Source organism: Yersinia similis, from assembly GCF_001053095.1.
GTDB lineage: Bacteria > Pseudomonadota > Gammaproteobacteria > Enterobacterales > Enterobacteriaceae > Yersinia > Yersinia similis.
This window is the reverse complement of sequence record NZ_CGBP01000003.1, coordinates 57,672-113,672: the sequence shown is the minus strand read 5'-3', so window position 1 is coordinate 113,672 and position 56,001 is coordinate 57,672. Positions and strand designations below refer to the sequence as shown.

Here is a 56,001-nt window from a genome sequence, read left to right as displayed (position 1 = left end):
GGTGCAGCGAATGCTCGGTATCAAAGATGCAGCTTCTTTTGATTTGGCTGCGGCTTGCGCGGGTTTTACCTATGCGCTGAGTGTTGCTGACCAGTATGTTAAGAGTGGTGCGGTCAAGCATGCCATTGTTATTGGGTCAGATGTGTTGTCTCGTGCATTGGATCCAGAAGATCGTGGTACGATCATTCTGTTTGGCGATGGCGCTGGCGCGGTGGTGCTTGGCCCATCTGAGCAACCAGGTATTATGTCTACACATTTACATGCTGATGGTCGTTATGGCGAGTTGCTCGCTTTACCGTATCCAGACCGTCAGCAGGACCAACCTGCCTATGTCACGATGGCAGGCAATGAAGTTTTTAAAGTTGCGGTAACGGAGCTGGCCCACATTGTGGATGAAACATTGCAGGCTAATAATCTGGATCGCACTGCGCTCGATTGGTTGGTGCCACATCAGGCTAACCTGCGTATTATTAGCGCTACGGCTAAAAAGTTAGGCATGGGGATGGATAAAGTGGTGATCACGCTTGATCGTCATGGGAACACCTCCGCGGCATCAGTGCCTTCGGCATTCGATGAAGCGGTGCGAGATGGGCGAATTCAACGTGGGCAGTTGGTACTGCTTGAGGCGTTTGGCGGTGGATTTACCTGGGGCTCTGCACTGGTTCGTTTTTGATTTAACCGGCCGTTTTTTGATGTAACAGGAATGCAAAATGTCGAAATTTGCAATGGTATTTCCAGGCCAGGGTTCTCAGTCCCTCGGCATGCTGGCCGATTTGGCCGCACAATTTCCGATAGTTGAAGCGACCTTCAGTGAGGCGTCGTCTGTACTGGGCTATGATCTCTGGCAATTGGTACAACAAGGCCCAGCAGAAGAGCTGAATAAAACGTGGCAGACGCAACCCGCATTGCTGACAGCATCTGTGGCAATTTGGCGTATCTGGCAGCATCAGGGGGGCAAATTGCCATCACTGATGGCTGGTCATAGTTTGGGTGAATATTCAGCGTTGGTTTGTGCCGGCGTTCTGGATTTTAAACAGGCCGTCAGCTTGGTTGAACTGCGTGGGAAACTCATGCAGGAGGCGGTACCTGAAGGTACCGGTGCCATGTATGCCATTATTGGTTTGGATAATGAATCCATTGCCAAAGCTTGTGAAGAATCAGCACAGGACCAGGTCGTGTCACCGGTAAACTTTAACTCACCCGGTCAGGTGGTTATTGCTGGCAACAAAGACGCTGTCGAACGTGCTGGCGCAGCATGTAAAGCCGCTGGCGCAAAGCGGGCTTTGCCATTGCCTGTCAGTGTGCCTTCCCATTGTGCGCTAATGAAACCTGCGGCCGACAAGCTGGCAGTCGCACTTGAGAAAATTGATTTTCAGGAGCCGCTCTTCCCGGTGGTTAACAACGTAGATGTGAAAGCTGAGGTGTCCCCAGCCGCTATCCGTAGCGCATTGGTCCGTCAGTTGTATAATCCGGTACGTTGGACTGAAAGTGTTGAATTTATTGCAGCTGAAGGTGTTGAACTGCTGTTAGAGATTGGGCCAGGTAAAGTATTGACCGGCCTGACTAAGCGTATCGTTGATTCATTGGCTGCAGCGGCAGTCAACGATGTTGTCACGCTGAACAGTGCGCTTGAACACTAAGAAAGAGGGTAACATGAGCTTCGAAGGAAAAATTGCACTGGTCACTGGCGCAAGCCGTGGTATTGGTCGCGCTATTGCAGAATTATTGGTTGAACGCGGTGCTTGTGTTATTGGTACCGCGACCAGTGAGAAGGGCGCTGAAGCTATTAGCGCCTACTTGGGTGAGAACGGAAAAGGTTTAATGTTGAACGTTGTGGATCCCACTTCGATCGACACAGTACTGGCAACGATTCGTGCGGAATTTGGCGAAGTCGATATTTTAGTTAATAATGCTGGTATTACGCGTGATAACCTGCTGATGCGTATGAAGGATGATGAGTGGCAGGATATTATTGACACGAATCTGACTTCCGTATTCCGTCTGTCAAAAGCGGTAATGCGCGCTATGATGAAAAAGCGATTTGGCCGTATCATCACCATAGGGTCTGTTGTTGGGACAATGGGCAATGCGGGGCAGGTTAACTACGCGGCAGCTAAAGCTGGAGTTATAGGTTTTAGCAAGTCTTTGGCGCGTGAGGTGGCTTCACGTGGCATTACTGTCAACGTTGTGGCACCTGGCTTTATTGAGACGGACATGACTAGGACGTTGACGGATGATCAACGCGCAGGCATTTTAGCCCAAGTACCAGCTAACCGGCTTGGGGATGCTAAAGAAATCGCCAGCGCTGTTGCATTTTTAGCCTCTGACGAGGCCAGCTACATTTCTGGTGAAACGTTACATGTCAATGGCGGCATGTATATGATTTAAAAATCACGAAAGTATTTGCGTTATTTGAGGTAAAAACCGCAAAATAGCGTAAAATCGTGGTTTGACCAGCCGAGATTTAGTTGCATCTTTTTCAACATTTTATACACTACGAAAACCATCGCGAAAGCGAGTTTTGATAGGAAATTTAAGAGTATGAGCACTATCGAAGAACGCGTTAAGAAAATCATCGTTGAACAACTGGGTGTTAAAGAAGACGAAGTGAAGAACAGTGCTTCTTTCGTTGAAGATCTTGGCGCGGATTCTCTGGACACCGTCGAGCTGGTAATGGCTCTGGAAGAAGAATTTGATACCGAGATTCCAGACGAAGAAGCAGAGAAAATCACTACTGTTCAGGCAGCTATTGATTTTATCAACGCTAACCAGCAGTAAGCGAACATGCTTTAAGTTTAGATAGTTAGGCGGTCATTCGACCGCCTAAGTTTTTTTTGTCCGAAGTGTTATTTTCCCTCCCTGGAGGACAACCGTGTCTAAGCGTCGAGTTGTTGTGACTGGACTGGGCATATTGTCTCCTGTCGGTAATACAGTCGAATCCACATGGAAAGCTGTTCTTGCCGGGCAGAGTGGCATCAGCCTGATCGACCATTTCGATACTAGTGCCTATGCAACGCGATTTGCTGGCTTAGTAAAAGATTTTAATTGTGAAGATTACATTTCGCGTAAAGATGCACGCAAAATGGATGCTTTCATTCAGTACGGTGTTGCTGCTGGCATGCAAGCCATGCAAGACGCTGGGCTTGAAATTACAGAAGCCAATGCTTCCCGTATTGGTGCCGCTATCGGTTCTGGTATTGGCGGGTTGGGTCTAATTGAAGAAAACCACACCGCATTGGTGAAGGGTGGGCCACGTAAAATTAGCCCATTCTTTGTGCCTTCAACCATTGTGAACATGATTGCTGGTCATCTGACTATCATGTATGGCCTGCGTGGACCAAGTATATCTATTGCTACCGCCTGTACTTCTGGCGTACATAATATCGGTCACGCGGCACGTATCATTGCTTATAATGATGCTGATGTCATGGTGGCAGGGGGGGCGGAAAAAGCCAGTACACCATTAGGTGTCGGCGGTTTTGGTGCAGCCCGCGCATTGTCTACTCGTAACGATAACCCACAAGCAGCAAGTCGCCCGTGGGATAAAGACCGTGATGGTTTCGTTCTGGGGGATGGTGCTGGCATGATGGTGCTGGAAGAGTACGAACACGCGAAAAAGCGTGGTGCAAAAATCTATGCTGAAGTTGTTGGTTTTGGTATGAGCAGCGATGCCTACCATATGACCTCTCCGCCGGAAGACGGTTCAGGAGCCGCTTTGGCCATGGTGAATGCATTACGTGATGCTGGCATCACAACCTCGCAAATTGGTTATATTAATGCCCACGGCACATCAACTCCTGCTGGCGATAAAGCCGAAACGCAGGCCGTTAAGTCTGTATTTGGTGAAGATGCCTATAAAGTTATGGTCAGTTCCACCAAATCCATGACTGGGCACTTATTGGGTGCAGCTGGTGCCGTTGAGTCTATCTTTACCGTGTTGGCGCTGCGTGATCAGGCTATTCCTGCAACGATCAACCTGGATAATCCAGATGAAGGTTGCGATTTGGATTATGTTCCGCATGACGCTCGTCAAGTAAAAGATATGGAATACACCCTGTGTAATTCCTTTGGTTTCGGCGGCACTAACGGCTCTTTGGTATTCCGTAAGGTATAACCGTGGCTGTTAAGGTTCTGATGCTAAAAAGGCCCGGTTTTTCCGGGTCTTTTATTACGTTCATCCTATATCATTCAAACATCCCGCCATCATCAGTGTCTCACAAAGAGATATATTCACAGTCTGCGGCGTTGCAGCCAAACAGCAAACGAATAAATTCCCGTGTATACACCTGTCAGTGATTTGGGGGCGTGACAGCGACCCGCACTGCGGCAATAAGTCAGAAGGGGTAAATCCTCAGCTTAAATCTGATATTGTCAGTGTATAAGTTAAATACATAGTAACCATATACATGGCAAGTGAATGTCTGGCGGTTAAGTATATGGCAAACAAGACACATCCCATCTAAAGAGAATCTGAAATGTTTTGGATTAACGGTGTAGAGCAAAATTTGATTTCAGCTTCGGATCGTTCGGTACAGTTTGGTGATGGCTGTTTTACCACTGCTCGTGTATCCGATGGGCGGGTTGTTTGGCTTGACCAGCATGTGCTGCGTTTGCAACGGGCGACTGAACGTCTATTACTGCCCACGGTCAACTGGAATGTATTGACCAAAGAAATGGCTGAGGCAGCAAGTCATACGGAGAGCGGCGTACTGAAAGTTATTATCAGTCGTGGAAGTGGTGGTCGAGGCTATAGCGGAACGGCATGTCAGCATCCTACCCGAATTATTTCGCTCAGTGACTATCCGGCCTATTATTCCACCTGGCGGGATCGCGGTATTTCGTTGGCTCTTAGCCCAGTGCCTCTGGCGCGTAGCCCATTATTGGCCGGTATCAAACATCTGAATCGGTTGGAACAAGTATTGATCCGCGCACATCTTGAACAGACAGATGCCGACGAGGCGGTGGTACTTGACACTGCGGGTCAGCTGGTGGAATGCTGTGCGGCTAATTTATTCTGGCGCAAAGGCAGCCAGGTATATACTCCAGATCTCAGCCATTCGGGGGTTGATGGCATTATGCGCCAGCGGATTATTGCCTGTTTAGCTGCTCATAATATGCCGGTTGAAATTGTGGTTCAGCCGCTGAATGTACTGGCCGATGCCGATGAAGTTATTGTTTGTAACGCATTGATGCCAGTACTGCCGGTCAATAAAGTGGGTAAATGGGTATACAAATCAAGAGTGTTATTTGACCTATTAAACCTGCATTGCTGCGATATATGAGTGATGATACCTACGATGCATAGATATAATTAATTGTTATATAATCACGCTTGTTTTAGAACGCCGCCACATTCAATTTAAAACCGCCACATTCAAATTTAAAAATGGCCACCCGATGAAAAGAAAAAGCACCAAAGCACTGATCCTTGTTGTTGTGATCTGTTTGGGATTACTGCTGTTGGGTTATCAAAAAGTACAAGATTTTGCGCGTCAGCCCTTGGCGATTAAACAAGAGACTTACTTTACCTTACCGGCAGGTACCGGGCGGGTTGCGCTAGAGAATTTATTACTACGTGACCATGTGATTGCTAATACAGATTTATTTCCTTGGCTACTGCGCATCGAACCCGAACTGGCTAATTTTAAGGCTGGGACATATCGTTTTACGCCGGGTATGACGGTACGTGGCATGCTGGAGTTATTGGTCAGTGGTAAAGAAGCACAGTTTACCGTTCGCTTTATTGAAGGTAAGCGCCTGCGTGATTGGCTGGATGAGTTGCAACAGTCAAAATATGTCAAACATGTACTGGAAGGGAAAACAGATGCTGAAATTGCGCAGTTACTGGGTTTAAAAGAGAGTGAACACCCCGAAGGCTGGCTCTACCCTGATACCTATTCCTATACCGCAGGTACAACGGATTTAGCACTGCTCAAACGTGCCCATGAACGAATGGAGAAGACCGTTGAGGAAATCTGGCAGGGGCGTGATGACGCATTGCCGTATAAGACCCCAAGTGATTTGGTCACTATGGCGTCAATCATTGAAAAAGAAACTGCGGTAAATGAGGAGCGCACTAAGGTGGCTTCTGTCTTTATTAACCGTTTGCGTCTTGGTATGCGCCTACAAACGGATCCAACAGTGATTTATGGTATGGGCGAGAAGTACAGCGGCAACATTACTCGTAAAGACTTAGATACCCCGACGCCGTATAATACCTATGTTATTTCCGGTTTGCCGCCAACTCCTATTGCCATGCCGGGATTGGCATCGCTGACCGCTGCTGCCCATCCGGCCCAAACGCCCTATCTCTATTTTGTAGCAGACGGTAAGGGCGGGCATACATTCACCACCAATTTAGCCAGTCATAATCAAGCCGTGCGTATTTATCGCCAGTCGCTAAAGGATAAAAATGAACAGTAAATTTATCGTTATTGAAGGGCTTGAAGGGGCAGGGAAAACCACCGCTCGAGACACCGTGGTCGCTGTGCTGCGTGCCCAAGGGATTAACGATATCGTTTTTACCCGTGAGCCGGGGGGAACCCCTTTGGCGGAAAAACTGCGTGACTTGATTAAGCAAGGTATTGACGGTGAGGTCCTGACGGATAAAGCCGAGGTATTAATGCTGTATGCCGCCAGGGTGCAATTAGTAGAAAATGTCATCAAACCAGCACTGGCGCGTGGCAGTTGGGTCGTAGGTGACCGCCATGATTTATCATCACAGGCATATCAGGGAGGGGGGCGAGGAGTTGACAGCCAACTGATGGCATCGTTACGTGACACGGTGTTAGGCGAATTCCGGCCAGACCTGACCTTATATTTGGATCTGCCGCCGGTTGTGGGCTTGGCTCGTGCCCGCGCGCGCGGGGAATTGGACCGTATCGAACAGGAGTCACTGGCATTTTTCGAGCGAACCCGCGCACGTTACCTTGAATTGGCCGCCAGTGATACCCGAATTAAAACGATTGACGCCTCCCAACCCATTGAGCAAGTTAGTGTGTCGATCAGCCAGGTGCTCACTCAGTGGCTGACCAGCCAGGAACCCGTGTAATGAATTGGTATCCGTGGCTTAACGTCCCTTACCGCCAACTGGTTGGGCAGCACAGTTCCGGGCGCGGGCACCATGCATTACTGTTGCATTCATTACCCGGTAATGGTGAAGACGCGTTGATTTATGCGCTGAGCCGCTGGCTAATGTGTCAGCAGCGGCAAGGTGAGAAGAGTTGCGGTGAATGCCACAGCTGCCGTTTGATGTTGGCAGGCAACCATCCCGATTGGTATGTGTTGACACCGGAAAAAGGCAAAATCAGTATCGGGGTTGAGTTGGTTCGCCAATTGATTGATAAACTGTATTCCCATGCTCAACAAGGCGGTGCAAAGGTGGTGTGGTTGCCACATGCCGAAGTGTTGACCGATGCTGCCGCCAATGCCCTGCTAAAAACGCTGGAAGAGCCTCCAGAGAAGACCTATTTTCTCTTGGATTGCCACCAGCCCGCCAGCTTGCTGGCGACACTGCGTAGCCGCTGTTTTTATTGGTATCTGGCTTGCCCGGATACGGCTATTTGTCTGCAATGGCTCAATCTGCAATGGCGTAAGCGGCAACTCCCTGTGGATCCCGTCGCGATGTTGGCGGCCCTGAAATTGAGTGAGGGTGCGCCGTTGGCTGCTGAGCGCTTGCTCCAACCAGAGCGCTGGAGTATACGCCGTGCTCTGTGTAGCGGGCTAAGCGAGGCTCTGAACCGCTCAGACTTGCTGTCGTTGTTACCACAACTCAACCATGATGATGCTGCTGAGCGCTTACAATGGCTCTCTTCACTTCTCTTGGATGCGTTGAAGTGGCAGCAGGGGGCAGGAGAGTTTGCGGTTAATCAAGATCAATTGCCATTAGTGCAACAGTTAGCACATATTGCGGCTACGCCAGTATTACTTCAGTTAGCTAAGCAACTGGCTCATTGCCACCATCAATTATTATCTGTGGTAGGTGTTAATCGTGAATTGTTACTTACTGAGCAACTGCTCAACTGGGAAACAGCACTGTCCACGGGTACTTATTCCACCTTACCTTCGTTGTAAAAGAGTTTAATATTATGTTGTTAGTTGATTCTCATTGCCACCTTGATAGCCTTGATTACCAGACATTGCACAGCAGTGTCGATGACGTATTAGCCAAAGCTAATGCGCGTGATGTGGGCTTTATTCTGGCTGTTGCCACCACCTTACCGGGTTTCACCGCCATGACGGCATTGATTGGTGAGCGTAAGAATGTGGCGTTCTCATGTGGTGTTCATCCGCTCAACTTGGACGGTGGCTATGATTTTCAGCAGTTGAGAGAGTTAGCCGCTGGCACTCATGTTGTCGCGATGGGGGAGACTGGGCTGGATTACTTTTATCAGCAAGATAACATCCCGTTACAGCAAGCTTCGTTCCGTGAACATATTCGTATTGGCCGCGAATTAAATAAACCGGTTATCGTGCATACCCGCGATGCACGGGAAGATACCCTGTCGATTTTACGCGAAGAGCAGGCGCAGGATTGCGGTGGTGTCTTACATTGCTTTACGGAAGACAAAGCCACGGCAGCAACGCTTTTAGACCTTGGCTTTTATATCTCTTTCTCAGGGATTGTCACGTTCCGCAACGCCGAACAACTGCGTGATGTTGCGCGCTATGTTCCACTCGATAGGCTGTTGGTGGAAACGGATTCACCGTATCTGACCCCCGTTCCTCATCGTGGTAAAGAGAATCAACCTGCCTATGTCCGTGATGTAGCAGAGTATATGGCTGTGCTGAAGGGGGTAAGTCTTGAATCGCTGGCAGAAGCGACGACAGCAAACTTCTGCCGGTTATTTCATCTAGACCCCTCAACGCTATCCAGTGAGAAGTGCCCGCTTCCATAAGAATACTTTTTTTTTAGCTCGTAATTAATCACCGAAAGAAGTAATGTTCTCACCCAATTTATTGGGTGATGACGGCTATTATTGACATTTATTTACGTAAAGTACGAAATTCGAGAGAAATTATGCACTTTATTGAAAGGAACGTGACTACCGTCAAACATTAAGCAAGTTATTTATTTTACTCTTCGTAAAAATTAAAGGGGTGCTTAGACACCCTTATTCGCAAAGGCATACTCCCCCCTTTGTAATGCCCATAGCGCGAAAAACAGCAAGAAAAGTACTATTACTCAGGAGCACGCTCAACTATGTTTAAGAACGCATTTGCAAACCTGCAAAAGGTAGGTAAATCGCTAATGCTACCGGTATCCGTGTTGCCCATCGCAGGTATTCTGCTGGGTGTCGGTTCCGCGAATTTTAGCTGGCTACCTTCGGTAGTCTCTCACGTAATGGCAGAAGCCGGTGGTTCCGTCTTTGCTAACATGGCATTGATCTTTGCTATTGGTGTTGCACTTGGCTTTACCAACAACGATGGTGTATCTGCGTTGGCGGCGGTTGTGGCTTACGGCATCATGGTAAAAACCATGGCGGTAGTCGCACCTCTGGTCTTGCATCTGCCAGCAGAAGAAATTGCGACTAAGCATTTAGCTGATACCGGGGTATTGGGCGGGATTATTGCCGGTTCGGTTGCCGCCTATATGTTTAACCGTTTCTACCGCATTCAGTTACCGGAATATTTGGGCTTCTTTGCGGGCAAACGTTTTGTGCCGATTATCTCCGGGTTTACCGCGATTTTCTTAGGCATACTGCTGTCCTTCATCTGGCCACCTATCGGTAAAGCTATCCAAATTTTCTCCGAGTGGGCGGCTTATCAGAACTCGGTCGTCGCTTTTGGTATTTACGGCGTTGTTGAACGCTCATTGGTACCATTCGGTCTGCACCATATCTGGAACGTGCCATTCCAAATGCAAATTGGTGAGTACACCAACGCAGCGGGTCAGGTATTCAACGGTGATATCCCACGCTATATGGCGGGTGACCCAACAGCGGGTAAATTATCGGGTGGTTTCCTGTTTAAAATGTACGGTCTGCCAGCGGCAGCCATTGCGATTTGGCATTCAGCCAAACCAGAAAACCGTGCAAAAGTGGGCGGGATCATGATCTCGGCAGCACTGACATCATTCCTGACCGGTATTACCGAGCCAATCGAATTCTCCTTTATGTTCGTGGCGCCAATTTTGTATTTTATCCATGCGATCTTGGCAGGTTTGGCCTTCCCAATCTGTATTCTGTTAGGGATGCGTGATGGGACCAGTTTCTCTCATGGCTTGATTGACTTTGTTGTCTTGAGCGGTAACAGTAGCCGTATCTGGCTGTTCCCTCTGGTCGGTATCTGCTACGGTCTGGTGTATTACACCATCTTCCGTGTATTGATTACTAAACTGAATTTGAAAACCCCTGGACGTGAAGATTCGTCTACTGAGCAATCAGTACAGGGTGGCACAGAAATGTCAGCCGCTCTGGTTGAAGCATTTGGTGGTAAAGACAACATTACTAACCTGGATGCTTGTATCACTCGCCTTCGTGTTAGCGTGGCAGATGTGTCCAAGGTTGATCAGGCTGGTCTGAAGAAATTAGGTGCTGCCGGTGTTGTTGTGGCAGGCTCTGGTGTTCAGGCTATCTTCGGCACCAAATCTGACAACCTGAAAACTGATATGGACGAATACATTCGTAACCATTAATTCAGGTTAGGGGAGAGCAAAAGGGAGGCGAGAGCCTCCCTTTATTATTTAAAATTAACCGTTGTAAATTGGCTAAAATATGACCTATCCATTTTCTGAATTCTTTTACTCTGTTTCTTATTAGCTGAAACAAGATTAAACGAATTTACTGAGGCTGTTAGAACGCCCGATTAAATATGCTGGCTATTTTGATGTTTATTTAATGCTCATATTGATTCATATCTAAATCAATTAAATTGATGTTTCCATCTACCTGTAGTTTTTAATATCCTCTTTTTAGTCCATAATTTTTACCACAACAAGCATTTCATCGTCTGTTGTGCTCTTGCGCTACAGTGGGAGTCAATGGGCGGATGCGATTGACATCAAGGTGAAGAAGATGACCCGGTACTTAAACAAAGATACGACAGTGTGTATTTCCCTCGCGGCCAGGCCCAGCAATTTTGGTACCCGTTTTCATAACTTTTTGTATGATGCTTTAGATCTCGATTATTTGTATAAAGCTTTTACCACCAACGACTTGGCTGCGGCTATTGGTGGTGTGCGAGCGTTGGGTTTCCGTGGCTGCGCGATCTCAATGCCGTTTAAAGAGGCCGTTATTCCAATGGTAGATGAGATGGACCCCTCGGCCAAAGCGATCAACTCAGTGAATACACTGGTTAATACTGGCGGTTATCTGAAAGCGTACAATACCGACTATATTGCCATTGCCAAATTGTTGCAGGAGTATCAGATCCCGGCAGATAACGTGTTTGCCTTGCGGGGCAGTGGCGGTATGGCGAAAGCCGTTGCCTTTGCGCTGAAAAATGCTGGCTTCAAACAGGGTTATATTGTCGCCACCAATGAAAAGACCGGCAAGCAACTCGCAGAGCAATCTGGTTACATCTATCGCCCTGATATGCAGAATATTCAGGCTGATATGCTCATTAATGCGACGCCAGTCGGCATGGTTGGGGGGGCTGATGCTGATAAATTGGCTTTTACTGAAACTGAAGTGGATCGTGCGAAAATTGTTTTTGATGTTGTGGCGTTGCCCGCCGTCACCCCGCTTATCCGCTATGCTCAGACTCAGGGAAAAACAGTGATCACCGGTGCCGAGGTTTTTGCTATTCAGGCTGTAGAGCAATTTGTGTTATACACCGGTATCCGCCCAAGTCAGGAGCTGTTTGAACAAGCCGCAGCTTATGCAAGAGGCTGATTTATAAGCGCAGTCCGCGATCCTTAATGTTAGTGAGAAAGGTTAGTCAGCCGGGGTGTTCGGGCTGGTTGTGTGTCATTCGCCCTGGAAAATGTCTAATCAGGTTGAAACCAATAGAAATTGTCGCTCATACTGCATGTTCTTCAATTTTATAATGACCAAGGAAATGTGTTATGGCCGAAGAAACGATTTTCAGCAAAATTATCCGCCGCGAAATCCCTGCCGATGTGGTTTATCAAGATGAGTTGGTGACGGCGTTTCGCGATATTGCCCCGCAGGCACCAACCCATATCTTAATCATTCCTAATATTTTGATCCCAACAGTGAATGATGTCACGGTTGAACATGAGGCGGCACTTGGCCGTATGGTGACGGTGGCCGCTAAACTGGCGGAGCAAGAAGGCATTGCAGAAGATGGCTATCGGTTAATTATCAACTGCAACCGCCATGCTGGGCAGGTTGTCTATCATATTCATATGCATTTACTCGGTGGCCGTGAGCTTGGCCCTTTGTTGCCCCACAAATAGCCCTATAATAAGTAAGTTTTGCAGAGGTCAACTTATGCGCGGTCTTAAAACGTTGCTATTACCCGTGATAGTGTTCGCTTGCGTAACAACATTGCTGGGGTGCAGCAGCCCGCAAGGGATCGCGGTTAACCAGCAGCAAACCGTCGTGATGGATCCATCGGTACTGACGGCAGGTATTCTGGCTTCCCAACCGGTGATCTCCGCCTCCTCGGGTAAAAATATTGCCCACTCGGTACTCAACAATAGTCGGAATACACCGGTAAAAATACACTATCGTTTTTATTGGTATGATGCCCAAGGGCTGGATGTCCCGCCACTGGAAGCAACGCGTTCTATTGTGATCGCACCGGGTGATGATGTAGCTATTCAGTCAATTAACAATAATTTTAATGCGCGCAGTGCGCGTCTCTATTTATTTTTATAACGGATTGTTTTTTTATAATCACGTTATTGGAGTGGAACAATGAAAAGGTATTTATCTCTGGCGCTGGCCGCACTGGTGCTGACGGGTTGTGTTCCGCCGGATTCTGTCGCACCGACGCCTCCAGTGACCATTGAACCAGTAACGCCACCGGACGTTGAGACGCCACCGCCGGTAGATACTGTTCCGCAGCCACCGAAAGTGCAGTCAATTGACTGGGCTGTCAGTGTCGAACCTCTGGTTGCTCAAATGGTGAACAGCAATGAGGTAGTGACAGGTAGCATACTGTTGGTGGATTCGGTTAAAAATAATACTAATGGTACATTGCAAACAGCGAAAGCGACCGCTGCGTTGCACCAAGTACTGTCATCAAATAAAAAGTTTGTGCTGATCTCACCACAGCAACTGGGCGTCGCTAAACAAACGCTGGGTTTATCTGAGGAAGATAGCTTTGGCTCACGCAGTAAAGCGATTGGTCTGGCCCGTTACGTCGGTGCGCAATATATGCTGTACAGCGATGTTAGTGGCGATGTGAAATCTCCGACCATTGAAATGCAATTGATGCAGACACAAACCGGCGAAATCATTTGGTCTGGTAATGCGCCTGTCCAATATTGATTCTTCTCTGTCTGCATTAATAGCAAACATCAATCCGGCGGTGAAAACCGCCGATTGCCATATTAGCCCGGTTTCGGGATTAACCGGTGAAAGTTGGCGTATTACTGGCCCAGATATTGACTGGCTGGCGCGCGAGCAATCGCCGCAAAAAAGCCAGTTAGGGGTCAACCGGCGACGTGAGCGTAAATTTTTGCAACATATTGCTGGCAGTGGGCTGTCTCCTGCGGTGATTGCTGCTGACCGACGTTGGTTAGTGGTGAACTGGCTTGAAGGTGACGTTGTCACTAATGAACAGTTCGTCCCATTGGCGAGCTATGGACAATTGGCGCGGTTACTGACTCGCTTACATCATCTGCCTGCCAGCGGTTACCGTCTGGATTTACGTACTCAGATTGCCCGTTATGGGGCGCTGATTGATCCTGCGCGCCGTTCGCCTGACGGGGTGCGGCTACAGCATGATTTTCTCCGTAGACGGTTGCCAGCGATAACAAAACTTGCTCCTTTGCATATGGATATTCACCCCGGAAATCTGTTGGCAACCCCTGTTGGGCTGAAATTAATTGACTGGGAATATGCGGCCGATGGCGATATTGCCCTGGAGATTGCTGCGCTATTTCGCGGTAATCGTTGGTCAAAGCTGCAACAACAGGCTTTTTTGCAGGACTATTGCAACTATGAGCATGGTTATCATGACATCGCTCGTTTATCCCGTCAGATTCAGCAATGGCTGCCTTGGGTCGATTACCTGATGTTGATGTGGTTTGAAGTGCGTTGGCAGCAAACCGCTGACCCAATATTCTTGGAATGGGCCGCGCCGTTGCGCCAACGTTTTAATCTGTCTTTTTAAGCCCTGCGGCACCAAGCCCGCCGCTTCAAGCACGAAGGGTCGTTATCAATCTGAATAAAGTGAGGTGACCGTGGGTCCCGTGATGTTAGATGTTGCCAGCTATGAGCTGGATGCTGAAGAGCGTGAGATTTTAAAACACCCACTGGTGGGAGGGTTGATCTTATTCAGCCGTAATTTTCATGATGCGGAGCAGTTACGCGAATTAGTACGCCAAATCCGTGCAGCATCGCATGAACGTTTGGTGGTCGCAGTGGATCAGGAAGGGGGGCGGGTCCAACGCTTTCGTGACGGTTTTACCCGCCTGCCAGCGGCTCAGTCTTTCGCGGCTATCAATGATGCCGCTACTGCGGCTCAACTGGCACAAGAAGCGGGGTGGTTGATGGCGGCAGAAATGATGGCGATGGATATCGATATCAGTTTTGCCCCAGTACTGGATATTGGCCATGTCAGTGCCGCAATTGGTGAGCGTTCATTCCACAGTGACCCACAACAGGCGCAGATAATGGCGGAGTGTTTCATCCGTGGGATGCACAGTGCGGGGATGAAAACCACGGGCAAGCATTTTCCAGGGCACGGCGCAGTAACTGCAGACTCACATAAAGAGACGCCACATGATAATCGGCCACTGGCAGAAATCCGTACTCATGATATGGTTATATTTCGTGAGTTGATCCAGCGGAAATTACTGGATGCCATTATGCCAGCACATGTGATTTATACCGAAGCTGATACGCGGCCCGCCAGTGGTTCTGCCTATTGGTTACAAGAGATATTGCGCCAAGAGCTAGGGTTCGAGGGCATTATTTTCTCTGATGATCTCTCGATGGAAGGGGCTGCGGTCATGGGCAGTTACACCGAGCGCGGCCAGGCATCATTGGATGCTGGTTGCGATATGATTTTGGTGTGTAATAACCGCCAGGGAGCCGTGAGTGTGCTGGATAATCTGCCTCCGATCAAAGCCGATAAACTGACCCGTTTGTATCATTCAGGGCAATTTGACCGCCAGACATTGATGGCTTCATCCCGTTGGCAACAGGCGAATAAAGCATTAACGGCACTCAGCGAACGCTGGGATGTACATAAACAAACGTTGGGGCAATAGGGGTAGCGCCGGGTACGCTTCGGTATTATTACTCGCCCCATAAGGGCCAATGGCCCCCTCTTTTCAGTGGGGGCTTTGATCAGTAACGCACACTACCGCGCAGAAAATGTCGTAGCGAGGATAAATATGATCGTCTATTTACATGGTTTTGATTCCAATAGCCCCGGCAATCACGAGAAAGTTTTACAGCTACAATTTATCGATCCTGATGTGCGCTTTATCAGTTACAGCACCTTACATCCGCGGCATGACATGCAATATTTGTTGAAAGAAGTGGATAAAGCCATTCAGCAGGGGGGTGATGAAAAATCCTTGATTTGTGGTGTTGGATTAGGCGGTTTTTGGGCTGAACGTATTGGTTTCTTATGTGGTATTCGCCAGGTAGCGTTCAACCCCAATCTCTATCCGCAAGAAAATATGAGTGGCAAAATTGATCGTCCGGAAGAGTACATTGATATTGCCAGTAAATGCATTGATGGCTTTCGTGAGAAAAATCGTGATCGCTGTTTGGTGGTGCTCTCTCGCCATGATGAAATGCTCGATAGTCAGCGCACTGCGGGTGATTTACATCCTTATTATGAGATCGTATGGGATGACAAGCAGAGCCATAAATTTAAAGATCTTTCACCACATCTACAACGGATCAAGGCATTTAAAATGCTGGCTTAACGGCCTGATTTGTTAATAGTGGGTTAATTGAAAAAACGTGAATGGTCGGTTATGCGGCTTGGGAATGGGTTTTTTACGGACTGCTCCAAGCCATTTTTATCATCGAAAAAGCAAAAGTAGCTTTTTTCTCTTAAGCAAGTGCAAAAATTTTAAATCGTGACGAAACGCTAACTATTTGAATCCTATTCTAGAAAAAATTCCCATACTGTCAGTTTAATCAAAAAAAGTTGATATATATCAATTTTGGTATGACCATATGACCCCTCATGATATTCTGACCACAGTTTATTGATTTAATATTAGCGAACCCTATGTTATCTAAGGATATTATTATTTTACCCTTAGCTAACAATTGGTTCACATTTAGGGGGTCATTTTGACAACGCTGAAGAAAAAAATCGTTATTATTGGTGGTGGGGCAGGTGGTCTTGAGTTGGCAACCCGTCTCGGTCATAAACTCGGGCGCAGTAAAAAAGCAGAGATAGTTTTGGTTGACCGTAACCATAGCCATCTGTGGAAACCACTGTTACATGAAGTTGCTACGGGCTCTCTGGATGATGGTGTCGATGCGTTGAGCTATTTGGCGCATGCCCGTAATCACTATTTCAATTTCCAACTGGGTTCATTAACCGGTATTAACCGTGAAAACAAAACAATTAGCCTGGCTGAGATTTGTGATGAACACGGTGATGTACTGGTGACACAACGTGAGTTGTCCTATGACATTCTGGTGATGGCCTTGGGCAGTGTTTCTAACGATTTCGGGACACCGGGTGTGAAAGATAACTGCATCTTCCTGGATAACCCTCATCAGGCGCATCGCTTCCATAATGAAATGCTTAACCTATTCCTGAAGTATTCAGCGCAACCGGGTGAGAAAGGCAAAGTGGACATCGCTATTGTGGGGGGCGGGGCTACTGGTGTTGAGCTGTCTGCGGAATTGCACAATGCGGTGAAGCAGTTGCACAGCTATGGTTTTGAGGGGTTAGATAACCACGCGTTGAATGTGACTTTGGTTGAGGCCGGTGAACGTATTTTACCGGCGCTGCCACCGCGTATCTCTGCAGCAGCCCATCAGGAACTGGCTAAATTAGGTGTGCGTGTATTGACCAAAACCATGGTGACCAGTGCTGATGAGAATGGCCTGAATACCAAAGACGGTGAGTTTATTCATGCTGATCTGATGGTATGGGCGGCGGGTATCAAAGCGCCCGACTTTATGAAAGACATTGCCGGTTTGGAAACTAACCGTATTAATCAGTTGGTGGTTGAGCCAACGCTGCAAACGACCCGTGATCCTAATATCTTCGCTATTGGTGATTGTGCCTCTTGCCCGCAACCGAACGGTGGTTTTGTTCCTCCTCGCGCGCAGTCTGCACATCAGATGGCCAGCCGCTGCTACAGCAATATTCTGGCCTTACTCAATGGGCAGAGCTTGAAACCGTATATCTATAAAGATCATGGCTCACTGGTTTCGCTATCTAAGTTCAGCACCGTCGGGAGCCTGATGGGGAACCTGATGCGCGGTTCAATGATGGTAGAAGGGCGTGTGGCACGCGTCGTTTATATCTCGTTGTATCGTATGCATCAGGTCGCATTACATGGTTATACCAAAACAGGTCTGATGATGCTGGTGGGCGGGATTAATCGGGTGATTAGGCCACGGTTGAAGCTTCACTAAATTCCCCTTCGGCCTTGACGTTGCAGCGGCGTTAGCGGCGTTCACTCACCCGAATTGCTTACTGGTCGTTGACCTTAAAATCAATAGACTCATCGGGATTAATGAGCCTCATTCGTGAGGCTCACCCTGCGGGCTAGCATAATGCTGTTCAAATTGGTTTCTAACCTTTGTCGCTGACTTACAGTGCCAATGACGTTGGGGGGCCTGGCGCTACGGCGCATTTTCTTATGTGCACTCGCTTTCAATCAATGACGCGTATAAGCTCATCGAAGAAATATCTGAAAAATTCAATTCTGAGTTGTTTCCTCTTCTTAATAATATTAAGAAAAGAGATAATAAATATCTGCAAAGAACGTTGTAATGGAATAAATTATATTTTTTAAAAAAGGGAAAATACAGTGAGTGGACGTAATGAAATTATTGATGGCCATTTAGCGCGAATTTCAACGCATGGATTAGTATATACTGAGGTTCTGGGGTGGATAGATTTAGGCCATGCACAGGGAGACGATATCAGGAACATTCTCCGACAAATGAGTGCTGGAGAGTCTTCGAATAGCAAGCGAAACTTGGGAGATTATTATGATGTAAAATATTCACAAGGAATGCTAGGGATGAAAAGGAAAGTTTCTATTTCCCGAATGATCAAATGGCGAATAAAGAGAGGAAGGCATCTTCACGAGAGATACAGCATAGCTCTCGCGATGATGATGAGGGTGGCACGGCAATTTGAGTCTATGCAAGCATCATTCCCTTTCAATTTAGTGACTGATAGTGGTTTTAGCGGAGAAGATTTAGTATCTGACCTGTTGGGTTTTTATCGAGTTGTTTCCATCCCAAGTCCGTTCGAGATATTGCGCCCAGTGAGCAAAGAAGAAGCGTTAAAACGTTGGGATTACTACGGTCCCATAGGTTCGTATAAAAATGAAAGTTTTCTGCCATTGTTATTCCCAGATCCAGAAAAATTTCGTAATAGCAAACCCCGTTTGGGATATCTTCCATCATTTATGCAAACAGTAATACCTTACAATAATTTCAAATCGGGAAATGTGGGGATTGCCTCACAAGATGGTGTTGAAGTTGATACCCATTTCTTAGGATAGTCGTACAATGAAAAAAGTAGCTATAATTTTTATCGTGTTAATATTAATTGTGGCATTGCCAATGATATATTTTTGGCCGACGATAAAAGTATTAACGGGAGGGAATTCACGTTATACCGAACAGGATAAAAAACACTATCAATTACTCACAGATGAGATAATAAAGAATTGTCCTCGTATATCATCGAATTATGAATTTGGTTATGCAACGGTGGATGGGCCTGGTATAGAGGTTAGTGCAGTTACATTTCATGGTTCTAATGATATTGAAAAAATTCATAATTACTTATATTCAATAGGTTTTACATTAGATCGTACTGAGGATAGTGGTGAATATTGGAAATCTGAACGTTCAGATAAAACAGTACATATCGGGGTTATAAATAGTCCCAAGACGACCATAGTTGAAGTAATGAAATAGAAGCATTTATTCGGCCCTGTCACTAAAAATACGACATCAATAAACACTCGCGGTCAGATTCCTCCTAAACACACTCACTTACACCTGCTCTTGGGGTATTTGACTCCTTTGTCTTATTGCCAGTTCAACATGCATTGTGCAGACTCCCCCCTGTGTTTACAAACGGCGAGTCACGCACGCCGTATCCCGGTATTTTAGAGGGCAACTCTCTGTATCGGGCGTGGTCAGATTTCTGTTTTTATGACGAAAATGCGTCTATGCAAAATTCTGATACAAAAAGTGCGTGGTAACATTTTCAGGAGGATTTCCTGTGAACAAATCAATGTTAGCCGGTGTGGGTATTGGTATTGCCGCCGCTCTGGGAATTGCTGCAGTGGCGAATATAGATGTCTTCTCCAGTGCACCACAATATGCCAAAGTGCTTACTGCAACCCCGATAAAAGAGACCATCAAAACGCCTCGTCAAGAGTGCCGTAACGTGACAGTGACGCACCGCAAACCAGTACAAGACGAAAATAAGATCGCAGGCTCAGTGTTGGGTGCAGTCGCAGGTGGGGTGTTGGGGCATCAGGTCGGTGGTGGCCGTGGTAAGGATATCGCTACCGTAGCGGGTGCGTTAGCGGGAGGATATGCAGGCAACCGTGTGCAAAATAATATGCAGGAAAATGATACCTATACCACAACCCAACAGCGTTGCCAGACCGTGTATGACAAATCACAGAAGACGCTGGGATATGATGTAACCTACAAAATTGGCGATCAGCAGGGAAAAATTCGTATGGATCGTGATCCAGGTATGCAGATCCCTGTTGATAAAAATGGTCAACTGGTGCTGAACAACCGAGCGTAATACAAAATCTGTTGTCCAAGACCTTGCACCAAGAACCCGCGGTAGATAGTGTTAGTTCTGATCGTTTAGCCAGAAAGAGCGTTCAGCCAGCGAAACTGGCTGCACAGTTAAGCGAGTGGCATTAGCATTAACGCGGGTTTCCCTCTACTGAGAAACCCTTTACACGTTATTTTCGTTTTATCAAATTCAGGTATATCAAATTGATGTATATACCTATAAATAATGTGTACATACCGAGGCTAGGCTAGGCAATGCGATGTTGTGCAAATGCCGCCAGTAACTCCGTAATAAATTTCAACCGTTGCGCCCGATCACTCAAATCTTGCATAAACTTCAATTTGGTTGGCCCTTCCAAACGGTAAATCTGTGGTTGCCGTTGTAACAGCCCAATCAAATACACCGGATCCACTTTATTATTCTCACCAAACTCAATGAAACCACCACGCTCATTGCCTTCAATACGCTTAATACCCAGCTTCTGGGCTTGTTGGCGCAATTCGGCGGTATGTAATAAATAGCGGGCGGGGTCGGGCAGCTTGCCAAATCGGTCGATTAGCTCAACTTTTAACTCGTCAAGTTCGGTTTCGTTGCGTGCACTGGCGATACGTTTATAGAACGAAAGCCTGATATTCACATCTGAAATGAAATCCTCTGGCAGTAGCACCGGCATACGCATTTCTATTTCGGTTTGGTTGCTGGTCAGGTCTTCTAATGAAGGTTCGCGGCCTTCTTTTAGCGCATCAACGGCACTTTCCAGTAGCTCCATATACAACGAGAAGCCAACCGTGGTCATCTGGCCGCTTTGGTCTTCCCCCAATAGCTCCCCGGCACCGCGGATTTCCAAATCATGTGTTGCCAATGCGAATCCAGCACCAAGATCTTCCAGTGATGCAATGGCTTCCAGCCGTTTCTTCGCATCGATACTCATGGCTTTTGGATTGGGGGTTAGCAAGTAAGCATAAGCTTGATGGTGAGAGCGCCCGACCCGGCCTCTGAGCTGATGCAACTGCGCCAGACCCAAGTGATCCGCCCGTTCGATAATAATAGTATTGGCGCTGGGAATATCAATACCAGTTTCAATAATGGTGGTACAGACCAGAACATTGAAGCGTTGATGGTGGAAATCGTTCATCACCCGCTCCAGATCCCGTTCACGCATTTGACCGTGGCCTATGGCTATCCGAGCTTCGGGGACTAATTCAGCCAGTTTCTGCGTAACTTTTTCGATATTTTCTACATCGTTGTACAGATAATAGACTTGCCCACCGCGCAGAATTTCACGCAATATGGCTTCACGGATCACCAGGCTATCATATTCGCGGACAAAGGTTTTTACCGCCAGACGCCGTGCTGGGGGAGTGGCGATAATCGATAAATCACGCATACCACTCATTGCCATATTCAGTGTCCGTGGGATTGGCGTGGCCGTCAGGGTCAGGATATCAACATCAGCCCGCATCGCTTTGATTCGCTCTTTATGACGCACGCCGAAGCGGTGTTCTTCATCCACAATCAACAGGCCGAGATCGTGCCAATGCAGATCGCTTTGCAGCAATTTATGGGTACCGATAAGAATATCGACTTTGCCTTCAGCAGCGTGTTCCAGAATGACATGCTGCTCTTTGGCGCTGCGAAAACGGGACAGCATCTCTATCCGTACCGGCCAAGTGGCAAAGCGGTCACGGAAATTATCAAAATGTTGTTGAGCCAGCAGGGTGGTTGGTACCAGTACCGCCACTTGCTTATTATTGGCAACGGCCAGAAATGCGGCTCGCATCGCCACTTCAGTTTTACCAAAGCCCACATCACCACAAACCAGGCGGTCCATGGCTAACGGTTGGCACATATCACTGAGCACCGCGTTGATCGCCTGTTCTTGATCTGGCGTGGTTTCAAACGGGAAGCTTTGGCAGAACAGTTGGTATTGCTCACGGTCGTGCTTAAATTTAAAGCCAGATTTAACCGCCCTCTGAGCATAGATATCCAGCAGTTCAGCAGCAACATCCCGCACTTTCTCGGCCGCTTTCTGCCGTGCCCGGCTCCAGACATCGCTGCCTAATCTATGTAATGGGGCATTATCGTCCGCACCACCTGAATAGCGGCTAATTAAATGCAGTGATGACACCGGGACATACAGTTTATCTTCACCGGCGTAAGTCAATATCAGGTATTCAGCCTTTATCCCACCCGCTTCAAGGGTGGTTAGCCCCAGATAGCGGCCGACACCGTGTTCCAAATGGACCACAGGCTGGCCGGGGCGCAGTTCTGCCAGATTACGGATCAACGTATCCGTGTTGATGGTCCGCCGGTTATCTTGCCGACGGCGGCTGACACGCTCGCCGAGTAAATCGCTTTCACAAATCAGCGCCAGCTGTTTGTCAGTATCGAGGAAGCCACGTTCCGAGGCCCCAACCATCAGATAATGGCCGGGTTTAACCGCCTGAGAGAGCGTGGTTATCAGTATCGGGCTGAGTTTTATCCGTGCCAGCAGGTCTTGTAAGGTTTCACGGCGGCCTTCACTTTCAACCGAGAACACTACACTGCCAGTGAACGATTCAATAAAGCGACGCAGATTATCAAGAGGTGCTTTTTGTTGCGCCTGAACGGATAAATCGGGCAGTGGTTGATAACATAAATTGGTATTTGCGGCTTTAGCGGGCTGTGCCTCGGTTTTAAGCTGAACACGCGGCCACTCTTTTAATTCATTAAACAGCGCATCAACCCGAAGCCACAAGCTCTCGGGGGCCAGCAGTGGACGCATTGGGTCAACACGGCGGCTTTCGAAGCGTTGGTTAACGTCCTGCCAGAAGCGTTCTGCCGAACTTTCCAGATCTCCGGTGTTTACCAATAAGGTATTCTCAGGGAGATAGCTAAATAATGTTGGTAATTGCTGGCTGAAGAACAGCGGCTGCCAATATTCGATACCGGCAGGCCAGATGCCTTTACTCACTTGCTGATAAATATGTTCGTTATCGCGACGGACTTCAAACTGTTCACGCCATTGGCTACGGAATAATTCAATCGCCGCCTTATCTATTGGGAACTCATGTGCTGGCAGTAAGTTTATTTGTTCAACTTCGACGAGTGTGCGTTGCGAATCAACGTCAAATACCCGCAGGCTATCAATATCATCATCAAAAAAATCAATCCGATATGGTTCATTGCTCCCCATTGGGTATAAGTCCAACAACGCGCCTCGTGTTGCAAACTCACCGTGCTCCATGACCTGTTCAACACTGCGATAGCCAGCTTGCTCAAGTTGGGTGCGTAACTTATCCCGTGACAGGTGTTGGCCTTTTTTCATCACCAGAGCGTGACCATGCAGGAATTCGTGTGGGCACACTCGTTGCATCAGGGTATTAATCGGGAGAATAATGACACCGCGTTTCATTGCCGGAAGATGATACAAACAAGAGAGGCGGGCCGAAATAATATCCTGATGCGGCGAGAAGCTGTCGTAAGGCAGGGTTTCCCAGTCGGAGAGGGTACTTACGGGTTGCGGCGAGAATTGCTGGATCTCATCACGTAAGCGCAAGGCCGTTTGCATATCAGGGGTAATCAGCATTACCGGGCCATCATGGCGTTCAATGATTTCGGCACATTCGACCGCACAGGCTGATCCGGTCAACTGACCTAACTGACGGGTATCACCACGTCGTTCAGGCAATGAATAACGATATTGTTGGGACATAAGCAGTTAAACAGTCTCTTTGTATGTGGTTGAACTGATGATTGACCAGTCGCTAACCAGCGCTTTATTTTGGCATGATAGTAGCAGCACAACAGCGACGACAAATTATCTGGGCGGCTATCCTAGCACGCGAAAGGCCATCGCTACAGATAAGCGCCCTTTTTTGGAATAAAAGCTGGAGATCTGGAGATATAGACGGTTAATGGTTCCATAAAGCGGGAGTACCCTTTATTATCCTCGATCACTTTGTTTTAGCAACAGGATCTAAACAGATTTCATGTATCAACCTGTCGCCCTATTTATTGGCCTGCGTTATATGCGTGGGCGTGCTTCTGACCGCTTCGGTCGGTTTGTTTCGTGGCTTTCTACCATTGGCATTACGCTGGGGGTGATGGCTCTGATCACGGTATTGTCTGTGATGAATGGTTTTGAGCGTAATCTGCAGGATACTATTTTGGGGCTTATGCCACAGGCGCTGATTACCACACCACAAGGTTCTTTGGATCCAAACAAGATACCGGCTTCAACCCTAAAATCACTGAGCGGTGTTAGTGATATCGTACCGTTGACCACGGCGGATGTAGTGTTACAAAGTGCGCGTAATTTGGCCGCTGGAGTGATGCTGGGGGTTGATCCACAGCAGCATGAACCGTTGGCCAATTATTTGGTTAACGTGGATATAAAAGCGTTAGCGCCGGGTAGCTACAACATCATCCTCGGCGAGAAGTTAGCGGGTCAGCTCGGGGTTAAACGCGGTGAAACACTGCGTTTGATGGTACCGAGTGCCAGCCAATTCACGCCAATGGGCCGTATTCCCAGCCAACGTGTGTTTAATATTATCGGCACCTTTGCAGCAAATAGCGAAGTTGATGGCTATCAAATTTTGGTTAACCAACAGGATGCATCACGCCTGATGCGTTACCCTCTGGGGAATATTACCGGCTGGCGCTTATTCCTCTCGCAGCCGCTGTCGGTCGATAGCTTGAGCCAGCAGAGTTTGCCAGAAGGTACAGTATGGAAAGACTGGCGTGACCGTAAAGGTGAACTTTTCCAGGCCGTGCGGATGGAAAAGAACATGATGGGGTTATTGCTCAGTCTGATTATTGCTGTCGCGGCCTTTAATATTATTACGTCGCTGGGGCTGTTAGTGATGGAAAAACAAGGCGAGGTGGCGATTTTGCAGACTCAAGGGTTGAGTCGCCGGCAAATTATGTTGGTGTTTATGGTGCAAGGTGCCACCGCAGGGGTTATCGGCGCATTGCTTGGGGCGGGGCTTGGGGTTTTACTCGCCAGCCAATTGAACACCCTGATCCCTATTTTGGGCGTATTAATTGATGGCGCAACGCTACCGGTGGAGATTGACCCACTTCAGGTTACGGTCATTGTACTGTTGGCAATGGTGATCGCTCTGTTGTCCACGTTGTACCCTTCCTGGCGCGCCGCCGCCGCACAACCCGCAGAGGCTTTACGCTATGAGTAATCATCCTTTATTGCAATGTATAAACCTGTGCAAGCGTTACCAGGAAGGCCAACTGCACACTGATGTTCTGCGCAATGTCTCTTTCGCTATCGAGCCTGGTGAATTGATGGCAATTGTCGGCAGTTCAGGTTCAGGTAAAAGCACCCTGTTGCATTTGTTGGGGGGGCTGGATTCACCTACCTCTGGCGAGGTTATTTATCAGGGGCGTTCGCTTAACCAACTCTCTTCCACCGCGAAAGCTGAATTGCGTAATCGTGAATTAGGTTTTATCTATCAATTCCACCACTTATTGCCCGACTTTACCGCATTAGAAAATGTTGCCATGCCATTACTCATCGGCGGCAGTAAACCCGCTGAAGCGCAAGAGAAAGCCCATGAGATGCTGGCTGCGGTGGGGTTGGAGAAGCGCAGCAGACATCGCCCATCGGAGCTATCAGGGGGGGAGCGCCAACGAGTCGCTATTGCGCGTTCTTTGGTGAATAACCCATCGCTGGTATTGGCAGATGAACCTACCGGTAATCTGGACCAACGCAATGCCGACAGTATTTTTAATCTGCTAGGTGAATTGAATGTTCGTCAGGGGACAGCGTTTCTGGTGGTGACCCACGACTTACAATTAGCAAAACGGATGAGCCGTCAACTTGAAATGCGAGATGGTCAGCTACAACATCATTTGACGCTGGTGGGGGCCGAGTAATGGGTGTTTCGCCACTTTCACTTCTGATCGGTTTACGGTTTAGCCGTGGTCGCCGTCGTGGCGGTATGGTGTCGTTAATCTCTGTGATTTCTACGTTAGGTATCGCCTTGGGTGTGGCAGTGCTTATCGTGGGGTTAAGTGCGATGAACGGCTTCGAACGTGAGTTGAAAAATCGTATTTTAGCGGTGGTGCCTCACGGCGAAATCGCAGTGGTTAATCAGCCGTTTAGCGGTTGGCCACAAACCTTGCAGCGTATCGAAAAGGTGCCCGGTATCGTGGCTGCTGCGCCTTATATTAATTTTACCGGCTTGATTGAAAACAGTACGCAACTGCGCGCAGTACAGGTCAAAGGTGTGGATCCAGAGGCCGAACAGCATCTCAGTGCGTTGCCCAGCTTCGTTCTTGATAATGCCTGGAGTCATTTTAAAGCGGGGCAGCAACAGATTATTTTAGGTAAAGGATTGGCTGATACCTTGGGGGTGAAGCAAGGTGATTGGTTGACGGTGATGATCCCCAACAGCGATCCTGAGATGAAATTACTGCAACCCAAGCGCATCCGTTTACAGGTTGCTGGCATTTTTCAACTGAGTGGTCAGTTGGATCACAGTTTGGCATTAGTGCCTCTAATAGATGCACAACAATATCTTGATATGGGTGATAGTGTTACGGGCATCGCCATTAAAGTGAGTGATGTTTACAACGCCAATCAACTGGTACGTAATGCGGGCGAAGTGAGTAACGCATACGTTTATATCAGTAGCTGGATTGGGACCTATGGCTATATGTACCGTGATATCCAAATGATCCGCACTATCATGTATTTAGCGATGGTGTTAGTGATCGGCGTCGCCAGTTTTAATATTGTGTCAACGTTGGTCATGGCGGTTAAAGATAAAAGTAGCGATATCGCAGTATTACGTACATTAGGTGCCAAAGATGGTCTGATCCGCGCCATCTTCATTTGGTATGGCTTGTTGGCTGGCCTTATTGGCAGTATCAGCGGGGCCGTGATAGGAGTTATCGTCTCCTTACAGTTGACCACCATAATCCGCGGGTTAGAAAAGTTGGTCGGGCATCAATTTTTGTCGGGCGATATCTATTTCATTGATTTTCTACCGTCAGAGTTGCGCTGGTTTGATGTGGCTTGTGTGTTAGCAACGGCACTGGTGCTCAGCTTGATTGCCAGTTGGTATCCGGCACGTCGCGCCAGTCGTATTGACCCGGCACGGGTCCTCAGCGGGCAGTAATTGAAGAAAGGCAGGCTTATGTATTACGGTTTTGATATGGGCGGGACCAAGATTGAGCTAGGCGTTTTTGATGAAAACCTGCAGCGAGTATGGCATAAGCGAGTGCCTACACCACGTGACGATTACCAGCAATTATTGCAAACATTGCGGGATTTAACCGGGGAAGCCGATACTTACTGCGGTGTTCAAGGCAGTGTGGGTATAGGTATTCCAGGGTTACCCAATGCGGATGATGGCACAGTATTTACTGCGAATGTACCGTCCGCTATGGGGCAGCCGTTGCAGGCAGATCTTTCCCGCTTGATCCAGCGTGAAGTGCGTATTGATAACGATGCCAACTGTTTTGCTCTCTCCGAGGCTTGGGATCCAGAGTTTCGCACTTACCCAACGGTGCTGGGGCTTATTCTTGGCACCGGCGTTGGGGGTGGGTTGATTGTTAATGGCAATATTGTCAGTGGGCGTAACCATATCACTGGCGAGTTCGGTCATTTCCGTTTACCGGTAGATGCCCTAGATATTCTTGGTGCAGATATTCCCCGCGTACCCTGTGGTTGTGGCCATCGAGGTTGTATAGAAAATTATATTTCTGGGCGCGGTTTCGAGTGGATGTACAGTCATTTTTATCAATACTCCTTACCGGCCACCGACATTATTGCTCATTATGCTGCTGGCGAGCCAAAGGCGGTGGCGCATGTTGAGCGTTTTATGGATGTGCTGGCGGTCTGTTTGGGTAATCTTCTGACTATGCTTGATCCCCATTTGGTCGTGATTGGCGGTGGGTTGTCTAATTTCGAAAAAATCTATCAAGAGCTGCCAAAGCGCTTGCCTGCGCATTTATTACGAGTGGCCCGGTTACCGCGTATCGAAAAAGCGCGTTATGGTGATTCTGGGGGCGTTCGTGGTGCAGCGTTTCTGCATTTGGCAGAAAAATAATCGTCACTATTAATAACAAGACAGATAAAGAAAAAGAGGCAAAAGGTTATGCGCATTCGCCATCGGCTGTGTCGGTTTCGTAAGAATAAGCATGTGCGGCATCAACGTTTTCGCTCCCGTATTTTTCACCGGGATAGTGCAGTAACAAAAGAGATGAAAAAACCCTTCGTCGTTGTGCTTACTGGTGCTGGGATTTCTGCTGAGTCGGGTATCCGTACTTTTCGTGCGGACGATGGTTTATGGGAAGAACATCGGGTAGAAGATGTGGCGACGCCTGAAGGGTATCGGCGTGATCCTGAGCTTGTTCAACGCTTTTATAATGAACGTCGCCGTCAGTTGCAGCAGCCAGAAATAGCGCCAAATGCTGCGCATTTCGCTCTGGCTGATTTGGAAGCCGTGCTGGGTGATAACCTGGTATTGATTACTCAAAATATTGATAACTTGCATGAGAGAGCTGGCAGTAAGCGCGTTATTCATATGCATGGTGAATTGCTAAAGGTTCGCTGTACTCAATCTGGCCAAGTACTGGATTGGCAAGGTGATCTCAGTGCTGATGAACGTTGCCATTGTTGTCAATTTCCCTCGCCATTGCGGCCTCATATTGTTTGGTTTGGTGAAATGCCGATGGGCATGGATGACATTTATCAGGCGCTGGCTGAAGCTGATTTCTTTATTTCAATCGGTACTTCAGGCCATGTTTATCCTGCCGCGGGGTTTGTCCATGAATCTCATCTACATGGTGCCCATACAGTAGAGCTGAATCTTGAACCTAGTCAGGTAGAAAGCCAGTTTGATGAGAAGCACTATGGCCTCGCCAGTAAAGTGGTGCCGGAATATATTCGTGAGTTTCTGACCACATGCGGTGAGAATCGTCAGGGGGATTGATTCCCCTGTTGGATGCTTCAATTCATCAAGATAACTTACGGATATACCCAACTTGATTGATGTCGCCGGTCGTCAGCCATTCAACACGTCCCGGTGAATTGATTCACGTCAGTGATTCGGGGCATGAACGCCGCTAACAAGCCTGTAACTTCAGATGAAAAAGCGATAAATAAGCCATAAAACGCTCAGGGTTGATGAACTCATATTCCCGTGTATTTTGTCACTACCTCTTATTATTCTGGCTTAAGTTTATCTAAAGCTGACCTGACGCAATATTTGATCATGATCACTTCCCCATAATGTTATTCACTATTCTGAGGGTGGGAACCATGGATAAATTACTCGACCGATTTTTCAACTATGTTTCTTTTGATACACAAGCAAAAGCCAATGTAAAATCCGTGCCGAGCACTCAAGGGCAGCGCAAGCTTGCTCAGGCGTTGCAACAGGAATTATTGACGTTGGGCTTTTCCCAAGTCACCTTGAGCGATCATGGTTGCGTGATGGCAACATTACCGGCAAATGTCTCCTGGCCGGCCCCCACTATTGGCTTTATTGCCCATCTGGACACCTCACCAGATTTTTCAGGTAAAAATGTTAATCCACAGATAGTGGAGAACTACCGTGGTGGTGATATTGCGTTAGGTATTGGTGATGAGGTTTTATCGCCTGTTATGTTCCCGGTATTACATCAATTACTTGGACATACCTTGATCACGACTGATGGTAAAACCCTATTAGGGGCGGATGATAAAGCGGGTATTGCTGAAATCATTACCGCGATGGTGCGGTTAAAGCACCGTAATGTACCTCATGGAGATATTCGTATTGCCTTCACACCGGATGAAGAAGTTGGTAAGGGGGCACAGTTTTTTAATGTGGCAGAGTTCGATGCACAGTGGGCTTATACCGTTGATGGTGGCGGCATTGGTGAATTAGAGTTCGAAAATTTCAATGCAGCATCGGTGGCAATAAAGATCGTCGGCAATAATGTTCATCCAGGCAGTGCGAAGGGTGTCATGGTTAATGCGTTGTCGCTGGCAACCCGTTACCATCAAGAGTTGCCAGTAGATGAAACCCCTGAGTGTACTGAAGGTTACGACGGTTTCTATCATCTGCAAAGTATTAAAGGCACGGTTGAACGCGCGGAGATGCACTACATTGTTCGAGATTTCAATCGTGATAGCTTTGAAGCGCGGAAGAAGAATATGGTGGATGTCGCCAAGCGGGTTGGTAAAGGTTTACATCGTGATTGTTATATCGAAATTGTTATAGATGACAGCTATTACAATATGCGTGAGCAGATTATTAAGCACCCGCACATTATCGAATTAGCCCAACAGGCCATGCATGACTGTGATATTACCCCGATTATGAAGCCAATTCGTGGTGGTACCGATGGCGCACAACTCTCCTTTAAGGGGTTACCTTGCCCGAATATTTTTACTGGTGGTTATAACTACCATGGTAAACATGAGTTTATTACGTTGGAAGGGATGGAAAAAGCGGTTGCAGTAATCATGCGAATTTCTGAGCTGACCGTCAAGCGGGCTAAAGAGTCATAAGCTGAACGACAGAGAGAAACGCCCCGAAAAAGGGGGGGGGTGAGTTTATTGACAAAGTGCCTGCGGCGGAGAGAACAGGCAGATCGTAAAGACGCGGTAAACCTTTCTCTGGGGACTCGAGCCGCGCCAGGAATGGCGCGGACGCTTTACTCTTTTACCTATCCTCACCGTTTCAGATCGAGTCATTGGGGGGGACAGCAGCAATAAACAGTTACTGCTATAAACACGTACTGCCATAACCAGTTGATCAGTCGTTAAAATACCAATAACCGCTATTGATCAGTGCTGAAAGCATTGCCAGGAAAGAAGGGTCTTCAAGCGCATCACCTAACATCTCTGCATTCACGCTGAAGTGCTGGCACAGTGCATTGGTGGCCTGTAAGTGTGGCGTATCAATCAACTCACCATTCGCAAAGCAACGGTCACCAACCCGCAGAACCCGTAAGCCACTAAGGCGTTGTAATGTATCGCCTTGCTTCAATAGTTCATAGATATCACCGGTCTGATAAGGAGGCTCCGGCGGTGCAATATCCAACTCATGGCGAGATTGGGAAATAAACTCACCAAACCAGTTTTGGAAATGTTCAGGTTGCTGGACCAGATCCAACATCATTGTGCGCAGTTTATCAACTTCGGATGGTAATACTTCGGCTGGGTGCTCGCGTAGTTGTAAATCTGGATCGCTATAGCGATAGCTCCCGAGCTCCCGAGCTAATACATAATCAGCAAAACCACTGACCAGTTCTCGACCACTTGGTGCACGGAAACCAACGGAGTAATTCAGCGCGTTTTCAAGGGAATAGCCTTCATGAGGGAAGCCCGGAGGAATATAAAGAATATCACCCGGCTCCATTTCTTCATCAATGATAGCGTCGAAAGGCCCCACTTGTAGCAAATCTGGGTGTGGGCAATGTTGTTTCATTTCGGTTTTTTCGCCCACCCGCCAGCGGCGACGGCCTGATCCCTGAATGATAAAAACATCATATTGATCAAAATGAGGCCCAACACCACCACCAGGCACTGAGAAGGAGATCATTAAATCATCCATACGCCAGTCAGAGAGTGTACGGAAAGGGCGCATTAGCGCCGCTGCGGGTTCATGCCAATGGTCTACCGCCTGAACTAACAATGACCAGTTGTTTTCACCTAAATGATCAAAACTTTCAAATGGCCCGTGGCTAACATTCCAACGCCCATCCTCATGGCTTACCAGGCGGCTATCGACTTCATTTTCCATGGCTAACCCGGCAAGTTCATCTGGTGAGAGTGGGTCAATAAAATTTTTGAAGCCACGTTTGAGGATAACAGGGCGCTTTTGCCAATAGCGTTGTAGAAAGTCAGGCCAATCGAGATCGAGTTGGTAATCCATGTTTATTCCAGGATAAAGGTGAAATTACCTGAGATTATAACGGATACCCGCTATCAGTATCAGGGGCTGACTGGCAAATTTTATTAATCATCATGGTAATCGTGTTGCTGGCCAAACGTCACCATCATTCTGGCTCCACCTAAGGGGCTTTCTGTGATGGAGATTTTACCTTGATACTGTTCAATAATTTCAGCTGCAATAGATAAACCAAGCCCTTGCCCCGGACGTAAGGTATCAACGCGTTGGCCGCGTTGGAAAATTAACTGGCGCTTATTTTCAGGAATACCGGGGCCGTCATCATCGACCACGATGGTCAATTGTTTTTCGGAGTGTAAGGTGGTAACTTCAACAAACTCGAGGCAATATTTGCAGGCATTCTCTAAAACATTCCCCATAACTTCCATAAAATCATTCTTTTCTCCCAAGAATGTGACCTCTGGCGAGATATCCAGTGTCAGCGTAATCCCTTTGCGTTGATAAACTTTATTCAATGCGCTGCACAAACTATCGAGTAGTGCGGGAACCGAATGAATTTCACGTCCCAGAACATTATGTTCGGAACGCATACTCGCGCGGTGCAGGTAATAACCAATTTGCTGTGAGATACGACTGATCTGCTCCAGCATAATCGGCTCCACCTCTTCAATGGTCGTTTGTTTACCGGTACGCAAAGAACGTAGTGTGGTTTGCAGTACCGCCAGTGGTGTTTTGAGGCTGTGAGTGAGGTCAGCCAGAGTTGTACGATATTTGGTATAGCGTTGACGTTCGTTCATTAGCAAGATGTTGAGGTTACGGACTAAACTCTGTAACTCACTAGGTGGGTTTTCATCGAGTTGTTCACGTTCACCTTTTTCCAACTGACTGATTTGACTAACCAATGCTTTAATTGGCCTCAGGCTCCAATAGGCAGCAAGCCACAATAAGGGAATAACTAATAATAAATTCGCTAGTAGGACATAACTGAACCAGTTCCACACCAAGTCAGTACGCTGTAGCTCTTGTGGAATGGTATCCACCACCACGATGGTGAGTTGAGGTAAACGAGAGGTTGCGGCGTAAGTATTGACGGAGACTGAGTGCGTAAGTGCACTATCATCAGTGTCATCGTATTTTTTTAACTGATCTTGAACTTTGGGGTCGTCACCCATCATCATTCTACTGATATGCGTCCCGGTATCTAGCTCATAAAATCCAGGTTTTTGCAGCCAGCTTTTCTCAATGTGCGACTCCAGTTCAGGGACATGACGCTGACGCCATAGAATATTGCCATCTTTGTCGTAAATCAGGACTAGGCTGGGGACGTTCAGTTCAAGTTCTGGCGGAACAGAGATACTGAGCTTATTGTTATGCCACTGTGCCAGACTGAAGAATAAATTACTTTCACCGCGATGGGCTCTGAAGGTGCTTTTATCAAAATTGACGATATAACCCACCACCGCGACCATGCCATAAGATAGCGACAGCGCTAAAATAACGCCGGCTGTCGCCATAAGAAAACGGGCTCGAAGGGAGAAGGGTTTATTATTTTTTCTGAGCATAGTGTCTAATTGACGTCAAAACGATATCCCTGACCACGAATAGTCGTAATGACTTCGCCCTGATGTTCAGCCAGCAGCTTTTTACGTAATCGACCCATTAATACATCGATAGTATGGCTCTCCCGCAATTCTGCATCTGGATAAAGTTGTAGCATCAACGTGTCCTTACTAACGACTTTCCCTGCGTTGCGGATAAGGGTTTCAATGATAGTGTATTCAAATGCCGTCAGTTTAATTTGTTGTTGGTTAACACACAACTCACGGCGTGAAAGGTCAATCTGGAAGGGGGGGAGTTCAATAATTTGGGATGCCAGGCCAATATTCCGCCGCATCAGTGCTTGCATCCGGGCAATGACCTCTTCCAGATGGAACGGTTTGGTCACATAATCGTCGGCACCGGCTTCCAATACCGCTACTTTATCTTGCCAGCTTTCCCGGGCGGTCAGTACCAGAATAGGTAAGTTTTCTTGATGGCTACGCCAGCGACGGATAATGCTCAACCCGTCTTCACCGGGTAAACCAAGATCGATAATAGCAATGTCGGGGGCATGCTCTTGTAAGAAATAGTCTGCTTCTTTAGCATCTTCCGCTGCATCAACCTGATGGCCCATTTCACGCATTTGCACTGTCAGATGGTGACGCAACAACGCGTTATCTTCCACAACCAGAACCCGCATACACCAATCCTTGATAAGACGTTAACCGGATAACAAGATATTATCCGGTAAGTGAAAAGTTGACGCTCACTTGTAGGTGCTATACCGACTTGAGCACGATAATGCATGGTGCGCTATAAAAACTTAGACGCCGTCACAATGTAAACGTTGCAACAATTTAAACGTTGTAACAATTTAAGTGCTGTAGCCATTTAAACACTGTAGCCATTCAAGCGCTGTAACGATATTAGAAGTTATACCGTAGGCCGGCTTGCATCGCTTGGTCACTGACTCTCCAGTTGTGGTAGGTATAACCGACTTCAGCGGTCAGTTTTTGCGTCAGAGCATAATCTGCCATAATTCGCGCTTCATGAAATGCGCGTTTATCATAATTAGCCAGACGATAGGCGACGTTCACGCCAATATCTTGTGACAGTTTGGTTTTAACCCCAACTTCACCACTAGCACTGTTATAAGTATTGGTTTTTTTACCGTCTTTGCTGGCATCAAATACTAATGCATGGCGACTAGCACCCACTACGGTGTAGAAATCAATATCCGGGGTAAAAGCAAAATAATAGCCTAATCCAAGAACGGCATCTGCACTGCCACGGTTACCGTTGGCAAGGCTATTAAGTCTGCCATCAATGAAGAGCGAGTTGTCAAAGCTATAACTGCTGTTGAGATAAATCCCACCCATATTTTTATTTCCAATATGGCTATAATTTTGTCGGTCAAACTGTTGATCAAAGCGTGAGTTGCTATTAATTGAACCGAGCTGCAAACCACCAGCTACATAAGTGTAGTTATCTGCCATGGCGACACTACAGAAACCCATCAGGGCAAGGGATAATAGGGATTGTTTCAACATAACAGCTCCTTGATTGTAACGTCCTTTTGAAATCGTGAGCATTATCAATGACAGCCATTAAACAGCGGGTAAACAGTGGATGAACAGCGAAGGTGAGTGGGGGATGAGTTGGGAAAGGGTGAGAGGGAACACAGGTGGCGTTAGTTTTTACCAGACCAAACCACCTGTATTAGATAGAGAATATTATTTTAATTCATCAACCATGATGGTTGCGCGGCCAATGTAATTGGCTGGCGTCATGGCCTTCAACCGGGTTTTTTCTTCTTCTGGCAGATCCAGCCCATCGATAAATGCTTGCATCCCTGCGGCATCGACACGTTTGCCACGGGTCAATTCTTTCAGTTTTTCATACGGTTTTTCAATACCATAACGGCGCATTATCGTTTGAATAGGTTCAGCCAGAACTTCCCAGTTATGATCAAGTTCTTGCAACAGATGCGCTTCGTTAACTTCCAGTTTGCTGATGCCTTTCATGGTTGCCTGATAGGCAATCAGGGCATAACCCAGACCAACACCCAGATTACGTAGCACGGTCGAGTCGGTCAGGTCACGTTGCCAGCGAGAAACTGGTAGTTTACTGGCCATATGACCTAGAACGGCATTAGATAGACCCAGATTGCCTTCCGAGTTTTCGAAATCAATTGGATTAACTTTATGCGGCATGGTACTTGAACCGATTTCACCTGCGATGGTTTTTTGCTTGAAGTGATTCAGAGCAATATAGCCCCAGATATCACGGTCAAAATCGATCAGAATAGTATTGAAACGGGCTACACAGTCAAATAACTCAGCAATATAATCATGAGGCTCGATTTGCGTGGTGTATGGGTTCCAGTTGATTCCCAGCGATGTCACAAAACTTTCACTAAACTGATGCCAATCAACCTCAGGGTAGGCCACGATGTGGGCGTTATAGTTACCTACTGCACCGTTGATTTTACCCAGAATTTCCACTTGTGTTAGCTGGCGGAACTGACGCTCCATACGGTATGCCACGTTCGCCAACTCTTTACCGATGGTTGATGGTGTTGCGGGTTGGCCATGGGTACGGGACAGTAATGGTAAATCGCGATATTGGTGGGCCATTGCTTTAATTGAGTCAATAATCTGACGCCATGCGGGCAGCAGGACATCCTGGCGAGCAGTTTGCAGCATTAGTGCGTGGGACAGATTATTGATATCTTCTGAAGTACAAGCAAAATGAATGAACTCCGACACTGCATGTAACGCAGGGATACTTTCTACTTTTTCTTTCAGAAAATACTCTACAGCTTTCACATCATGATTGGTTGTGCGTTCGATGGTCTTGATGCGTTGTGCATCTTGTTCATTGAACTCTTGCACAATTTTATCAAGGTAAGCGTTTGCGTTGGCATCAAAAGCAGGAACCTCTTTAATTTCTGCGCAGGCTGCCAGTTTTTGCAGCCAACGCACTTCGACCTGCACACGGAATTTTAGCAAACCGAATTCGCTAAAGATTGGGCGCAGTGCGCTGACTTTGTCGCCGTAACGTCCATCAATTGGTGAAACGGCGGTCAGTGAGGATAATTCCATTGGTGGCAACTCCTGAGGTCAGATTTTAACGTTCATATTTCAATTATGTATGAGCAAGGATGCTCTGCGCCTGTTTAAACAGACGGTTACGTGAAAACATTAACTGCAAACGGCTTCCACCCACTTGTTGCCAAAGCACCGCTGAGCGGATCCCCGCCAGTAGGGTGGCCCGGACTTTGGCCTGCACCAAGGGGCTTTGTAAAATAGCCGGTGAGCCGGTGACTTGAATCCGTGGGCCCAGTGGGCTGACAACATCGACATAAATGGATGCAAGCGAACTCATCATCGTTTCGGATTCGAGATCAAAATGTGCCAGTTGGCGATCAAGTTGGCTGATGCGCTCACCTAACGTATTCATCGCTGATTTATTGGCGCTGAGCTTACGCTCTAGCACCATCAAACTTAGGGTATAGCGGGTTAGCTCCGCCGCCGCGCCCTGACGATTGGCGTTTAATACGCTTTGCAAGGTCTCCAGCCCCATTTTAAGGACCTGTTCTGTATCGCCATAAACAGCAAGTGTTGACGAGGGATTGGTCTGTAGCAGCCCTCTAAGTACTGTATTCAGTGCGTCATTATCGCACTGCCCATCATGGGCCAATTGTTGGACCAAACGGGCAGACTGACAGATCCCCGCCAGTGCTAGTGTAATGTCATAATAATTCTTCGCCACGATCACTCCTGTAAACGTTCTGATTTGTTACTGGCTGCCATTTATCACTGGATTATTTTATGCCGGATTCGTCAGTGGGCAACTATCACTGGATTATTTTATGCCGGATTCGTCAGTGGGCAACGCTGTTCAATAATACCGCCCCCCAGGCAGATTTCACCTTGGTAGAAGACAGCAGATTGGCCGGGCGTGACGGCAGCCACCGGATCATCAAACCGGACGTCAACCCGCTCGTCATCCAGTGGTGTTACGGTACAGGGAATATCCTGCTGACGGTAACGTGTTTTTACGACACAGCGGAAAGGGGCGGTCACGGGTTGGCGATCGACCCAATGTAGCTGTTGAGCAATCAGGCCAACAGACATTAACCGTGGGTGTTCGTGCCCCTGAGCAACCAGTAATGTGTTGCTGTCTAGGTCTTTATCCACGACGTACCATGGGTCATCACCCCCCTCTTTGGTACCACCGATACCTAAACCTTTGCGTTGCCCGAGGGTGTGATACATCAACCCTTGGTGTTTGCCCACCCGTTGGCCGTCAACCGTCATAATCGGACCTGGCTGTGCAGGTAGATAGCGGCCAAGGAAATCACGGAATTTGCGCTCTCCGATAAAGCAGATGCCCGTAGAGTCTTTTTTCTTTGCGGTGACTAAATCTAGCTGTTCTGCTATGCGACGAACTTCAGGCTTTTCTAACTCACCGACAGGGAACAAACTTTGAGCAATTTGTTCGTGACTTAATGTATACAGGAAGTAGCTTTGGTCTTTATTTCCATCAAGGCCGCGCAGTAGACGGCTTTTACCATCAACATCCTGGCGACGGACGTAGTGACCTGTGGCGATATAATCTGCGCCCAAATCTTCAGCTGCAAATTCAAGAAATGCTTTAAATTTTATCTCTTTATTACACAGAATATCGGGATTAGGCGTCCGCCCGGCTTTATATTCTGCCAGGAACAATTCGAAAACGTTATCCCAGTATTCTGCTGCAAAATTAACGGTGTGCAACTCCATACCCAGTTTGTCACATACTGCTTGCGCATCGGCCAGATCGGTCGCTGCAGAGCAATATTCTTCGTCATCATCCTCTTCCCAATTCTTCATGAACAGGCCAGCAACTTGATAGCCCTGTTGCTGGAGCAGGTAAGCGGAAACGGAAGAGTCGACACCGCCGGACATGCCGACGATGACTTTTTTCTGGCTATTATCTGACATAGGAGTCTCACTCACGTAAACACCTGGATGATTTGTCTGCAGTTTGACGGATGGTATCATCCGAGTAAGCCTTTGACTTGAATCAGGCATTATAAAAACAAGCGCCGGATTTTATCACGTTGCCCGCAACGGTGCATTGCCGATTCACTATCCGGATTAAATTACCTGAATAAATCCGGCTGATGGTCAAAGCGGCCAGTTAAAGGTCCCTATAAGATCAAGCGAATAGCGCTCTGGCTGTAGGTAACAACGGATACTCTCTGCAACCAACGGTGAGCGTAAACGTGTCGATTGCAGTATTTCATCGGCACTTAGCCACAGACAACGATCAATATCGCTGTCATGGGGCTGTGTTGGCAGTTGGGCGGGTAATTCAATGACAAAAGCGAAACGTAAAAAGGGGGTGTTGTCCGGTGCCAGCCATTGGTGCATCCGTAAAAAATGTTGTGGTGTCGCAAGAATCCCCGTTTCTTCCCATAACTCGCGTTCTGCTGCCTGAATCAGGGTTTCATCGGCTTCCAGATGACCGGCCGGCTGGTTCCAGCGTTTTTTATTGTTGATGGTCTCTTCGACGATCAGAAATTTCCCCTGAGAGTGAACGACACAAGCGACAGTAACATGCGGTTTAAACATCAGTTATCTCCTTCCATTCGCCGGGCTGTAAGTTGCCAAGGCTTAAATTTCCCATACTAAAACGAATCAGGCGCAGGGTAGGGAAGCCAACATGTGCGGTCATTCTGCGTACTTGCCGGTTACGGCCTTCATAAAGTGTTATTTTCAACCAACTGGTCGGGATGGTTTTACGCTCCCTGATAGGGGGATGACGCGGCCATAGCCAATCAGGTTCTGCCACTAACTCCGCGCCTGCGGGTAACGTCAGGCCATCTTTCAACGTTACGCCTCGTTTTAGCTGTGTGAGCGCATCGTTGTCAGGGACCCCTTCCACTTGTACAAAATAGACTTTACCTGTTTTTTGCGCTGGTTGCGTGAGCCTGGCTTGTAATTTGCCATCATTGGTTAATACCAATAAGCCCTCGCTATCGCGATCTAACCGGCCAGCAGCATAAACGTCCTTAAAAGGGATGAAACCCTGCAAAGTGGTGCGTCCAGACTCATCAGTAAATTGCGGTAATACATCAAAAGGTTTATTGAATAACAATACCCGCCGTGGCGCAACGATGGTTGATTGTCTGGCTTGTGCCTTAGTGCTGAATCGGTTAACTTTGTGATTTTTAACAGAGAATTTATTCATGATTATTGCGGTTTCGAATGATTAGCGCATTATACCCCAATCCGTTTCGGATTGGCGCGGAACGAATATTCGAGTAGTATTGACACGAATCTTACAAAGCATTAACAAAATTGCGCTGAAGGAGAGGTTGATGGAAAGCAAAGTAGTTGTTCCGGCAGAAGGTAAGAAAATTACTGTCGATGCTCAGGGTAAACTGGTTGTTCCGCATAATCCGATCATTCCATTTATTGAAGGTGACGGTATTGGTGTTGATGTAACCCCGGCAATGATCAACGTGGTAGATGCTGCGGTTAAGAAAGCTTATAACGGTGAACGTAAAATTTCCTGGATGGAAATTTACACTGGTGAGAAATCAACCCATGTCTATGGTAAAGATGTTTGGTTGCCAGAGGAAACCTTAGATCTGATCCGGGATTATCGCGTTGCTATCAAAGGCCCGTTGACCACTCCTGTCGGTGGCGGCATCCGTTCTTTGAACGTAGCTCTGCGTCAACAACTTGACCTGTATGTGTGTCTGCGCCCGGTGCGTTATTATGAAGGCACCCCAAGCCCGGTAAAACATCCTGAACTGACCAACATGGTGATTTTCCGTGAAAACGCTGAAGATATCTATGCGGGTATCGAATGGAAAGCAGGTTCACCAGAAGCAGAGAAAGTGATCAAATTCCTGCGTGAAGAGATGGGTGTGAAGAAAATCCGTTTCCCTGAACAATGTGGTATCGGTGTGAAACCGTGTTCAGAAGAAGGGACTAAGCGTTTGGTACGTGCAGCGATTGAATATGCAATTACCAACGATCGTGAATCAGTTACGCTGGTTCATAAAGGCAACATTATGAAATTTACCGAAGGCGCTTTTAAAGACTGGGGTTATCAGTTAGCGCGTGAGGAATTTGGTGGTGAACTGATCGACGGTGGCCCATGGGTTAAAATCAAAAACCCAAATAACGGCAAAGAAATTATCGTTAAAGATGTGATTGCCGATGCTTTCCTGCAACAGATTCTGCTACGTCCTGCGGAATATGATGTTATCGCTTGTATGAATCTGAACGGTGATTACATCTCTGATGCATTGGCGGCACAGGTTGGCGGTATTGGTATTGCTCCAGGGGCTAATATTGGTGATGACTGCGCACTGTTTGAAGCCACTCACGGTACTGCACCCAAATATGCCGGTCAGGATAAAGTGAACCCAGGTTCTATTATTCTATCAGCAGAAATGATGCTGCGTCACATGGGCTGGTTTGAAGCCGCTGACTTAATTGTTAAAGGTGTTGAAGGCGCAATTCAAGCCAAGACCGTGACTTATGATTTCGAACGTCTGATGAAAGGCGCTAAGTTGTTGAAGTGTAGTGAGTTTGGCGACGCCATTATTGAACACATGTAAGTTGTAATTCATAACATTTAGCCAACATAATTGTAATCATTATGTTGGCTTTTTGATCCGGATTGTTACTCTGCAAAACCCCTGCAAAACTCTTCTGCAAAACGGTACAAAAAACAAGCTATAAAGCTGTAACGATAGTCCACTCTTTACCTCGAGTATCAATATAGCGATCTGTCTGGTTTTGCGATTTGTGTCCCAGAATCTCTTTAGCATTCATATTCTGTGCCTTGTAAAGTCGAGCGGCCAAAGAGCGTATTTCGTGAAAGCTTGGTGGTGTTCCTTTGTCCCATTTCAAGCCAGATAAGTCTCGCATCTTTTTAAAGTTGTAACTCATGGTGTTTGGTTTTACCTGTGCTCCACGCCTTGAATGGGAAGAGTTATGGGTATAGTGGATTAGGAAGGGGCTTACGACATTATCGCGGCACATACCGATGACTTCTTCAAGAGTCATATTTATAGCGTTACATCTTAGGGACAGAGGAAATGCGACTTTTGCTCCCGTCTTTTTTTGCTCTACATGTAAAAAATCGTCCCAAATATCTGAAAATTTCATGTTGCAAATATCACTTTCACGTTGTCCTGTGATCAGCGCTAATAGCATTGCGTTTTTCATATAGCCGAAAGGGGGATTAATTACTGATAATATGGAATTGAATTCGTCAAGACTTAAGCGTTCTCTTGATATTCGGTTATATGGATTTTTAGTTGCTAAGGCGGGGTTATAACCCGGTGGAACTTCGCCTGCGTGTTGAGCCTCTCTGAATACATCAATTAGTGTTGTTCTCACAACTTGCGCCATTCTTGAATGTCCTCTCTTTTTGTACTCGTCTAAAATATTGGCAATATCTCTGGTATCCACATCATGAATAGATTTCATTCCTAATTTTTCGCGCATAGCTTTTATTGGGGAAATTTTTTGTTTCACTGTATTTTCAGTGATTTCTTTTGCTTCAAGGCGTTCATCCTGTATTTTTAAATATTGATCAAGCCATGTCGATACACAGATACTCCCCCCCAACGTTCGGATTACCTTGTCTTTAATAGCTAAAGTATTACGTAATTGCTGCTCTGCCAGACGTTTGTTTGCTTCGGTTGCAATTGTTTTTGCTTCTTCTGCGTTAGTACCCAATCCATGTGAGGTACCAGTGATTGGGTGTTTATAGCGCCAATATACTTTTTGAGTCCGAGCATCGGTGTAACAAGATAAGCCAGGAATATCGATATTATATTTTCGTGGGCGAGCCATCAGATAATATCCTCAATAATCGAGGGTCATCTTTAGGGGTAATTACAGGCTGTGCAATCACGCCTACAAATCTTGCACCTTTATCAACTCGCCAATAGCGGCCAGCTTTTTTGGGGGGCGGATAGATCATTTTATTTTTCGCGTAGGAAAGTAGCGTTATATAACTTGGGCATTCTTTTTCTCCGAACTCTTCTATAGCCCAATCTCTTAATAATTGTGTTCGTGCCATTGTAAATACCTCAACACGTTTGGTCAGAATATTAGTTTTATACTTTTTAAGTTTTAAAAAATTGTGTTTATATATAGTTTTATGGTGCCAATAAATACATAAGCAACAGCATCAGTAATGCCAACACACACGAATGCATCAGTACCCCCTATAAATGTTGGTACCCACCACATTGCGAGTAAGCAAGAATCAGCAGCAAGTTTCCAAACAGGTGAGCGGCAAATATCAATGACGCTCAATGTGGGGTACTTAAATTCTGCACCCGATTGCCGGCTATGGCTTTATCGCGATATGTCCAAGGGGGGATCTTCGTAGATAAGTTAGTATTTCATAGTGGGGTTATATAATGTTTTTGCATGATTTTACTGAGAATTATTACAATCCTCGGATTAGTCGCCAAACCCACCGCGACCAGAAGTATTGCTGGTGCGGATGTATGATTGCCTGTTGCTTTCAGGCAGTGATGCGAAATAGGCAGATAATGCTTTCCTGCGGGATGATTCCTTTTCCTGAGACATCCATTTAGGGAGGGGAGGATTCATTGATGCAATGGTATTGATTCTGCGTAGCATCCCCGCATAAACATATCCGTGTTTATATATTCTGGGGTGTGATTGGCCTTTTTGGGCGCAGTCAAAAGCTTTCAAAGCATCAAGGGCAATTTCCTTAAGGATTCGTTCTTTTTCGGTCATTGGCACTTTGCCTCTGTCGGGGGTCATGCCATTCTTTTCAATTCAGAAGCACGGAGCTTGTATACCTCGATGCATTTCTGTTGGTGTTCTGCTGATGATGCCATCGCATTCCACGCGGCTTTATAGATGGACTGCAATTCATCAACGTTTTGGCAGTCAGTTGCCTGAGCGGTAAAATCGGCCAGTATTTCGTCACAATTTCTCGGTGCTGGGTGGTGTGTTTCTGCGTCAGGGTCTGCTGCGGTTTCCTCTGTTGGGATACAAAATGCCTGAAACGCTGCGTACTTATAGGCTATCGACATAGCTTTGTTTGTTGCCTTGTCCCCGGTGTCCATTGCCTCGCCAAATGTTGTTACCGTGTGAGTGCTACCGTCTTCCGTTGCGACAAAATCAAACTCAGCTTTAACGACAACGTAAAAAAGCGATGCACCTTTTAGTGTTGTTCGTTCTGAAACCGTTCGCTCAACAATACGCGGAAGGATCACCAATCCATTGCGAACCAGTGCAGGGGATAGGGCGTTGTAAACAGCATCAATCCCCCTAAATTGAAATCCTTGCTGAGCATTCCGACTGTTCTTTGCGATACCGATTTCTGATAAATCCTTTGCTACGGCTGCAATTGCCTTGTAAACCGCTTTAGTTTGCATAATCCCCTCCCTAAAATGGTTGTTCACCCAAGAAATAGCGCTGGTTTAATCGCTCCAGCTTCGCCAGATTCAAACATGACTGTTTTGCTTTTCTGAGTCCCTTTCTGCGGTAATACAATGCATCCAGAATGTGTTCTTTTCGATTTCCAATGCTTTCTTTTTCTGTTTTACCAAGGCTCATGGTTCCAACCTCAGATTGATTAATTCAATAAATTGTTGCCAAAGGCTTTTTTTAGACCGTGGTGGTTCAAAACTGGCAGATGACAGACGATTGGATGGATGGTGCTGGATATAAAGTATTCCGTTTTTTGAGGCGGCACCCATAGAGGTGCCACCCCTGATTGAAATAATCATGGGTGACTCCTGTTGCTATAAATTAGTAAGCGATTTTTTTCAGATCGTCGGGATTAATGATAAGCAGGCCTTTTCGTTGGAGAACTTCAATAAATGTTTCCATAGGGCCGATGAAGTAATTATCTGGCAGATGCTGAGAGCTGATAAGTTTCTCTCCATAAAATCGGAGAAGGACTTTGCTATGTTTGGATTGTTCGGGGGATGTCGCTAGTTGGCGTAGTTTCTTTTCACACTCGATAAAATACCGGCGTATCTGATGACCTTTTTCGTTACGCTCAACCATCGCCAGTTCTTTAGCTGTGTCGAGGGTGAGGTGGTAGTCTTTACGGTTATGTCCGCCGCGACCTGGTGTTTGCTTTCCAATTTGGGAAAGCAAAATGTAGTCCTGATTTTCGGTAAACCCATACTCAGCTATTCGACTAGTGATCCATGCGGCAAATACCTTTCCTATGCCTAAAAAGGCATGCAGATCGCGCGCATCGCAGAGTAGGGTTGTTTCGTTTGAGATAGTACCGTTAAAAACGGGAATGAGTTGGTTAGTCATGGCGATAATTCTCTATGCTAGTAGAACTAATCACCACCGTCAGGTTCCAATCATCTGGTGGTGAGACGTACAGGGTTGGAACTACCGGGCACAGAAACCGGTGAGCCTTGCGGCTCCCCTGTACGCCCCACCATTGTTCAGATGTGCGGGTACATTACGACAATAAAAAAGATGCAAGCGCGTCTATGTCGCTCTGTGTCCATCGGGGTTCCAATCCCGACAACCGATTTTGCGGCTGCGTGGGAAATATAAACCCTGACACTTATCGTCGTCAACACCCAAAGCTCGTGCTAAAATCCAATAGTGTTCAATCCTACTCAGTGAGTCCACGTTATGCGTACCACTCAACAATTCAGTATCACATTGCCTAATGAAATGGCTGAAATGGTTCGTTCACGGGTTGCTTCCGGCGATTATGCATCGGAAAGCGAAGTTATTCGCGAAGGTCTGCGCGCCCTCCATGAGCGTGACAAGGCTGTTGAAGCATGGCTCAGTAATACGGCCGCTCCAGCTTTAGATGCTATTCGTAAAAATCCTACCGAGGGACGTTCGTTGGAGCAGGTTCGCGCCGCTATTCGCAACGGGAAGTAAATTTAATGGACTACAGAGTCACTTTTACGCCTGAAGCAGAGCAACAAATAGTAGACCTCCATCGCTATATCACACAGAACAATCTGACTGGATTGTTGCTGATGGTTTTATTGACGCTCTTCTGGAATGTTTAGAGGATTTTTCAACATTCCCAGAGCGCGGTAATAAACGTGATGATATTCGTCCGGGGTTACGAGTTACGCATTTTAGACATCGGACGGTTATCGCTTTTGCTGTGGATGGTGACTGTGTTCTGATCGCTGGTGTTTATTATGGTGGACAGCATTACGGGTAGATTTGTGAACCCATTAGCGTCAGAAAGCAAAAACCCCCGAACTGGTGAGGTACGAGGGTTTGTGGCGGTCATTTCTGACTCATTGCTAGCACAAGTCAAAGTGATTTCGATTTTCATTGTTGGGTTCTGTTTCTCATATTTACAACTCCTATATTGACGAATGAATTGAATAAAGCGCCTAATATAGACGCTTGATAAATTCACTTTAAAGAACTCATTAGCCAGTCGATCCCTCTTCGGGGCTGGGAAGTGATTACGTCGCTCACTCCGTGGCGTAATACTTGTTGATTTTTAGGTGTAGAAATCCCCTGCGCGAATTAATAAGAATTCACACATATTTAATTGGATAACTCACAGAGAAAGGATCAGGGGTTAATACTGTACAAATTTATTCCACTGTTAATTGATGGAAGCCTGAACCTTTCTTTTTGAGTGCTCGTCTTTCCGAGCTGTCTGTATGTGCATTAGTAAAATAAGTAACGCATATAAAAACCCAATCACATACTGCTAGTGTTATTACCGCCACCGCTAGCTGGGCGGTGAGGAATATTATGGCAATTAATCTCTAATCTCTTCGGCTTCCATCATCATGTTCCAGACTTTAACGGATAATTTTTCATAAGCTGTCTCAAAGGGAATCGTGTAGCACTCGATGAGATATTTGATTTGTTGTTGCTTGCTCATTAGCTTGTAACCTCATTCATTACCAGCAAATCATCCAGCTCTTCATACGCCGCTGGCGGCTACTTCGTGGGCGTCCTGCCTGTTTGCTGTTGCCCTTAACGCTGGGCTGCGGAACTTGAATCTGACAATGATGCGATTTCTGTATGTGGAATAAATTACAAGAAAAACTGGTTTTTGTAAAGTGTGTTTCTAGTAAAACTTTAAATCAAAAACAAGAAAAAGCCAGCTTTTGACGCTGGCACTTTTTATTACTTGGATATGTCCTTGATTATATTAGCCACATCACCTTTGAGTAGGTCTAACTCATGCAAAACGGATTTGGCGTGAACTATAAGTCGATTTTTTTCAGCTTCTGGCATTTGATTAAAGAGGGCCAAAAGCGCTTGCTCTTTGTCGTCTAGTGCGGAGTTGGTCATCAAGGTTTGCATTTCGTTATCAGTCAACTCCTCCCCAGGAGGCATGAAGAACCAGTGTGATGGTTTTCCTGTGAGGGCTGAAAGTCTTTTTAGACGTTCTCCGCGCGCAGTTGTTTCTCCCTTCGACCACTGCTGTGTGGCTTGAGGGCTTACCATTACTCTTCTGGCCAATTCGGAGAGATTCCACCCTGTTTCTTGTAAAACAGACTGGATCCGATAAGCGAAATTTTTATTTTCTTCTTTCATGATGAACATTATACAAGCTCTCCTTGTAGGTATCACTTCAAGTCTTTAACAAGATAATCTAGAAATTCGCCACATTTGCTTGTATATTTTCTCTTTAAGTAAAGGAGATACTATGAATAAACAACTTAAACGACGCATCTGCGGGTTAAAAAGCCAAACCGAAATCGCGAAGGAGCTAGGGACTAAACCCCAAGCTGTTAGCTTCTGGTTTAACAGCCAAGTACCTGCCAACAGAGTTATTTCATTGTGTGAAGTTCTTGATTGGGAAATTACCCCTCATGAGGTTCGTGGTGATATTTATCCTAACCCAACAGATGGCTTACCGACGAATAAACAAACTTTGATGGGGAGGGGAAATGCGTCCGTCTGATTTATTACTGGATTTTGGACGACCAGTAGCTTACTACCCCGGTCTTGTTAAATACATGGGGAGTCCTCATGCCGTTATTTTCTTCGGCCAAATTTTCTATTGGCAGGATAAAGCTCATTCTGAATTAGGTGTTCAGAAAACCCAGGAAGAGATTCAAGAGGAAACAGGGCTAACTGTTGAACAGCAAAAAACAGCGCGTAAGCAGCTTGTATCAAGAGGTATCTTAATCGAAACAAACAAACGACTTGAGCACAAAATGTACTACCGAGTTGATTGTGATCGGTTGAATGAGATCATTGATAACAAGTTATCAGATTCCCGAAACGGGGTTTCCCTGATTCGGGAAACGGTGAAACCCTTGCCCGCGAAGTCCGAAAACCCTTCTCCCCGAGCAAGGGAAACCCCAGTTCGCGGAGAGGTAAATCCCCGATTCGATCTTACAGAGATTACTACAAAGAATACTACAGAGATTACTACAGAGAATAAGATCTGTTGCGTGCCGACTCAGCCGCCCGCTACCCGAAAAACAACATCGAAATCAAAACCGGAGGAAACACCGCTGAGGGAAGCCTGTCGAAAAACGTGGGAGGCCTACAAAAACGGGTATTGGGAGCGGTATGGGGTAGACCCTGTACGAAATGCCAAAGTGAGCAGTCAGATCAAGCAATTCGTGGAACGAGTCGGGATGGAGGCTGCGCCACATGTCGCTAAATTTTACCTCTCGGTGAACAACACGTTTTACGTTCAAAAGCTTCACCCTGTCGGATGTTTGCTGGCCGATGCTGAATCACTGCACACGCAATGGGCTACTGGCAGAACGATGACGGCAGCCAGAGCGAAACAAATCGACAGTACCCAAACTAACCTGAACGCGGCTGATGAGACTATTCGAATGCTTCGGGCACGTCGCGCCGCCAATGGGGGTCAGAATGCTGAGTGATTTCGAACAGGAAGAGTTATCAAGCCGTTTGCATGTCACAGCAGAAGCGCTTGGGCATGAAATCAAGTCATCGTTGGTGATGCTGATGGTCGATGACCTCGGTGATTATCCCTACGACGAGATTTGTAAGGCATTGGTTCGTGTTCGCAAAGAACATGCGGGAAAGCTGACACTTAAGGCAATTATTGACCGGATGCAGAAACCGGATACAAGGCCTGCTGCAAACGAAGCATGGGCACTGTCACTTCCTGCTCAGGATGAGTCAAACACGGTGGTGTGGACTGATGAAATGTCGCAAGCATGGGCCGTTGCTTTGCCTGTACTTGAATCCGGTGACAAAGTGGGGGCACGTATGGCCTTTATCCAGACTTACGAGCGATTGGTCGCAGTTGCTGAAGCAGAAAATAAATCACCATGTTGGCGAGTTTCGCAGGGGTGGGATACGGAAAAACGAGTTCAAGCGATCACCACTGCTCAAAATGCCGGATTGTTGCCAGCACCGATAGCCAATAAATATCTGCCCTTTCCAAATGTGAATAATGTTCAACCATCAAAAAATGGGCAGACGAGGGTGCACTCCTACGTTTCGGCGTTATTGGCTGATATACAGCAGTCGAGAGAGCAGCGTATTCGAGAGCACCAAAAACGTTTAGCGCGAGAGCAATCCAAGCGTCAGGAACGGCTAAAATTATTTGAACAGCAGCGTAAAACTCTAGAGACCTGCTTTAACAGTGAGCGGTAATAAAAGCTATTGCTTATAGTTGGTTACATTTTAACAGTGAAAAAAAGATCTTGAAAAATCTCACTGCAATACTGTATAAAAACACAGTTAATTGTCGGGTGAGGTGAAGCGATGAAAATCGAAGTCTCAATTGATCGCACTAAAAAACTGCCTAAGGGAGCAGAACAAGCGTTACAAACAGAACTTATAAAGCGGTTGTCTGTGCAGTTTCCGGAATGTTCTGTTTCAGTTCGCCGCGCGGCATCTGATGGGGCATCCATACTTCGGGTAACGGATACAGAAAGAGAGGGGATTGTAACCATCCTGCAAGAAACGTGGGAAAGTGCGGACAAATGGTTTTATGAGCAGTGAGGTTATGGTTAATGGATATATTAGAGCTGCCAAAGGTTGGCTATGCCATAGTTCGCTGCAAAGACGGTAATATTGTTGGTAGATTTGATTGCAATAATGACGAGAGAGTTTTAATCACCGCTCAAAAGAAATGCTTATTAATTAGAAAATTGTCTTTTAATGACAGGGTGGTTTCTACAGATACTCTCAGAGAGTTACTTAAGGAAATGCTTGATTGACAGGAATTGGTATTTTTTTAAAATAAGCGTTGTCCCGGCCTGAACAACTGGGTAACTGACATTGATGCGCTATATCGGAGACGTTATGGCGCAGTTATTAAAGTTAGAAAAATCCGCACCAACAATCTTGATCCCGGCGACAGTCGAGGACAGCGATTTTCTGCAACGTATTAAAATCGGTGAGTGGATACAGGCTGAATTCAGGCGTGTCCGCAATTACCAATTCCACAAACGGTTTTTCAAACTCTTGCAGTTTGGCTTTGACTACTGGACACCCGCCGGTGGTGTGCTTACCCCCCAAGAACGCCAGCTTGTTGATGGTTTTGTAAATTACCTCATCAGAGTATCCGGCCAACAATACAGTGAAACGCTTACCGCTGTTGCTGATGAATATCTGTTTGAGGTCGGCCAACTCCGCACAAAAGACATTGCCTTACTCAAGTCATTCGAACCATATCGAGGCTGGGCAATCGTTGAAGCGGGATATTACGATGAAGTGATATTACCCAACGGGTTACACCAACGTATTCCCAAGTCCATTAGCTTTGCCAACATGGACGAAGATACTTTCCAGTCGCTTTATAAAGCCGTTTTTAATGTGCTTTGGAACTCCATTCTCCATCGCAGTTTTCGGGCTCAACAGGAAGCGGAAGGCGTGGCATTACGGTTGTTGGAGTTTGCATGAAGAAGGTAAATCTCCGTAAAGAGGCCAGAGGCAGAGAATACCAAATACGGATTTTTGGCGTTTGTAATCATAACCCTGAGACAACGGTGCTGGCTCATTACCGTTTGGCCGGAACCTGTGGGATCGCCATAAAACCAGACGATGTCCAAGGTGCATGGTCCTGTAGTGCATGCCACGATGCTTGTGATGGCAGAGTAAAAACAGAATATTCCAGTGATGAGCTTCGCTTGTTCCACGCAGAAGGAGTGATGCGTACTCAGCAGATTTTGCGCAAGGAGGGGAAGTTGTAATGCCTGCGAAGAAGATCTTACTGGAGAAGCAGAATAAACCAGGGCGAGATATTCAGCATATTTTGGAACTATGGGGGGCATGGGCTGCAAATAAAGGAGGGAGTGTTTACTATTCGCCTATTGCCGCTGGATTTAAAGGGTTATTGCCTTGTACACGTAAATCACGTGCTTCATGTAGTGACGATGATGGATTGATCATCAGTTCTGCGATGAATGTTTTGAAAAAGAAAAATCCCTACCTTTGTACTTTGCTTGAATTGTATTACATCAAGTGCATGCCGTTACGTGCGATGGCTGGGAAATTAGGAATTTCCCACAATCAAGTCTCAGTACGCTTACAAACAGCAGAAGGGTTTATTGATGGGTGTTTGGCTGCATTAGGGGTAGCACTAGAAATGGATCTCTGTGTACAGCATGAGCCCGTAGTGATGCAATTAACGGGGACAAGAGAATAGATATGTATGGAATTGAGCTGATAGTTTGGCTTGCCTCTATAGGAGTGTTGGCTCTCTTGATTTGGTTGGTCTTAGATCGTCTTAGGTACTGAGGTTTACGTTTCTTAAGTTATGCAACAGTATGAAAGATGTTACATAAAGTAGTAGATATGGCAGTAATGCGAGTACGTTTGGCGGGTTCTGATAATTGTCACCATATTGATGGACTGAGACATTTATAGAGTAAACGAGATTGCCCTATCCTTGACGAATAGTCACCATAAAGTGATACCACCATCAGGTTGTCATAGTGTCAAAATCTGGTACCATAATAGTTATGAATAAACGACACCAAAAAACGTTGTCAGATGTATATGCTCAACCAGTAAGTGGTCTGATATTGAAGCGCTTTTTATTGGATTAGGGGCAGAAATACACGAACGGGAAGGCTCAAGGATTGCGGTGCTGTTAAAAGGTGAAAAACGTATTTTTCACCGACCCCACCCCAGACCTACCACTGATAAGGGAGCGGTTAACTCCATCAGGTTATGGCTTGACAGTTTAGGAATAAAACCATGAACAACACAATGAAAATTGACGGCCACACTGCCATCATCAACTTTGATCCAGAAATTGAAATGTTTCGGGGTGAGTTTATCGGCTTGAATGGTGGTGCTGACTTCTATGCTTATAGTGTGGAAGAGCTGAAAAAAGAGGGTTCACTCTCTCTATCGGTCTTTTTAGATGAGTGTAAAAAAGACGGTATCGAGCCGTATAAATATTATAGCGGAAAGAAGATATCCGGCTTTGGCCCTGAAAATTTTCTTGTTTGATTTTTCAATTGAAAAAAATAGAAATTAAATATGATTTTTACACAATCTACATACTACATTCCACCTCCCTACCGCCTATAATTCTGTAGCATTGTGATTTCATTCCTGACAAAAAACCAAACCATCCATCAGTCTTCTTATAGCAGTAAAACTTCCCCCATCCCCCTATGAAATTACCATCTAACAACTCAAGAATAATCTCATTATAATGGGTAATTCTTATATTGGGACATATCTTGTGAGCATTGTGGGCTTGTATATTTTTTTATAAAAAAGCTTGGTTTGTATCTGAGTGATGGGGTAATATTCTGCTATTTTTACAATGGAGATGGATATTATGGATATTTACTTATCTGGACAAAAAAGAAATAATGATTACTTTCTCTCAATGGGGAAAATAGTCGCGAATGATTTAATCAGAAAATCCAAAGCATTATCTACTCGTCACATAAAAGATTTTTTTATCCGAACTCGTTTTGAAAACGAAATAAAGGTATTTTCTGATAATAATTTAAATGCGATAAAAACAGCAAAGAGTGACCATGAATGTAAAACAGCTATAAATAATATTAAGGTTGAATGCTACAACCTGGAAAAACAAGGGACCTTACTTTCATTAAAACAAGCTAAAGTTTTTGTATCAGTAAAAATAGAAGAACACGATGGTATTGTTGGATATATTATCAATGGCATAGGTGTTATCGTCAGTGGAGTTCAAGTCGCTATCGGTGCTGGCATACTATTCACATCCATACCTACGGGTAATCTCCTTGGCATTGTTGCTGGTGCTCATATATTCATTAGCGGTGTTAGCTCTGTTGTTGAAAACATAGACAAACTACGTGGTAACAAAGATGCTGTTGGATTCATGCCTAACATATACATGAATGGTGCTGAATTTTTCGATTTTGATAGAAAAACAGGAATGCTGGCATATTATTCAATGGATTTCACCACATCCTTCTATGGTATACTAAAATTTTCTTTAAAACCTGAAGCATGGCGATTATTTGATTACTTACCTACAGATCATTATAGAAAAATCAATACAATGAGTAAGTCTGCTCTGATGTTCAAAATGGCTACTTCAGCAAACAAAATCAGGACAATATCCGAGACATACCTCACTGATAAATCGGAATTCCAAAGGTAAGAGAATATCATTAGGAGGGGGTTACCCCTCTTTTTTAAGATACCGATAAGCTTTCCATGCCAAATTCATTGGAGCCATAATGTAGACTATAAATAGTGCCAGTGCTAAAGTGATGTAGATGGAGATAAAATCTGTCCTTTCTTGATTTACCAACTCAGGAACAGTAAAGGCGAACAGAATTAATACAATCACGCACCCAGCCAAAAATCTTTTCTTTAAACTACCCAGTAAAGACTGATATGTTTCTTTATGTGTTTTATCACGAGAAATTATTTTTCTCATGTGCTGAATATTTTTTTCTGTGAATCCTTTGTCTAATAATTTCTTTTCTATTTCATCATTCGTCATTTTTAAATCTCCCTATGTGACTGAAGGCATCATATAATTAAGTGTAACCGCTCGCAATCTAAATACGTCAAACTCATAATCAGTCTATATGATTGCATAAAAATATTCTTAGTCTGGAAGTTAAAAAAGACGTCACTTTTCAGAGATGAAAAAGCTAACTTATCTGGCGATTAATCCTGATTAATCGCCGAGTCATAACTCATACCCCCTAAACCCCACAACCACCTCCCCACTCATTCACCTCTTTCATCCGTTCTTGCAACGGCATCAACTCATTCCTTACAAACACCTGACTGGCCTTTTCTATGTCGCCAAATCCGCCGGTATTGTTGAAGATGATGTGGTCGTTATCGCAGTTCACGCTACATAGAAATCCATTCTTGGTTTATGGCTACTACGTTGTTGATAAAAGTGAATAAAAAAGTGGTTGTGTAATTACAAAAATAATTTTATCGTATTAAAATTGGTTATAAAGCTACACCGCTTAATGTCAACGAACCCGCCACTGTGCGGGTTTTTGCTTTTTTAGCGTCAAACAATAATTACTGAAACAAGAGGAAACCAAATTTAACTTTTTGTCTCCAGTTGACTTATTGAATGGTATTTGGCAGTTGAGTAATATTTCTGTCGCTGTAGTAATAGCTGTAGAAGGGGAACACTTACAGCATTGGTCATCGTTATTACTATCGCACCGGTCCTTTCCGTATTAGCTAGAGTTTGTGGTTTATCTACTCCGCTACAAACTTGGGTTCATCGGTAAGGGCCACTAAGCCAATTTAGCTCAGGTGGTAGAGCAACTGATTCGTAATCAGTAGGCCGCCAGTTCGAGTCTGGCAGTTGGCACCAAGCGGTCATCGTATAATGGCTATTACCTCAGCCTTCCAAGCTGAAGATGCGGGTTCGATTCCCGCTGTCGCTCCAACTCAGCACATCATTCAGCGATGAAGGGAAAGCCCGGAGTATTTGGTGTGCTGCACAATCGCATGAGCCATTGTCATGAAATGTGAGACACCAAACACCTCAAGCAACGATGGTGCCGATGGTTCAGTCGATTGTGGTGTCAGCGTAACTGCGTGGGGAGTCTGGTAAATCCGTTCGTAGCTGAGATAGATCCGGTATCAGCTTTACCAGTGCCTGGTATCTTCGGGATAAGTACCGAGCACCACACTTTTTTCTTTGTATGCTCATTATTTTACTCCGTGTTATTGCGCCTCACTTCGGTGAGGCTTTTTTGTGTCTGAAACTCCCCCATTACTTATTTTTCTGTTGGATATTCCATGTATGAACCATTAACGCTGTCAGCGGGTGTGACTGCTGCCTCGGCGGGGGTGACTTTTGCGGCTATGTTCCCAGAGGCAACCCCTGCTGTAGTGGTTTGTTCGCTGGCTGGCGCGGCACTTTATGTGCTTTCCTGTCGTCCACATCGTTTGTGGCGACAGGTGTTATTTGCACTGATTTCATTTATTGGCGGGATTTACTGTGCTGATACGGCATCAGAGATTATTGCCGCCTTGATTAATGCTGGACTGAATCAACTTAGCCCCCCAGTAACCATTCGCGTAACGCCAGCTATTGGTGCTTTAGTGGCATCAACCATCTGTGTCAGTGTCCTGCTTAGGGTGTGGAACTGGACGATGTTATTGGTGAACTGGTTTTTTTTACATGTGTCTCGTCGATAAACACACCGGAACAGGTGAAAGAGATGATGCTGGCCGTCAGTGGAATGTGGAGCAGTCTGGCCTCGTCCTTGAGTCTTACGGAATGGATTGCTTCATTGCCGACGTCGAAGCCTGCCGTCAGTTCTGGCGCGACGGCGAGCACATCATCAGCGAAATCCTCGACTACAGTGCCGGAGCCGGATTTAGTGACATCTGGGCAGATTCCGGCCTGAACATTAAAACAGCGGCTCAGTTACGTGAGCTGCTGAAACTCAGGAATACCGGAGGAGTATTTTAATGTCAGGTAACCAGATGCCAGTGCTGACGCTGGATGTCAATGATGAGCATCTAAAGCGGCTTGAGGCAATTTTTGAGAAGTATCAGAATGGGTTAAATATCGGCCCCAGCGGATCGTCCCTGAAAACCCCCTCAGACATAGGTGCTGGGAGAAAGATAACACCTCCTGCTTCCGGGGCTGGTGAAGTTAATCAAGCTCCCAGAAAACCGTCTGTTCCGGCAACGGCAGCACCAGTTCCAGTCGTGTCCTCTGACGGGCGTTTCATCGGAAACGGTAAAAACTCGGATCCGTTTGTGAGCAACTACAAAGGCCGCGGCGAAACGATGTTTGATAAGTATCTGAGTAGCCTCGGTAAAAATGCGCAATCGACGTTGAAAACGTACAAACAGATCAATCGCACGTTAGGCCAAACCAACGCTAGACTCAAAACACTGTTCAAAACCACGGTTTCGTGGGGAACAAAACTCGCGGCTCTGGGTGCTGTTGGGCCATTGGGTTATGGCTATATGGCGAGTAAGATCGCAGCGCAATATAGAAATGCGCAGGAATTAGGGATGACGACAGCCCAGGTGCAGGCGGCCAAAAGCACTTATTCCCCGTATTTTTCCGGCACTGAAAATTTGGTTCAGGTGCTAGCAAATGCTCAGGAAAGACCATC

64 protein-coding genes, 2 tRNA genes and 3 pseudogenes (2 of these 69 running past the window's edge) are annotated in these 56,001 nt (G+C 46.3%); 47 read left to right on the top strand and 22 right to left on the bottom strand.

Annotated elements, in window-relative coordinates; genetic code table 11:
- The 22 genes from AC971_RS03655 to AC971_RS03550 form a co-directional block, all read left to right on the top strand.
- Positions 1-673 carry the 3' portion of a beta-ketoacyl-ACP synthase III gene (locus AC971_RS03655; protein ID WP_025384212.1) on the top strand. Its footprint begins 278 nt before the window's first position, so the window shows 673 of its 951 coding nt (coding positions 279-951); the start codon falls outside the window, past its left edge; the stop codon is at positions 671-673.
- A 37-nt stretch (positions 674-710) separates the two neighbouring features.
- On the top strand, positions 711-1,640 hold the full coding sequence (fabD, locus tag AC971_RS03650) for an ACP S-malonyltransferase (protein WP_025384211.1): 930 nt from the start codon (positions 711-713) through the stop codon (positions 1,638-1,640).
- Between the two features lie 13 nt (positions 1,641-1,653).
- On the top strand, positions 1,654-2,388 hold the full coding sequence (gene fabG, locus AC971_RS03645; RefSeq protein ID WP_002210935.1) for a 3-oxoacyl-ACP reductase FabG: 735 nt from the start codon (positions 1,654-1,656) through the stop codon (positions 2,386-2,388).
- Positions 2,389-2,541: 153 nt separating this feature from the next.
- A complete protein-coding gene (gene acpP / locus AC971_RS03640) occupies positions 2,542-2,778 on the top strand; it encodes an acyl carrier protein (RefSeq protein WP_002220787.1) in 237 nt (78 codons plus the stop codon).
- A gap of 94 nt (positions 2,779-2,872) precedes the next feature.
- On the top strand, positions 2,873-4,114 hold the full coding sequence (gene fabF / locus AC971_RS03635; protein WP_025384210.1) for a beta-ketoacyl-ACP synthase II: 1,242 nt from the start codon (positions 2,873-2,875) through the stop codon (positions 4,112-4,114).
- Positions 4,115-4,475: 361 nt separating this feature from the next.
- Positions 4,476-5,282, top strand: coding sequence for an aminodeoxychorismate lyase (gene pabC, locus AC971_RS03630; protein WP_025384209.1), 807 nt, complete (start codon positions 4,476-4,478; stop codon positions 5,280-5,282).
- Positions 5,283-5,397: 115 nt separating this feature from the next.
- Positions 5,398-6,423, top strand: a complete 1,026-nt coding sequence (mltG, locus tag AC971_RS03625) for an endolytic transglycosylase MltG (protein ID WP_025384208.1) — start codon at positions 5,398-5,400, stop codon at positions 6,421-6,423.
- A complete protein-coding gene (gene tmk / locus AC971_RS03620; protein ID WP_025384207.1) occupies positions 6,413-7,051 on the top strand; it encodes a dTMP kinase in 639 nt (212 codons plus the stop codon). The genes mltG and tmk overlap by 11 nt, the downstream gene beginning before the upstream one ends.
- Complete coding sequence (gene holB, locus AC971_RS03615) at positions 7,051-8,073, top strand: DNA polymerase III subunit delta' (protein ID WP_025384206.1); 1,023 nt, start codon at positions 7,051-7,053, stop codon at positions 8,071-8,073. Before tmk ends, holB begins: the two co-directional genes overlap by 1 nt.
- A 14-nt stretch (positions 8,074-8,087) precedes the next feature.
- Positions 8,088-8,897: a metal-dependent hydrolase gene (locus AC971_RS03610; RefSeq protein ID WP_025384205.1), complete on the top strand. Its 810-nt coding sequence runs from the start codon at positions 8,088-8,090 to the stop codon at positions 8,895-8,897.
- A gap of 305 nt (positions 8,898-9,202) precedes the next feature.
- The gene (ptsG, locus tag AC971_RS03605; RefSeq protein ID WP_025384204.1) at positions 9,203-10,636 is read left to right on the top strand and encodes a PTS glucose transporter subunit IIBC; all 1,434 of its coding nucleotides are present in this window, start codon (positions 9,203-9,205) and stop codon (positions 10,634-10,636) included.
- A gap of 379 nt (positions 10,637-11,015) precedes the next feature.
- Positions 11,016-11,834: a shikimate 5-dehydrogenase gene (locus AC971_RS03600; protein ID WP_025384203.1), complete on the top strand. Its 819-nt coding sequence runs from the start codon at positions 11,016-11,018 to the stop codon at positions 11,832-11,834.
- A gap of 173 nt (positions 11,835-12,007) precedes the next feature.
- Positions 12,008-12,361, top strand: a complete 354-nt coding sequence (gene hinT, locus AC971_RS03595; protein WP_025384202.1) for a purine nucleoside phosphoramidase — start codon at positions 12,008-12,010, stop codon at positions 12,359-12,361.
- Positions 12,362-12,395: 34 nt separating this feature from the next.
- A complete protein-coding gene (locus AC971_RS03590; protein WP_025384201.1) occupies positions 12,396-12,785 on the top strand; it encodes a YcfL family putative periplasmic lipoprotein in 390 nt (129 codons plus the stop codon).
- 39 nt (positions 12,786-12,824) lie between these two features.
- The gene (gene lpoB / locus AC971_RS03585) at positions 12,825-13,400 is read left to right on the top strand and encodes a penicillin-binding protein activator LpoB (protein ID WP_025384200.1); all 576 of its coding nucleotides are present in this window, start codon (positions 12,825-12,827) and stop codon (positions 13,398-13,400) included.
- A complete protein-coding gene (thiK, locus tag AC971_RS03580) occupies positions 13,381-14,247 on the top strand; it encodes a thiamine kinase (RefSeq protein ID WP_025384199.1) in 867 nt (288 codons plus the stop codon). Before lpoB ends, thiK begins: the two co-directional genes overlap by 20 nt.
- 82 nt (positions 14,248-14,329) lie before the next feature.
- Positions 14,330-15,349, top strand: coding sequence for a beta-N-acetylhexosaminidase (gene nagZ, locus AC971_RS03575; RefSeq protein WP_038402286.1), 1,020 nt, complete (start codon positions 14,330-14,332; stop codon positions 15,347-15,349).
- 126 nt (positions 15,350-15,475) lie between these two features.
- Positions 15,476-16,018: an alpha/beta hydrolase YcfP gene (gene ycfP, locus AC971_RS03570; protein ID WP_025384197.1), complete on the top strand. Its 543-nt coding sequence runs from the start codon at positions 15,476-15,478 to the stop codon at positions 16,016-16,018.
- A 376-nt stretch (positions 16,019-16,394) separates the two neighbouring features.
- Positions 16,395-17,699: an NAD(P)/FAD-dependent oxidoreductase gene (locus AC971_RS03565; protein WP_025384196.1), complete on the top strand. Its 1,305-nt coding sequence runs from the start codon at positions 16,395-16,397 to the stop codon at positions 17,697-17,699.
- 533 nt (positions 17,700-18,232) lie between these two features.
- Positions 18,233-18,802 carry a hypothetical protein gene (locus AC971_RS03560; protein ID WP_025384195.1) on the top strand — a complete coding sequence of 190 codons (570 nt, stop codon included), beginning with the start codon at positions 18,233-18,235 and terminating at the stop codon, positions 18,800-18,802.
- Positions 18,803-18,809: 7 nt separating this feature from the next.
- Entirely contained in the window at positions 18,810-19,223 is a 414-nt protein-coding gene (locus AC971_RS03555) for a hypothetical protein (protein WP_002213101.1), read from the top strand.
- 310 nt (positions 19,224-19,533) lie between these two features.
- Positions 19,534-20,073, top strand: a complete 540-nt coding sequence (locus AC971_RS03550; RefSeq protein ID WP_033851772.1) for a glycine zipper 2TM domain-containing protein — start codon at positions 19,534-19,536, stop codon at positions 20,071-20,073.
- Between the two features lie 244 nt (positions 20,074-20,317).
- Here the strand turns inward: AC971_RS03550 and mfd are convergent, their stop codons facing one another.
- Positions 20,318-23,764 (bottom strand): transcription-repair coupling factor, encoded by a 3,447-nt coding sequence (gene mfd, locus AC971_RS03545; protein ID WP_025384193.1) that lies wholly within the window; start codon positions 23,762-23,764, stop codon positions 20,318-20,320.
- Positions 23,765-24,041: 277 nt separating this feature from the next.
- On the opposite strand from mfd, the gene lolC reads away from it, so the two are divergent.
- The 6 genes from lolC (at position 24,042) to pepT (ending at position 30,571) form a co-directional block, all read left to right on the top strand.
- Entirely contained in the window at positions 24,042-25,244 is a 1,203-nt protein-coding gene (lolC, locus tag AC971_RS03540) for a lipoprotein-releasing ABC transporter permease subunit LolC (RefSeq protein ID WP_025384192.1), read from the top strand.
- Positions 25,237-25,941 carry a lipoprotein-releasing ABC transporter ATP-binding protein LolD gene (lolD, locus tag AC971_RS03535; RefSeq protein WP_025384191.1) on the top strand — a complete coding sequence of 235 codons (705 nt, stop codon included), beginning with the start codon at positions 25,237-25,239 and terminating at the stop codon, positions 25,939-25,941. Before lolC ends, lolD begins: the two co-directional genes overlap by 8 nt.
- The gene (lolE, locus tag AC971_RS03530) at positions 25,941-27,188 is read left to right on the top strand and encodes a lipoprotein-releasing ABC transporter permease subunit LolE (RefSeq protein WP_025384190.1); all 1,248 of its coding nucleotides are present in this window, start codon (positions 25,941-25,943) and stop codon (positions 27,186-27,188) included. Before lolD ends, lolE begins: the two co-directional genes overlap by 1 nt.
- An 18-nt stretch (positions 27,189-27,206) precedes the next feature.
- Positions 27,207-28,121: an N-acetylglucosamine kinase gene (gene nagK, locus AC971_RS03525; RefSeq protein ID WP_025384189.1), complete on the top strand. Its 915-nt coding sequence runs from the start codon at positions 27,207-27,209 to the stop codon at positions 28,119-28,121.
- Between the two features lie 48 nt (positions 28,122-28,169).
- Positions 28,170-29,006, top strand: a complete 837-nt coding sequence (cobB, locus tag AC971_RS03520) for a Sir2 family NAD+-dependent deacetylase (protein ID WP_025384188.1) — start codon at positions 28,170-28,172, stop codon at positions 29,004-29,006.
- A 329-nt stretch (positions 29,007-29,335) separates the two neighbouring features.
- Positions 29,336-30,571 carry a peptidase T gene (gene pepT, locus AC971_RS03515; protein WP_025384187.1) on the top strand — a complete coding sequence of 412 codons (1,236 nt, stop codon included), beginning with the start codon at positions 29,336-29,338 and terminating at the stop codon, positions 30,569-30,571.
- Between the two features lie 247 nt (positions 30,572-30,818).
- On the opposite strand, the gene AC971_RS03510 is transcribed toward pepT, so the two are convergent.
- The 9 genes from AC971_RS03510 to rluE form a co-directional block, all read right to left on the bottom strand.
- Positions 30,819-31,940, bottom strand: coding sequence for a ribosomal protein uL16 3-hydroxylase (locus tag AC971_RS03510; RefSeq protein WP_025384186.1), 1,122 nt, complete (start codon positions 31,938-31,940; stop codon positions 30,819-30,821).
- A gap of 83 nt (positions 31,941-32,023) precedes the next feature.
- On the bottom strand, positions 32,024-33,478 hold the full coding sequence (gene phoQ / locus AC971_RS03505; RefSeq protein ID WP_025384185.1) for a two-component system sensor histidine kinase PhoQ: 1,455 nt from the start codon (positions 33,476-33,478) through the stop codon (positions 32,024-32,026).
- Positions 33,479-33,483: 5 nt separating this feature from the next.
- Positions 33,484-34,155: a two-component system response regulator PhoP gene (gene phoP / locus AC971_RS03500; protein WP_025384184.1), complete on the bottom strand. Its 672-nt coding sequence runs from the start codon at positions 34,153-34,155 to the stop codon at positions 33,484-33,486.
- 226 nt (positions 34,156-34,381) lie between these two features.
- Positions 34,382-35,005, bottom strand: a complete 624-nt coding sequence (locus tag AC971_RS03495) for a YPO1635 family putative outer membrane beta-barrel protein (protein ID WP_025384183.1) — start codon at positions 35,003-35,005, stop codon at positions 34,382-34,384.
- 183 nt (positions 35,006-35,188) lie between these two features.
- Complete coding sequence (purB, locus tag AC971_RS03490) at positions 35,189-36,559, bottom strand: adenylosuccinate lyase (protein WP_025384182.1); 1,371 nt, start codon at positions 36,557-36,559, stop codon at positions 35,189-35,191.
- Positions 36,560-36,602: 43 nt separating this feature from the next.
- On the bottom strand, positions 36,603-37,229 hold the full coding sequence (gene hflD, locus AC971_RS03485) for a high frequency lysogenization protein HflD (RefSeq protein WP_025384181.1): 627 nt from the start codon (positions 37,227-37,229) through the stop codon (positions 36,603-36,605).
- 98 nt (positions 37,230-37,327) lie between these two features.
- Positions 37,328-38,443, bottom strand: a complete 1,116-nt coding sequence (gene mnmA / locus AC971_RS03480; RefSeq protein WP_025384180.1) for a tRNA 2-thiouridine(34) synthase MnmA — start codon at positions 38,441-38,443, stop codon at positions 37,328-37,330.
- Between the two features lie 186 nt (positions 38,444-38,629).
- A complete protein-coding gene (locus tag AC971_RS03475; RefSeq protein WP_025384179.1) occupies positions 38,630-39,076 on the bottom strand; it encodes an NUDIX hydrolase in 447 nt (148 codons plus the stop codon).
- Complete coding sequence (rluE, locus tag AC971_RS03470; RefSeq protein WP_025384178.1) at positions 39,069-39,695, bottom strand: 23S rRNA pseudouridine(2457) synthase RluE; 627 nt, start codon at positions 39,693-39,695, stop codon at positions 39,069-39,071. The genes AC971_RS03475 and rluE overlap by 8 nt, the downstream gene beginning before the upstream one ends.
- A 130-nt stretch (positions 39,696-39,825) precedes the next feature.
- On the opposite strand from rluE, the gene icd reads away from it, so the two are divergent.
- Positions 39,826-41,079: an NADP-dependent isocitrate dehydrogenase gene (gene icd / locus AC971_RS03465; protein ID WP_025384177.1), complete on the top strand. Its 1,254-nt coding sequence runs from the start codon at positions 39,826-39,828 to the stop codon at positions 41,077-41,079.
- Between the two features lie 118 nt (positions 41,080-41,197).
- Here the strand turns inward: icd and AC971_RS03460 are convergent, their stop codons facing one another.
- From AC971_RS03460 to AC971_RS03440, 8 genes and pseudogenes are all read right to left on the bottom strand, one after another.
- Entirely contained in the window at positions 41,198-42,328 is a 1,131-nt protein-coding gene (locus AC971_RS03460; protein WP_025384176.1) for a phage integrase Arm DNA-binding domain-containing protein, read from the bottom strand.
- A complete protein-coding gene (locus AC971_RS03455; protein WP_025384175.1) occupies positions 42,303-42,554 on the bottom strand; it encodes an excisionase in 252 nt (83 codons plus the stop codon). Before AC971_RS03455 ends, AC971_RS03460 begins: the two co-directional genes overlap by 26 nt.
- 155 nt (positions 42,555-42,709) lie before the next feature.
- Positions 42,710-42,861: pseudogene (locus tag AC971_RS25890) on the bottom strand (MT-A70 family methyltransferase); the annotation flags it as partial.
- An 82-nt stretch (positions 42,862-42,943) separates the two neighbouring features.
- Complete coding sequence (locus tag AC971_RS03450) at positions 42,944-43,246, bottom strand: hypothetical protein (protein WP_144236101.1); 303 nt, start codon at positions 43,244-43,246, stop codon at positions 42,944-42,946.
- 23 nt (positions 43,247-43,269) lie between these two features.
- Complete coding sequence (locus AC971_RS03445; RefSeq protein WP_025384173.1) at positions 43,270-43,893, bottom strand: ERF family protein; 624 nt, start codon at positions 43,891-43,893, stop codon at positions 43,270-43,272.
- 10 nt (positions 43,894-43,903) lie between these two features.
- Entirely contained in the window at positions 43,904-44,074 is a 171-nt protein-coding gene (locus AC971_RS24620; protein WP_167330755.1) for a hypothetical protein, read from the bottom strand.
- The gene (locus AC971_RS24160) at positions 44,071-44,247 is read right to left on the bottom strand and encodes a hypothetical protein (protein ID WP_156170211.1); all 177 of its coding nucleotides are present in this window, start codon (positions 44,245-44,247) and stop codon (positions 44,071-44,073) included. Before AC971_RS24160 ends, AC971_RS24620 begins: the two co-directional genes overlap by 4 nt.
- Before the next feature lie 22 nt (positions 44,248-44,269).
- Positions 44,270-44,791 carry an antA/AntB antirepressor family protein gene (locus AC971_RS03440; protein WP_025384172.1) on the bottom strand — a complete coding sequence of 174 codons (522 nt, stop codon included), beginning with the start codon at positions 44,789-44,791 and terminating at the stop codon, positions 44,270-44,272.
- 333 nt (positions 44,792-45,124) lie between these two features.
- Between AC971_RS03440 and AC971_RS03435 the strand changes: the two genes are divergently transcribed.
- Together AC971_RS03435 and AC971_RS25005 are read left to right on the top strand one after the other, a co-directional pair.
- Positions 45,125-45,382: a type II toxin-antitoxin system ParD family antitoxin gene (locus tag AC971_RS03435; protein WP_025384171.1), complete on the top strand. Its 258-nt coding sequence runs from the start codon at positions 45,125-45,127 to the stop codon at positions 45,380-45,382.
- 91 nt (positions 45,383-45,473) lie between these two features.
- Entirely contained in the window at positions 45,474-45,677 is a 204-nt protein-coding gene (locus AC971_RS25005) for a type II toxin-antitoxin system RelE/ParE family toxin (protein ID WP_328286622.1), read from the top strand.
- A gap of 558 nt (positions 45,678-46,235) precedes the next feature.
- Here the strand turns inward: AC971_RS25005 and AC971_RS25475 are convergent.
- Both AC971_RS25475 and AC971_RS03430 read right to left on the bottom strand, forming a co-directional pair.
- A complete protein-coding gene (locus tag AC971_RS25475; RefSeq protein WP_261374250.1) occupies positions 46,236-46,361 on the bottom strand; it encodes a hypothetical protein in 126 nt (41 codons plus the stop codon).
- 248 nt (positions 46,362-46,609) lie between these two features.
- Complete coding sequence (locus tag AC971_RS03430) at positions 46,610-47,032, bottom strand: helix-turn-helix domain-containing protein (RefSeq protein ID WP_025384170.1); 423 nt, start codon at positions 47,030-47,032, stop codon at positions 46,610-46,612.
- Between the two features lie 103 nt (positions 47,033-47,135).
- Between AC971_RS03430 and AC971_RS03425 the strand changes: the two genes are divergently transcribed.
- The 11 genes from AC971_RS03425 (at position 47,136) to AC971_RS03380 (ending at position 53,039) form a co-directional block, all read left to right on the top strand.
- Complete coding sequence (locus tag AC971_RS03425; RefSeq protein ID WP_025384169.1) at positions 47,136-47,393, top strand: transcriptional regulator; 258 nt, start codon at positions 47,136-47,138, stop codon at positions 47,391-47,393.
- Positions 47,380-48,333, top strand: coding sequence for a DNA-binding protein (locus AC971_RS25000; protein ID WP_231572990.1), 954 nt, complete (start codon positions 47,380-47,382; stop codon positions 48,331-48,333). Before AC971_RS03425 ends, AC971_RS25000 begins: the two co-directional genes overlap by 14 nt.
- Complete coding sequence (locus AC971_RS03415) at positions 48,323-49,075, top strand: hypothetical protein (RefSeq protein ID WP_025384168.1); 753 nt, start codon at positions 48,323-48,325, stop codon at positions 49,073-49,075. The genes AC971_RS25000 and AC971_RS03415 overlap by 11 nt, the downstream gene beginning before the upstream one ends.
- Positions 49,076-49,186: 111 nt before the next feature.
- Positions 49,187-49,426, top strand: a complete 240-nt coding sequence (locus AC971_RS03410; protein WP_025384167.1) for a DinI-like family protein — start codon at positions 49,187-49,189, stop codon at positions 49,424-49,426.
- Positions 49,427-49,437: 11 nt separating this feature from the next.
- Positions 49,438-49,644 carry a hypothetical protein gene (locus tag AC971_RS03405; RefSeq protein WP_025384166.1) on the top strand — a complete coding sequence of 69 codons (207 nt, stop codon included), beginning with the start codon at positions 49,438-49,440 and terminating at the stop codon, positions 49,642-49,644.
- An 85-nt stretch (positions 49,645-49,729) separates the two neighbouring features.
- On the top strand, positions 49,730-50,329 hold the full coding sequence (locus AC971_RS03400; RefSeq protein WP_025384165.1) for a DUF1367 family protein: 600 nt from the start codon (positions 49,730-49,732) through the stop codon (positions 50,327-50,329).
- Positions 50,326-50,619 carry a DUF1364 domain-containing protein gene (locus AC971_RS03395; protein ID WP_025384164.1) on the top strand — a complete coding sequence of 98 codons (294 nt, stop codon included), beginning with the start codon at positions 50,326-50,328 and terminating at the stop codon, positions 50,617-50,619. The genes AC971_RS03400 and AC971_RS03395 overlap by 4 nt, the downstream gene beginning before the upstream one ends.
- Complete coding sequence (locus tag AC971_RS03390; protein ID WP_025384163.1) at positions 50,619-51,074, top strand: antiterminator Q family protein; 456 nt, start codon at positions 50,619-50,621, stop codon at positions 51,072-51,074. Before AC971_RS03395 ends, AC971_RS03390 begins: the two co-directional genes overlap by 1 nt.
- Before the next feature lie 351 nt (positions 51,075-51,425).
- Positions 51,426-51,632 carry a type II toxin-antitoxin system HicA family toxin gene (locus AC971_RS24995; RefSeq protein WP_328286621.1) on the top strand — a complete coding sequence of 69 codons (207 nt, stop codon included), beginning with the start codon at positions 51,426-51,428 and terminating at the stop codon, positions 51,630-51,632.
- Complete coding sequence (locus AC971_RS23825; protein ID WP_025384162.1) at positions 51,629-51,886, top strand: type II toxin-antitoxin system HicB family antitoxin; 258 nt, start codon at positions 51,629-51,631, stop codon at positions 51,884-51,886. Before AC971_RS24995 ends, AC971_RS23825 begins: the two co-directional genes overlap by 4 nt.
- 337 nt (positions 51,887-52,223) lie before the next feature.
- Positions 52,224-53,039, top strand: a complete 816-nt coding sequence (locus tag AC971_RS03380; protein ID WP_025384161.1) for a DUF4225 domain-containing protein — start codon at positions 52,224-52,226, stop codon at positions 53,037-53,039.
- A gap of 21 nt (positions 53,040-53,060) precedes the next feature.
- Here AC971_RS03380 and AC971_RS03375 read toward each other — a convergent pair whose 3' ends face one another.
- Together AC971_RS03375 and AC971_RS24155 are read right to left on the bottom strand one after the other, a co-directional pair.
- Positions 53,061-53,387, bottom strand: coding sequence for a hypothetical protein (locus AC971_RS03375; RefSeq protein WP_025384160.1), 327 nt, complete (start codon positions 53,385-53,387; stop codon positions 53,061-53,063).
- A gap of 208 nt (positions 53,388-53,595) precedes the next feature.
- Positions 53,596-53,727: pseudogene (locus AC971_RS24155) on the bottom strand (phage portal protein); the annotation flags it as partial.
- 430 nt (positions 53,728-54,157) lie between these two features.
- On the opposite strand from AC971_RS24155, the gene AC971_RS03370 reads away from it, so the two are divergent.
- From AC971_RS03370 to AC971_RS03350, 5 genes and pseudogenes are all read left to right on the top strand, one after another.
- Positions 54,158-54,233: transfer RNA gene (locus AC971_RS03370), tRNA-Thr, on the top strand.
- Between the two features lies 1 nt (position 54,234).
- A tRNA-Gly gene (locus AC971_RS03365) sits at positions 54,235-54,308 on the top strand.
- A gap of 356 nt (positions 54,309-54,664) precedes the next feature.
- Positions 54,665-55,066 (top strand): putative holin, encoded by a 402-nt coding sequence (locus tag AC971_RS03360; protein ID WP_025384159.1) that lies wholly within the window; start codon positions 54,665-54,667, stop codon positions 55,064-55,066.
- A pseudogene (locus AC971_RS23820) lies at positions 55,009-55,278 on the top strand (hypothetical protein); the annotation flags it as partial. The gene AC971_RS03360 and the pseudogene AC971_RS23820, both read left to right, overlap by 58 nt.
- 64 nt (positions 55,279-55,342) lie before the next feature.
- Positions 55,343-56,001, top strand: partial view of a lytic transglycosylase domain-containing protein gene (locus AC971_RS03350; protein ID WP_025384157.1) — the start only. 1,306 nt of this gene lie beyond the right edge of the window; the window shows 659 of its 1,965 coding nt (coding positions 1-659); the start codon lies at positions 55,343-55,345; its stop codon lies off the right edge, out of view.

Bases quoted from the DNA above. Each gene is read 5' to 3' on its own strand.
- AC971_RS03600 (WP_025384203.1), top strand. From the start codon at position 11,016: ATGACCCGGTACTTAAACAAAGATACGACAGTGTGTATTTCCCTCGCG.
- AC971_RS03375 (WP_025384160.1), bottom strand. From the start codon at position 53,387: ATGACGAATGATGAAATAGAAAAGAAATTATTAGACAAAGGATTCACA.
- AC971_RS03435 (WP_025384171.1), top strand. From the start codon at position 45,125: ATGCGTACCACTCAACAATTCAGTATCACATTGCCTAATGAAATGGCT.
- phoP (WP_025384184.1), bottom strand. From the start codon at position 34,155: ATGCGGGTTCTGGTTGTGGAAGATAACGCGTTGTTGCGTCACCATCTG.
- thiK (WP_025384199.1), top strand. From the start codon at position 13,381: ATGCGCCTGTCCAATATTGATTCTTCTCTGTCTGCATTAATAGCAAAC.
- lolE (WP_025384190.1), top strand. From the start codon at position 25,941: ATGGGTGTTTCGCCACTTTCACTTCTGATCGGTTTACGGTTTAGCCGT.
- AC971_RS25000 (WP_231572990.1), top strand. From the start codon at position 47,380: ATGCGTCCGTCTGATTTATTACTGGATTTTGGACGACCAGTAGCTTAC.
- AC971_RS03450 (WP_144236101.1), bottom strand. From the start codon at position 43,246: ATGACCGAAAAAGAACGAATCCTTAAGGAAATTGCCCTTGATGCTTTG.
- AC971_RS03390 (WP_025384163.1), top strand. From the start codon at position 50,619: ATGCCTGCGAAGAAGATCTTACTGGAGAAGCAGAATAAACCAGGGCGA.
- AC971_RS03610 (WP_025384205.1), top strand. From the start codon at position 8,088: ATGTTGTTAGTTGATTCTCATTGCCACCTTGATAGCCTTGATTACCAG.
- mltG (WP_025384208.1), top strand. From the start codon at position 5,398: ATGAAAAGAAAAAGCACCAAAGCACTGATCCTTGTTGTTGTGATCTGT.
- lolC (WP_025384192.1), top strand. From the start codon at position 24,042: ATGTATCAACCTGTCGCCCTATTTATTGGCCTGCGTTATATGCGTGGG.
- phoQ (WP_025384185.1), bottom strand. From the start codon at position 33,478: ATGCTCAGAAAAAATAATAAACCCTTCTCCCTTCGAGCCCGTTTTCTT.
- hinT (WP_025384202.1), top strand. From the start codon at position 12,008: ATGGCCGAAGAAACGATTTTCAGCAAAATTATCCGCCGCGAAATCCCT.
- ycfP (WP_025384197.1), top strand. From the start codon at position 15,476: ATGATCGTCTATTTACATGGTTTTGATTCCAATAGCCCCGGCAATCAC.
- fabD (WP_025384211.1), top strand. From the start codon at position 711: ATGTCGAAATTTGCAATGGTATTTCCAGGCCAGGGTTCTCAGTCCCTC.
- AC971_RS03555 (WP_002213101.1), top strand. From the start codon at position 18,810: ATGAAAAAAGTAGCTATAATTTTTATCGTGTTAATATTAATTGTGGCA.
- ptsG (WP_025384204.1), top strand. From the start codon at position 9,203: ATGTTTAAGAACGCATTTGCAAACCTGCAAAAGGTAGGTAAATCGCTA.
- AC971_RS03380 (WP_025384161.1), top strand. From the start codon at position 52,224: ATGGATATTTACTTATCTGGACAAAAAAGAAATAATGATTACTTTCTC.
- lolD (WP_025384191.1), top strand. From the start codon at position 25,237: ATGAGTAATCATCCTTTATTGCAATGTATAAACCTGTGCAAGCGTTAC.
- AC971_RS23825 (WP_025384162.1), top strand. From the start codon at position 51,629: ATGAACAACACAATGAAAATTGACGGCCACACTGCCATCATCAACTTT.
- AC971_RS03590 (WP_025384201.1), top strand. From the start codon at position 12,396: ATGCGCGGTCTTAAAACGTTGCTATTACCCGTGATAGTGTTCGCTTGC.
- AC971_RS25475 (WP_261374250.1), bottom strand. From the start codon at position 46,361: ATGAGCAAGCAACAACAAATCAAATATCTCATCGAGTGCTACACGATT.
- nagK (WP_025384189.1), top strand. From the start codon at position 27,207: ATGTATTACGGTTTTGATATGGGCGGGACCAAGATTGAGCTAGGCGTT.
- mfd (WP_025384193.1), bottom strand. From the start codon at position 23,764: ATGTCCCAACAATATCGTTATTCATTGCCTGAACGACGTGGTGATACC.
- icd (WP_025384177.1), top strand. From the start codon at position 39,826: ATGGAAAGCAAAGTAGTTGTTCCGGCAGAAGGTAAGAAAATTACTGTC.
- lpoB (WP_025384200.1), top strand. From the start codon at position 12,825: ATGAAAAGGTATTTATCTCTGGCGCTGGCCGCACTGGTGCTGACGGGT.
- AC971_RS03445 (WP_025384173.1), bottom strand. From the start codon at position 43,893: ATGCAAACTAAAGCGGTTTACAAGGCAATTGCAGCCGTAGCAAAGGAT.
- AC971_RS03430 (WP_025384170.1), bottom strand. From the start codon at position 47,032: ATGTTCATCATGAAAGAAGAAAATAAAAATTTCGCTTATCGGATCCAG.
- acpP (WP_002220787.1), top strand. From the start codon at position 2,542: ATGAGCACTATCGAAGAACGCGTTAAGAAAATCATCGTTGAACAACTG.
- purB (WP_025384182.1), bottom strand. From the start codon at position 36,559: ATGGAATTATCCTCACTGACCGCCGTTTCACCAATTGATGGACGTTAC.
- AC971_RS03415 (WP_025384168.1), top strand. From the start codon at position 48,323: ATGCTGAGTGATTTCGAACAGGAAGAGTTATCAAGCCGTTTGCATGTC.
- fabG (WP_002210935.1), top strand. From the start codon at position 1,654: ATGAGCTTCGAAGGAAAAATTGCACTGGTCACTGGCGCAAGCCGTGGT.
- AC971_RS03425 (WP_025384169.1), top strand. From the start codon at position 47,136: ATGAATAAACAACTTAAACGACGCATCTGCGGGTTAAAAAGCCAAACC.
- AC971_RS03560 (WP_025384195.1), top strand. From the start codon at position 18,233: ATGAGTGCTGGAGAGTCTTCGAATAGCAAGCGAAACTTGGGAGATTAT.
- AC971_RS03405 (WP_025384166.1), top strand. From the start codon at position 49,438: ATGGATATATTAGAGCTGCCAAAGGTTGGCTATGCCATAGTTCGCTGC.
- mnmA (WP_025384180.1), bottom strand. From the start codon at position 38,443: ATGTCAGATAATAGCCAGAAAAAAGTCATCGTCGGCATGTCCGGCGGT.
- AC971_RS24160 (WP_156170211.1), bottom strand. From the start codon at position 44,247: ATGATTATTTCAATCAGGGGTGGCACCTCTATGGGTGCCGCCTCAAAA.
- AC971_RS03495 (WP_025384183.1), bottom strand. From the start codon at position 35,005: ATGTTGAAACAATCCCTATTATCCCTTGCCCTGATGGGTTTCTGTAGT.
- AC971_RS03475 (WP_025384179.1), bottom strand. From the start codon at position 39,076: ATGTTTAAACCGCATGTTACTGTCGCTTGTGTCGTTCACTCTCAGGGG.
- nagZ (WP_038402286.1), top strand. From the start codon at position 14,330: ATGTTAGATGTTGCCAGCTATGAGCTGGATGCTGAAGAGCGTGAGATT.
- AC971_RS24620 (WP_167330755.1), bottom strand. From the start codon at position 44,074: ATGAGCCTTGGTAAAACAGAAAAAGAAAGCATTGGAAATCGAAAAGAA.
- AC971_RS03400 (WP_025384165.1), top strand. From the start codon at position 49,730: ATGGCGCAGTTATTAAAGTTAGAAAAATCCGCACCAACAATCTTGATC.
- holB (WP_025384206.1), top strand. From the start codon at position 7,051: ATGAATTGGTATCCGTGGCTTAACGTCCCTTACCGCCAACTGGTTGGG.
- AC971_RS03410 (WP_025384167.1), top strand. From the start codon at position 49,187: ATGAAAATCGAAGTCTCAATTGATCGCACTAAAAAACTGCCTAAGGGA.
- rluE (WP_025384178.1), bottom strand. From the start codon at position 39,695: ATGAATAAATTCTCTGTTAAAAATCACAAAGTTAACCGATTCAGCACT.
- pabC (WP_025384209.1), top strand. From the start codon at position 4,476: ATGTTTTGGATTAACGGTGTAGAGCAAAATTTGATTTCAGCTTCGGAT.
- AC971_RS03360 (WP_025384159.1), top strand. From the start codon at position 54,665: ATGTATGAACCATTAACGCTGTCAGCGGGTGTGACTGCTGCCTCGGCG.
- AC971_RS03455 (WP_025384175.1), bottom strand. From the start codon at position 42,554: ATGGCACGAACACAATTATTAAGAGATTGGGCTATAGAAGAGTTCGGA.
- AC971_RS03440 (WP_025384172.1), bottom strand. From the start codon at position 44,791: ATGACTAACCAACTCATTCCCGTTTTTAACGGTACTATCTCAAACGAA.
- AC971_RS03510 (WP_025384186.1), bottom strand. From the start codon at position 31,940: ATGGATTACCAACTCGATCTCGATTGGCCTGACTTTCTACAACGCTAT.
- tmk (WP_025384207.1), top strand. From the start codon at position 6,413: ATGAACAGTAAATTTATCGTTATTGAAGGGCTTGAAGGGGCAGGGAAA.
- pepT (WP_025384187.1), top strand. From the start codon at position 29,336: ATGGATAAATTACTCGACCGATTTTTCAACTATGTTTCTTTTGATACA.
- AC971_RS03395 (WP_025384164.1), top strand. From the start codon at position 50,326: ATGAAGAAGGTAAATCTCCGTAAAGAGGCCAGAGGCAGAGAATACCAA.
- cobB (WP_025384188.1), top strand. From the start codon at position 28,170: ATGCGCATTCGCCATCGGCTGTGTCGGTTTCGTAAGAATAAGCATGTG.